General features: G+C 61.4%; 53 protein-coding genes, 1 pseudogene and 1 riboswitch (2 of these 55 only partly in view). Of the genes and pseudogenes, 36 read left to right on the top strand and 18 right to left on the bottom strand.

Annotated elements, in window-relative coordinates; translation table 11 throughout:
* Positions 1–79: the beginning of a carbohydrate ABC transporter permease gene (locus J2J99_RS33365; protein ID WP_168296244.1), read on the bottom strand. 782 nt of this gene lie to the left of the window's left edge; 79 of the gene's 861 nt are visible here — the first part of the coding sequence; its start codon is at positions 77–79; its stop codon lies off the left edge, out of view.
* 82 nt (positions 80–161) lie between these two features.
* Entirely contained in the window at positions 162–1,436 is a 1,275-nt protein-coding gene (locus tag J2J99_RS33360) for an extracellular solute-binding protein (RefSeq protein WP_168296243.1), read from the bottom strand.
* Between the two features lie 85 nt (positions 1,437–1,521).
* On the opposite strand from J2J99_RS33360, the gene J2J99_RS33355 reads away from it, so the two are divergent.
* From J2J99_RS33355 to atzF, 8 genes are all read left to right on the top strand, one after another.
* Positions 1,522–2,442, top strand: a complete 921-nt coding sequence (locus J2J99_RS33355; RefSeq protein ID WP_168296242.1) for a helix-turn-helix domain-containing protein — start codon at positions 1,522–1,524, stop codon at positions 2,440–2,442.
* Between the two features lie 195 nt (positions 2,443–2,637).
* Positions 2,638–2,746, top strand: a riboswitch (guanidine-I (ykkC/yxkD leader).
* Between the two features lie 73 nt (positions 2,747–2,819).
* A complete protein-coding gene (locus J2J99_RS33350; protein ID WP_168296241.1) occupies positions 2,820–3,893 on the top strand; it encodes a putative urea ABC transporter substrate-binding protein in 1,074 nt (357 codons plus the stop codon).
* A gap of 63 nt (positions 3,894–3,956) precedes the next feature.
* Positions 3,957–4,775, top strand: a complete 819-nt coding sequence (locus J2J99_RS33345; RefSeq protein ID WP_168296240.1) for an ABC transporter permease — start codon at positions 3,957–3,959, stop codon at positions 4,773–4,775.
* On the top strand, positions 4,772–5,602 hold the full coding sequence (locus J2J99_RS33340; RefSeq protein ID WP_168296239.1) for an ABC transporter ATP-binding protein: 831 nt from the start codon (positions 4,772–4,774) through the stop codon (positions 5,600–5,602). The genes J2J99_RS33345 and J2J99_RS33340 overlap by 4 nt, the downstream gene beginning before the upstream one ends.
* On the top strand, positions 5,599–6,420 hold the full coding sequence (locus J2J99_RS33335; RefSeq protein ID WP_168296238.1) for an urea amidolyase associated protein UAAP1: 822 nt from the start codon (positions 5,599–5,601) through the stop codon (positions 6,418–6,420). Before J2J99_RS33340 ends, J2J99_RS33335 begins: the two co-directional genes overlap by 4 nt.
* Before the next feature lie 11 nt (positions 6,421–6,431).
* A complete protein-coding gene (locus J2J99_RS33330) occupies positions 6,432–7,082 on the top strand; it encodes an urea amidolyase associated protein UAAP2 (RefSeq protein ID WP_168296237.1) in 651 nt (216 codons plus the stop codon).
* A gap of 3 nt (positions 7,083–7,085) precedes the next feature.
* Positions 7,086–10,625, top strand: a complete 3,540-nt coding sequence (gene uca / locus J2J99_RS33325) for an urea carboxylase (protein ID WP_168296236.1) — start codon at positions 7,086–7,088, stop codon at positions 10,623–10,625.
* Between the two features lie 3 nt (positions 10,626–10,628).
* Positions 10,629–12,434 (top strand): allophanate hydrolase, encoded by a 1,806-nt coding sequence (gene atzF, locus J2J99_RS33320; protein WP_168296235.1) that lies wholly within the window; start codon positions 10,629–10,631, stop codon positions 12,432–12,434.
* Positions 12,435–12,611: 177 nt separating this feature from the next.
* On the opposite strand, the gene J2J99_RS33315 is transcribed toward atzF, so the two are convergent.
* Positions 12,612–13,007, bottom strand: a complete 396-nt coding sequence (locus J2J99_RS33315) for a VOC family protein (protein ID WP_168296234.1) — start codon at positions 13,005–13,007, stop codon at positions 12,612–12,614.
* 154 nt (positions 13,008–13,161) lie between these two features.
* Here J2J99_RS33315 and J2J99_RS33310 point away from each other — a divergent pair, with 154 nt between their 5' ends.
* The gene (locus J2J99_RS33310) at positions 13,162–13,671 is read left to right on the top strand and encodes a GNAT family N-acetyltransferase (protein ID WP_168296233.1); all 510 of its coding nucleotides are present in this window, start codon (positions 13,162–13,164) and stop codon (positions 13,669–13,671) included.
* Between the two features lie 90 nt (positions 13,672–13,761).
* On the opposite strand, the gene J2J99_RS33305 is transcribed toward J2J99_RS33310, so the two are convergent.
* Together J2J99_RS33305 and J2J99_RS33300 are read right to left on the bottom strand one after the other, a co-directional pair.
* Complete coding sequence (locus J2J99_RS33305; RefSeq protein ID WP_168296232.1) at positions 13,762–14,835, bottom strand: Gfo/Idh/MocA family protein; 1,074 nt, start codon at positions 14,833–14,835, stop codon at positions 13,762–13,764.
* 10 nt (positions 14,836–14,845) lie between these two features.
* Positions 14,846–15,856: a Gfo/Idh/MocA family protein gene (locus J2J99_RS33300; RefSeq protein WP_168296231.1), complete on the bottom strand. Its 1,011-nt coding sequence runs from the start codon at positions 15,854–15,856 to the stop codon at positions 14,846–14,848.
* Positions 15,857–16,220: 364 nt separating this feature from the next.
* On the opposite strand from J2J99_RS33300, the gene J2J99_RS33295 reads away from it, so the two are divergent.
* Complete coding sequence (locus tag J2J99_RS33295; RefSeq protein WP_168296230.1) at positions 16,221–17,381, top strand: fumarylacetoacetate hydrolase family protein; 1,161 nt, start codon at positions 16,221–16,223, stop codon at positions 17,379–17,381.
* Here J2J99_RS33295 and scpA read toward each other — a convergent pair whose 3' ends face one another.
* On the bottom strand, positions 17,382–19,520 hold the full coding sequence (gene scpA / locus J2J99_RS33290) for a methylmalonyl-CoA mutase (protein ID WP_168296229.1): 2,139 nt from the start codon (positions 19,518–19,520) through the stop codon (positions 17,382–17,384). It abuts the gene before it with no gap.
* Between the two features lie 80 nt (positions 19,521–19,600).
* Positions 19,601–20,803 carry an MFS transporter gene (locus J2J99_RS33285; protein WP_168296228.1) on the bottom strand — a complete coding sequence of 401 codons (1,203 nt, stop codon included), beginning with the start codon at positions 20,801–20,803 and terminating at the stop codon, positions 19,601–19,603.
* A gap of 353 nt (positions 20,804–21,156) precedes the next feature.
* Between J2J99_RS33285 and J2J99_RS33280 the strand changes: the two genes are divergently transcribed.
* The 4 genes from J2J99_RS33280 (at position 21,157) to repC (ending at position 25,747) form a co-directional block, all read left to right on the top strand.
* Complete coding sequence (locus tag J2J99_RS33280) at positions 21,157–21,615, top strand: helix-turn-helix domain-containing protein (protein ID WP_168296227.1); 459 nt, start codon at positions 21,157–21,159, stop codon at positions 21,613–21,615.
* Between the two features lie 383 nt (positions 21,616–21,998).
* Positions 21,999–23,213 carry a plasmid partitioning protein RepA gene (gene repA, locus J2J99_RS33275; protein WP_168296226.1) on the top strand — a complete coding sequence of 405 codons (1,215 nt, stop codon included), beginning with the start codon at positions 21,999–22,001 and terminating at the stop codon, positions 23,211–23,213.
* Positions 23,214–23,255: 42 nt separating this feature from the next.
* Positions 23,256–24,305 (top strand): plasmid partitioning protein RepB, encoded by a 1,050-nt coding sequence (repB, locus tag J2J99_RS33270; protein WP_168296225.1) that lies wholly within the window; start codon positions 23,256–23,258, stop codon positions 24,303–24,305.
* Positions 24,306–24,454: 149 nt separating this feature from the next.
* Positions 24,455–25,747, top strand: a complete 1,293-nt coding sequence (repC, locus tag J2J99_RS33265) for a plasmid replication protein RepC (RefSeq protein WP_168296224.1) — start codon at positions 24,455–24,457, stop codon at positions 25,745–25,747.
* 311 nt (positions 25,748–26,058) lie between these two features.
* On the opposite strand, the gene J2J99_RS34430 is transcribed toward repC, so the two are convergent.
* Positions 26,059–26,292: a hypothetical protein gene (locus tag J2J99_RS34430; RefSeq protein WP_246638512.1), complete on the bottom strand. Its 234-nt coding sequence runs from the start codon at positions 26,290–26,292 to the stop codon at positions 26,059–26,061.
* A 292-nt stretch (positions 26,293–26,584) separates the two neighbouring features.
* Between J2J99_RS34430 and J2J99_RS33255 the strand changes: the two genes are divergently transcribed.
* Together J2J99_RS33255 and J2J99_RS33250 are read left to right on the top strand one after the other, a co-directional pair.
* The gene (locus J2J99_RS33255) at positions 26,585–27,151 is read left to right on the top strand and encodes a sugar transferase (RefSeq protein WP_168296223.1); all 567 of its coding nucleotides are present in this window, start codon (positions 26,585–26,587) and stop codon (positions 27,149–27,151) included.
* A 123-nt stretch (positions 27,152–27,274) separates the two neighbouring features.
* The gene (locus J2J99_RS33250; protein ID WP_168296222.1) at positions 27,275–29,269 is read left to right on the top strand and encodes a polysaccharide biosynthesis protein; all 1,995 of its coding nucleotides are present in this window, start codon (positions 27,275–27,277) and stop codon (positions 29,267–29,269) included.
* 32 nt (positions 29,270–29,301) lie between these two features.
* Here the strand turns inward: J2J99_RS33250 and J2J99_RS33245 are convergent, their stop codons facing one another.
* The 3 genes from J2J99_RS33245 to J2J99_RS33235 all read right to left on the bottom strand — a co-directional run bounded on the left by J2J99_RS33245 (position 29,302) and on the right by J2J99_RS33235 (position 31,644).
* Entirely contained in the window at positions 29,302–30,576 is a 1,275-nt protein-coding gene (locus J2J99_RS33245) for an O-antigen ligase family protein (RefSeq protein ID WP_207601018.1), read from the bottom strand.
* 314 nt (positions 30,577–30,890) lie between these two features.
* Positions 30,891–31,142, bottom strand: coding sequence for a hypothetical protein (locus tag J2J99_RS33240; RefSeq protein WP_168296388.1), 252 nt, complete (start codon positions 31,140–31,142; stop codon positions 30,891–30,893).
* 52 nt (positions 31,143–31,194) lie between these two features.
* Complete coding sequence (locus J2J99_RS33235; RefSeq protein WP_246763183.1) at positions 31,195–31,644, bottom strand: DUF2934 domain-containing protein; 450 nt, start codon at positions 31,642–31,644, stop codon at positions 31,195–31,197.
* 129 nt (positions 31,645–31,773) lie between these two features.
* Between J2J99_RS33235 and J2J99_RS33230 the strand changes: the two genes are divergently transcribed.
* Together J2J99_RS33230 and uxuA are read left to right on the top strand one after the other, a co-directional pair.
* Positions 31,774–32,496 carry a GntR family transcriptional regulator gene (locus J2J99_RS33230; protein WP_168296387.1) on the top strand — a complete coding sequence of 241 codons (723 nt, stop codon included), beginning with the start codon at positions 31,774–31,776 and terminating at the stop codon, positions 32,494–32,496.
* Between the two features lie 43 nt (positions 32,497–32,539).
* Complete coding sequence (uxuA, locus tag J2J99_RS33225) at positions 32,540–33,727, top strand: mannonate dehydratase (protein ID WP_168296386.1); 1,188 nt, start codon at positions 32,540–32,542, stop codon at positions 33,725–33,727.
* Between the two features lie 110 nt (positions 33,728–33,837).
* Here uxuA and J2J99_RS33220 read toward each other — a convergent pair whose 3' ends face one another.
* Positions 33,838–34,485, bottom strand: a complete 648-nt coding sequence (locus J2J99_RS33220) for a TetR/AcrR family transcriptional regulator (protein ID WP_168296385.1) — start codon at positions 34,483–34,485, stop codon at positions 33,838–33,840.
* Between the two features lie 127 nt (positions 34,486–34,612).
* Here J2J99_RS33220 and J2J99_RS33215 point away from each other — a divergent pair, with 127 nt between their 5' ends.
* Positions 34,613–35,794 carry an HlyD family secretion protein gene (locus J2J99_RS33215; RefSeq protein WP_168296384.1) on the top strand — a complete coding sequence of 394 codons (1,182 nt, stop codon included), beginning with the start codon at positions 34,613–34,615 and terminating at the stop codon, positions 35,792–35,794.
* A 22-nt stretch (positions 35,795–35,816) separates the two neighbouring features.
* A complete protein-coding gene (locus J2J99_RS33210) occupies positions 35,817–37,412 on the top strand; it encodes an MDR family MFS transporter (protein WP_168296383.1) in 1,596 nt (531 codons plus the stop codon).
* A gap of 80 nt (positions 37,413–37,492) precedes the next feature.
* On the opposite strand, the gene J2J99_RS33205 is transcribed toward J2J99_RS33210, so the two are convergent.
* Together J2J99_RS33205 and J2J99_RS33200 are read right to left on the bottom strand one after the other, a co-directional pair.
* Positions 37,493–38,362, bottom strand: a complete 870-nt coding sequence (locus J2J99_RS33205; RefSeq protein WP_168296382.1) for an aldose 1-epimerase family protein — start codon at positions 38,360–38,362, stop codon at positions 37,493–37,495.
* Between the two features lie 88 nt (positions 38,363–38,450).
* The gene (locus tag J2J99_RS33200) at positions 38,451–38,780 is read right to left on the bottom strand and encodes a DUF6665 family protein (RefSeq protein ID WP_168296381.1); all 330 of its coding nucleotides are present in this window, start codon (positions 38,778–38,780) and stop codon (positions 38,451–38,453) included.
* Between the two features lie 268 nt (positions 38,781–39,048).
* Here J2J99_RS33200 and J2J99_RS33195 point away from each other — a divergent pair, with 268 nt between their 5' ends.
* The 4 genes from J2J99_RS33195 to J2J99_RS33180 all read left to right on the top strand — a co-directional run bounded on the left by J2J99_RS33195 (position 39,049) and on the right by J2J99_RS33180 (position 42,088).
* Positions 39,049–40,671, top strand: coding sequence for an ABC-F family ATP-binding cassette domain-containing protein (locus J2J99_RS33195; protein ID WP_168296380.1), 1,623 nt, complete (start codon positions 39,049–39,051; stop codon positions 40,669–40,671).
* 104 nt (positions 40,672–40,775) lie between these two features.
* On the top strand, positions 40,776–41,162 hold the full coding sequence (locus J2J99_RS33190) for a VOC family protein (RefSeq protein ID WP_168296379.1): 387 nt from the start codon (positions 40,776–40,778) through the stop codon (positions 41,160–41,162).
* A 90-nt stretch (positions 41,163–41,252) separates the two neighbouring features.
* Positions 41,253–41,825, top strand: coding sequence for a hypothetical protein (locus tag J2J99_RS33185; protein ID WP_246763182.1), 573 nt, complete (start codon positions 41,253–41,255; stop codon positions 41,823–41,825).
* 98 nt (positions 41,826–41,923) lie between these two features.
* On the top strand, positions 41,924–42,088 hold the full coding sequence (locus J2J99_RS33180; protein ID WP_003571841.1) for a DUF1328 domain-containing protein: 165 nt from the start codon (positions 41,924–41,926) through the stop codon (positions 42,086–42,088).
* A 50-nt stretch (positions 42,089–42,138) separates the two neighbouring features.
* Here J2J99_RS33180 and J2J99_RS33175 read toward each other — a convergent pair whose 3' ends face one another.
* Together J2J99_RS33175 and J2J99_RS33170 are read right to left on the bottom strand one after the other, a co-directional pair.
* A complete protein-coding gene (locus J2J99_RS33175) occupies positions 42,139–42,504 on the bottom strand; it encodes an EF-hand domain-containing protein (RefSeq protein WP_168296378.1) in 366 nt (121 codons plus the stop codon).
* A 16-nt stretch (positions 42,505–42,520) separates the two neighbouring features.
* Entirely contained in the window at positions 42,521–42,766 is a 246-nt protein-coding gene (locus tag J2J99_RS33170; RefSeq protein ID WP_168296377.1) for a glycine zipper 2TM domain-containing protein, read from the bottom strand.
* Positions 42,767–43,329: 563 nt separating this feature from the next.
* Here J2J99_RS33170 and J2J99_RS33165 point away from each other — a divergent pair.
* Both J2J99_RS33165 and J2J99_RS33160 read left to right on the top strand, forming a co-directional pair.
* Positions 43,330–43,851, top strand: a complete 522-nt coding sequence (locus J2J99_RS33165) for a DUF992 domain-containing protein (protein WP_168296376.1) — start codon at positions 43,330–43,332, stop codon at positions 43,849–43,851.
* Between the two features lie 86 nt (positions 43,852–43,937).
* Positions 43,938–44,403 (top strand): annotated as a pseudogene (locus J2J99_RS33160) (GNAT family N-acetyltransferase).
* 126 nt (positions 44,404–44,529) lie between these two features.
* On the opposite strand, the gene J2J99_RS33155 reads toward J2J99_RS33160, so the two are convergent.
* Complete coding sequence (locus J2J99_RS33155) at positions 44,530–45,459, bottom strand: LysR substrate-binding domain-containing protein (protein WP_168296375.1); 930 nt, start codon at positions 45,457–45,459, stop codon at positions 44,530–44,532.
* Between the two features lie 73 nt (positions 45,460–45,532).
* On the opposite strand from J2J99_RS33155, the gene J2J99_RS33150 reads away from it, so the two are divergent.
* The 10 genes from J2J99_RS33150 (at position 45,533) to glpK (ending at position 56,639) form a co-directional block, all read left to right on the top strand.
* The gene (locus tag J2J99_RS33150; RefSeq protein ID WP_168296374.1) at positions 45,533–46,450 is read left to right on the top strand and encodes a DMT family transporter; all 918 of its coding nucleotides are present in this window, start codon (positions 45,533–45,535) and stop codon (positions 46,448–46,450) included.
* A 109-nt stretch (positions 46,451–46,559) separates the two neighbouring features.
* The gene (locus tag J2J99_RS33145) at positions 46,560–47,333 is read left to right on the top strand and encodes a DeoR/GlpR family DNA-binding transcription regulator (protein WP_168296373.1); all 774 of its coding nucleotides are present in this window, start codon (positions 46,560–46,562) and stop codon (positions 47,331–47,333) included.
* 111 nt (positions 47,334–47,444) lie between these two features.
* Positions 47,445–48,959 carry a glycerol-3-phosphate dehydrogenase gene (gene glpD, locus J2J99_RS33140; RefSeq protein ID WP_168296372.1) on the top strand — a complete coding sequence of 505 codons (1,515 nt, stop codon included), beginning with the start codon at positions 47,445–47,447 and terminating at the stop codon, positions 48,957–48,959.
* 41 nt (positions 48,960–49,000) lie between these two features.
* Positions 49,001–50,098 carry an ABC transporter ATP-binding protein gene (locus J2J99_RS33135; protein ID WP_168296371.1) on the top strand — a complete coding sequence of 366 codons (1,098 nt, stop codon included), beginning with the start codon at positions 49,001–49,003 and terminating at the stop codon, positions 50,096–50,098.
* Between the two features lie 9 nt (positions 50,099–50,107).
* Complete coding sequence (locus tag J2J99_RS33130) at positions 50,108–51,178, top strand: ABC transporter ATP-binding protein (RefSeq protein WP_168296370.1); 1,071 nt, start codon at positions 50,108–50,110, stop codon at positions 51,176–51,178.
* Between the two features lie 3 nt (positions 51,179–51,181).
* Complete coding sequence (locus J2J99_RS33125) at positions 51,182–52,048, top strand: carbohydrate ABC transporter permease (protein ID WP_168296369.1); 867 nt, start codon at positions 51,182–51,184, stop codon at positions 52,046–52,048.
* A gap of 14 nt (positions 52,049–52,062) precedes the next feature.
* Positions 52,063–52,893 (top strand): carbohydrate ABC transporter permease, encoded by an 831-nt coding sequence (locus J2J99_RS33120; protein ID WP_168296368.1) that lies wholly within the window; start codon positions 52,063–52,065, stop codon positions 52,891–52,893.
* A gap of 12 nt (positions 52,894–52,905) precedes the next feature.
* Positions 52,906–53,187, top strand: coding sequence for a DUF2160 domain-containing protein (locus tag J2J99_RS33115; protein ID WP_168296367.1), 282 nt, complete (start codon positions 52,906–52,908; stop codon positions 53,185–53,187).
* A gap of 78 nt (positions 53,188–53,265) precedes the next feature.
* Positions 53,266–54,987 (top strand): ABC transporter substrate-binding protein, encoded by a 1,722-nt coding sequence (locus J2J99_RS33110; protein ID WP_168296366.1) that lies wholly within the window; start codon positions 53,266–53,268, stop codon positions 54,985–54,987.
* 149 nt (positions 54,988–55,136) lie between these two features.
* Positions 55,137–56,639, top strand: coding sequence for a glycerol kinase GlpK (gene glpK, locus J2J99_RS33105; protein ID WP_168296365.1), 1,503 nt, complete (start codon positions 55,137–55,139; stop codon positions 56,637–56,639).
* Positions 56,640–56,738: 99 nt separating this feature from the next.
* Here the strand turns inward: glpK and pdxA are convergent, their stop codons facing one another.
* Positions 56,739–56,854, bottom strand: the final stretch of a protein-coding gene (gene pdxA, locus J2J99_RS33100) for a 4-hydroxythreonine-4-phosphate dehydrogenase PdxA (protein ID WP_168296395.1). It continues 871 nt past the right edge of the window; the window shows 116 of its 987 coding nt (coding positions 872–987); its start codon lies beyond the right edge, outside the window; its stop codon occupies positions 56,739–56,741.

Here is a 56,854-nt window from a genome sequence, read left to right as displayed (position 1 = left end):
TCGGCCAGACCCAGAAGGTGGCGAAAACAAGCAGATAGGGGGCGAGGAACGCATAGGCGCTCCGGGTTCTGAACGGCATCGAGCCTCCTCCTCACGAACGAATGACGGACCGCGCTGCAGGCGGGTGAAATGCCGAGCGCGGAAGCGCCCGGCATCGTCATTCATTGCGCGATCGGAAGTCCGGTGGCGGAAGCGATCTGTTTGGCGGCATCGTCGAGAGCCGCTTTCGCGTCGGGGTAGCCGCCGGCGAAGAATTTCGCCTGCGTTGCCTTGAAGATGCCTTCGGCATCGCTCTGGAAGGCGGTGCCGCGGCTCGGCACGATCTTCGGCAGTGTCGCGAGAATGTCGGCCCAGACTTTCTGGCCGCCCCAATAGGGCTGCGCCTCGTTGACGAAAGGATCCTTTTCGGCAGAAAGCAGCGACGGCACCAGACCGAATTCCTTCAGCATAGTGACCTGCCCTTCATTCGTACCGAGGGCGTAATTGACGAATTTCCAGGCGGCTTCCTTGTTTGCGGAAGTCGCCGAAATGGCGAGCGAGGAACCGCCGAGGTTGGCGGCATGGGGACCGTCGGCTGTCAGGCTCGGCATTCTGTAAACGCCCCACTTGCCCTTGAGGTCAGGCGAAGTCGAGCGCACGGTACCTTCATACCAGCCGCCATAGAGCTGGCTTGCGGCCTTGCCGGCGGTGTTGGCCTGGATCTTCTCGTCCCAGTTGGCCGCCGTCAGCGTGCCGGCATCCTTCATCTCCTTCACCTTTTGCAGCGCGGCGACGCAGGCCGGCTGATTGATGGTGATGTTTTGGCCGTCGGTCGAGAAATAGCCGCAACCCTGCTCGTTGGCGATCATGCGGAACCATTCGCTGTCGCCGTTGAAATCCGCCTGCGCCATGACGACGCCGGGATTTGCGGCAGAAATCTTCTTGCCGGCGGCGATGAAATCGTCCCAGGTGCTGATCGTGCTCGGATCGACGCCGGCCTTTTCGTACATGTCGCGGCGGTAGAAGACGGCGACGGGACCGGAGTCCCACGGCATGGCATAGGCGACATCGCCGACCTCAAGTTCGGTGCGCTTGAAGTCAGGGAACTTCGCCTGGATATCGGCTGTGTAGCCGAGCTCCTTCAGATTGGCGAAGCAGTCCGGGAAGCGGCTCCAGAAAATTTCAGCCTCGAAATTTTCGATACTGACAACGTCGGGCAAGCCGTCGCCGCCGGCGGCGCAGGCCGCGAGCGTCTTGTCGAAGACCTGGCTGTTGCCGAGGTCTTCGACGGTGACCTTGATATCGGGAAACTGTTTGTTGAAGCCGGGAAGCGTGGATTTCAACGCCGATGCCGCGACATTCCAGCTCCAGATTGTGAGATTGGCCGGTTCAGCGAAGGCGGAGCCGGAAGCAAGCAGTGCGAGAGCTGCGGTCGCAGCGAGAAGTTTGAAGCGCATTGAAAATCCTCCCTTTCAATTGCCGATTTTTCACGAACGCGGTTAGACTATCTGCAAGGGAGCGGCTGTCTCCTAAAAAGGGAACATGGATTTGGCGGAAAGTAAGATCGGTACGCATGCAATCTACCGGCCCGGCGCCAGCAGCATCGAGGGTTCGCCGACGGCGCTGCAGATGTTTCATGCCCATCCGCTCGTCATGGCCATGCCGCACTGGCACGCGCAGGTCGAGGTCAATTACGTGATGCGCGGCACTGTTCATTATCGGATGAGCGACCACGAATTCCGGCTGAACGCCGGCGAAATGTGCCTCTTCTGGGGTGGGCAGCCGCATCAGATGGACGAATCCTCGGATGATTCGCTCTATGCGGGCGCCCATCTGCCGCTCATATATTTCTTCCGGCTGCGTCTGCCGATCAGCATTTCCAGCCGGCTGATGAAGGGCGAGACGCTGCTGACCTCGGCTACCGACGCCGCCGATAACGAGAATTTCGCTCGCTGGTTCCACTATTCCAAGTCCGGCGATACCGCCAAGGCTCAGCACGCCGTTGATGAATTGCTGCTGCGCATCGAGCGCATCGCGCTCGAACCCTATTCGATGACGACATCGAAGACGACTGTCAGCATGGAGGGCGATCAGCCGCATCCAAATTCCTCGCGCAGCGTCGCGCGCATGTGCGATTTCATCGCCGCCAACTTCCTGCAGGACATCGATTCGGTCGACATCGCCCGCGCCGCCGATCTGCACCCGAAATATGCGATGAACCTATTCAAGCGATCGACCGGCATGACCATCAGCAAGTATGTGACGCTGCTCAGGCTGTCGCGCGCCCAGGCGATGCTGATGAGCGAGGGCGCCAATGTTCTGCAGGTGGCGATGGACAGCGGCTTCGGCTCGATCAGCGCCTTCAACAAATCCTTCCGCCACATCGCCGGAATGTCGCCATCGGATTTCCGCCGGGATGTCCGGCTGGTGACCATGGTGCCTGCGGGCGCCTTTCAGAACTGAAGCGTCGCAAGTTTTCAGATTGGCCACGCGCACCCCTCTCTTCCGATTACAAAAGATCAGCTTATCGCGACGGCAGGCAGCGCACATTTTTTGCGCAAGTGCATACGCTATGCGATGTCGCCACGGGCGGCGCCATGATGCCTCCAGTGAAATCAACAATTTGAAACCTGGCACGCCACTTGCTTCGATATTTGCAGAGTTGGTGGCTAGGGTTCCGGCGTCGCAAGGCGTGACTGGTCCGAGAGCTGCCACCGGCAGGGGAGACATCCTGCCGGGTGCACGGCGGGATAAAAACCCGGGAGACCTCGTAAGCCAAGGGATTGGCGGCACGATGGTCATTGCCGATCCCTTTTGAAGAAAAGCAAAGGGGAATTTCAATGCAGACTTTTTCGAAGCTTCTTTCCATTACCGCACTGACGGCGTCCTTGGCTCTGGGCCTCGGTTCGATCGCGAAAGCCGAACAGAAGACCGACTTCAAGGTAGCCTGGTCGATTTACGTCGGCTGGATGCCCTGGGGCTATGCCGCCGATCACGGCATCGTCAAGAAATGGGCCGACAAATACGGCATCAATATCGAGGTGACCCAGTTCAACGACTATGTCGAATCGATGAACCAGTATACGGCCGGCGCCTTCGATGCCGTGACGCTCACCAATATGGACGGCCTCTCAATCCCGGCAGCCGGCGGCGTCGATACGACGGCCGTGATCGTCGGCGACTTTTCGAACGGCAATGATGCGGTCATCCTGAAAGACAAGACGAGCCTTGCCGACATCAAGGGTCAGAGTGTCAATCTCGTCGAATTTTCCGTCTCCCACTATCTGCTTGCCCGCGCACTCGAAAGCATCAAGATGACCGAGCGCGATGTGAAGGTGGTCAACACCTCCGACGCCGACATGGTCGCTGCCTACAAGACGGCTGACGTGACCGCGGTCGTCACCTGGAACCCGCTGGTCTCGACCATTTTGGAGGATCCCACGGCGAAGAAAGTGTTCGACAGTTCGCAGGTGCCGGGCGAGATCATCGACCTGATGGTCGCCAATACCGGCGTGCTGAAGGACAATCCGAATTTCGGCAAGGCGCTCGCCGGCATCTGGTATGAGACAGCAGCGCTCCTGACATCAGACAGCGCCGACGGCAAGGCTGCACGCGAGGCGATGGGCTCGGCGTCGGGCACGGATCTCAAGGGCTTCGAATCCCAGCTTGCCGCCACCAAGCTGTTTGCCAAGTCGGCTGATGCCGTCGCCTTTACCGCGTCGGGCAGCCTGCCGAAGACGATGGATCTCGTCCGCAACTTCCTGTTCGAAAAGGGCCTGCTCGGCAGCGGTGCACCGTCGGCGGACGTGATCGGCATCGAAATGCCGGATGGCAAGATCCTCGGCGACAGCGGCAACGTCAAGCTGCGCTTTACCGAGACCTACATGAAAGCAGCCGCCGACGGCTCGCTCTGAGCGTCGCTCGAGCGGCGGCGTGGCTTGCCCACGCCGCCATCCTTCATCTGCGGAGCTTTTCTCATGCGTTGGATCAACACGAGACCGAGCCGGGGCGCGCAGCTTGCGTTGACGCTGTTGCCCTTCGTGCTGCTAATCGTCGCCTATGCTTTCGGCTCGGCGGCGCGACTGGCGGAAAACACCAATGACAAATTGCTGCCGGGTTTCGCAGATTTCGCCGATGCGATCAATCGCCTGGTCTTCGTCGCTGATCCGCGCACCGGCGAATACCTGCTCTGGTCTGATACGGCGGCGAGCCTGGTACGGCTGTTTGCCGGTCTCGGCATTTCCACTGTCACCGCACTCGTCATCGGCATGCTGATCGGCATGCTGCCTTACCTCCGGGCGCTCCTCTCCCCCTTCGTCGCCGTTATCTCGATGGTGCCGCCGCTGGCGCTGCTACCGATCCTGTTCATCGTCATGGGGCTTGGAGAAGCCTCCAAGATCGCACTCATCGCGATCGGCGTCGCGCCGACGATGATCCGAGACCTTGCGCTGAAGGCACTGGAACTGCCGCGCGAACAGATCGTCAAGGCAGAGACGCTCGGGGGCTCCTCGTGGCAGATCGGCCTTCGCGTCGTGTTGCCGCAGATCCTGCCGCGGCTCATCACCTGTCTCAGGCTTCAGCTCGGTCCTGCCTGGCTGTTCCTGATTGCGGCCGAAGCGATCTCGTCGGATTCCGGCCTTGGCTACCGTATCTTCCTCGTGCGCCGCTACCTCTCCATGGACATGATCTTTCCCTATGTCGTCTGGATCACGCTGCTCGCCGTGGTCATGAATTACATCCTCGATCGCATCCGCGTCGCTCTCTTCCCATGGTCGGAGCTGGAGAAGCAGGCATGAGCGAGCTGGTGATCGAAAGGGTCTGGAAGGAATATGGCGACCAGATCGTGCTTGAGAACGTGTCGCTGACCGTTGCCTCACGCGCTTTCGTCGCCCTTGTCGGCCCGTCCGGCTGTGGCAAGACGACATTCCTGCGCATGCTCCTCGGCCAGGAACGACCGACACGGGGCGCCATCCGGCTTGACGGTGAACCGTTGCCGCTCGAGCCGGGGCCGGATCGCGGCGTGGTTTTCCAACGCTACTCCGTCTTCCCGCATCTGACCGTCCTCGGCAATGTGCTGCTCGGCCGCGAATTTTCTGCGGCGCGCTGCAAGGCAAAGCTTTTCGGCGCCGCTCGCCGCAGCGCGGTCGACGAGGCGCGGCGGCTGATCGGCGAAGTCGGCCTTACCGGCGCCGAGGATAAATACCCGGCACAGCTTTCCGGTGGCATGCAGCAGCGCCTGGCGCTGGCGCAGGCGCTCATCATGAAGCCGAAAGTGCTGTTGCTCGACGAGCCATTCGGGGCGCTGGACCCCGGCATTCGCGCCGAAATCCATACCTTGATGAAGCGGCTCTGGCACGAAACGCAGATGACCGTCGTCATGGTGACGCACGACATGCGCGAGGCCTTCACGCTGGCGACGCGGGTCGTCGCCTTCGAGCGGCGGCGTAACCGCCCGGAGGAGAAGGAGCGCTACGGCGCGACCATCACCAAGGACATTTCCATCTGGCCGCCCAGGCTTGCCGGCGCGCCGTCCATCTTCAGCCCCGACCGGGACGGCCCGGTCATTTCTCTGGGCCATCGCCGGGACGACCCGGCTTCCAGTCCGTCAGGAGAAAAACCATGATGCATGTCAGACGCTCGCCCGAAGAAATCGCCGCCAACAGGCAGCGTTACGAGGAACATCAGAAGAAGGGGCTGGAGTTCGCGCCGAAGGCCCTGCCGGCCCCGAGCCCGCTGCCCGCCCCTGCAATCGATGCGGCCGCGATCATTCATCAGGAGACCATCCCCGGCGGCTGGTACTGGTCGACTATGCTGAAGCGCGGCGAAGCGCTCCGCATCGATCAGGGGGAAGGCGGAGCGACCGTGGCGCTGGTCGCCTGGAACGCCGTTGACACGAGCGAAAGGCTCAATCTCGCAGATACGGTCAAGGTTCAGTGGACGACTGCGCTCGGCAAGGGCCGTGTCATCTTTTCAGATATGGGCCGGGTGATGTTTTCGCTGATCGAGGACAGTTCCGGTGCTCATGACTGCCTGATGGGCGGCTCGACGGCGGCCTCGAACGCCATAAAATATCCTGGCGTCAAAACCCGCAACACCCGCGACAATCTCGTGCTCGTTGCCGGCAAGCTCGGGCTCGCCAGGCGTGATATTCCGTCGATCCTCAATCTCTTCGCTCCTGTCCGCGTCGGCGACGACGGCGGCTTCAACTGGCGCGGCAAGCTTTCCAACAGCGGCGATTATGCCGAACTGCGCGCCGAAATGGACATGATCGTCGGATTTTCCAATTGCCCGCATCCGCTTGATCCTGACCCAGTCTACGCGCCGAAGCCGGTGATCGTGACGCGCTTTCGCGCAGCCGCGCCCGCTCTCGATGATCTCGCGCGCACGGCAACCGCCGAAGCCATTCGCGGCTTCGAGAACAACGCCGCGATGTTGGCCTGAGGGAGATGACGATGACCGATTTCATCAACACTGCCGCATCGCGCAGCCTCGAAACCGCCGTGCAGGATCATTTCATCCCGGCCGAAGCGCCGTGGTCCGGCATCGTGCGCAAGGGGCAGACGATCCGCATCGAAGACAGCTACGGCCAGCAGGCGATCGACACGCTGTTTTATCGCGCCGATGACTTTGCCGAACGCTATTCCAACCAGGACACGATGCGGGCGCAGGGCGGAGCCTATATCGGCGTCGGCACGCAGATCATCTCGAACGAGGGCAATGTCATGCTTGTCATGACGGCCGACAGCTGCGGCCGGCACGATACCTCCGCCGGAGCCTGCTCGTGCGAAAGCAACACGGTGCGCTTCGGCCACGGCACCAAATACCTGCATGCCTGCCGCGACAATTTCGTGCTCGAGGTCAGCAAACACGGCATGAGCAAGCGCGATATCGTGCCGAACATCAACTTCTTCATGAATGTCCCGATCAAGCCGAATGGCGAGATGACCATCGTCGACGGTATTTCCGCGCCCGGCGACTATGTCGAGCTGGTAGCTGAAATGGACGTGCTCTGCGTCATCTCCAACTGCCCGCAGATCAACAATCCCTGCAACGGCTTCGATCCGACACCGGTCCGCGTGCTGGTCTGGGACGGCGAGGACTGATCGATGTTCGCCAAGGTTCTCATCGCCAATCGCGGCGAAATCGCCATCCGTATTATCCGGACATTGAAGAAGATGGGTATTGCCTCGGTTGCCGTCTATTCCGATGCCGATCGCTTCTCGAAGCCGGCGCTGCTCGCCGACGAAGCCGTGCGCCTTGGACCGGCGTCCGCGGCCGGAAGCTATCTGAACGTCGATGCCGTCATCGCCGCATGCAAAGCGACGGGTGCAGAGGCCGTGCACCCCGGCTATGGCTTCCTCTCGGAAAATATCGGCTTTGCAGAGCGGCTCGCCGCAGAAGGCATCGCCTTCATCGGTCCGCGACCGGAGCATCTGTCGGCTTTCGGCCTGAAGCACACGGCGCGTGAATTGGCAAAAGCGAGCGGCGTGCCGCTGCTGCCCGGCACCGATCTGCTGCGCAGTGTCGAAGATGCGCTCCTGGCCGCCGAGACCGTCGGTTATCCCGTCATGCTGAAAAGCACGGCCGGCGGCGGCGGTATCGGCATGCAGCTCTGTGCCGACGCGACCGGTCTCAAGACCTCTTTCGAAAGCGTGCAGCGGACGGCGCGGGCCAGCTTCGGCGACGCGCGTGTCTATATCGAGCGTTTCGTTGCCGAAGCACGCCATGTCGAGGTGCAGATCTTCGGCGACGGCCAGGGCAGAGTGATCGCGCTCGGAGAGCGCGACTGCTCGCTGCAAAGGAGAAACCAGAAAGTTGTCGAGGAAACGCCTGCCCCCGGCCTGTCCGCGGAAACACGCGCGCGGCTGCACAAGGCGGCGGTGGATCTGGGAAGCTCGGTCTCTTATGAATCGGCCGGCACGGTCGAATTCATCTACGATCCGCTCCGGGAGGAATTCTATTTCCTTGAAGTCAATACCCGCCTCCAGGTCGAGCACCCCGTCACCGAAGCCGTCTTCGGTATCGATCTCGTCGAATGGATGATCCGGCAGGCGGCGGGCGAGGACGTGCTCTCGGGCGCTGGAGCGCTGACCCCGAAGGGTGCGGCGATCGAAATGCGCATCTATGCAGAGATGCCGCATGCCGATTTCCGCCCGAGCGCCGGACTGCTTACCGAGGTCGTCTTTTCCGAGGATGCCCGCATCGACGGTTGGATCGAGACCGGAACCGAGGTGACCCCCTTCTATGACCCAATGCTTGCCAAGCTGATCGTGGCGGCCGACGATCGGCCTGGCGTGATCGAGAAGCTGAAGGCAGCACTTGCTGCGACGGCGATATCAGGCATCGAGACCAATCTTGATTATCTCCGGGCGATTGCCAATTCCGAAATGCTTGCCGGCGGCAAGGTGGCCACGACGGCGCTGCGCGACTTCGCCTTCGTTCCCGATATCATCGAGGTTATCGCACCCGGGGCGCAGTCGAGCATTCAGGAACTGCCGGGCCGGCTCGGCCTTTGGCACGTCGGCGTGCCGCCGAGCGGGCCGATGGACGAGCGCTCCTTCTGCCATGCCAACCGCCTAGTCGGCAATGCCGACGAGACGGCCGCACTGGAACTGACGGTTTCCGGTCCGACCCTGCGATTTTATGCCGATCAGACGATCGCCCTCGCCGGCGCGCGGATGGCGATGACATGCGATGGGATCAGGCTTCCCCACGACGAGCCGGTCTTGATCCGGGCGGGCCAGGTGTTGTCGGTCGGTACGATCGAAGGGCCTGGACAGCGCGCCTATCTCGCCGTTGCAGGCGGTTTTGCCGCGCCTGTCGTGCTTGGCTCGCGGGCGACTTTCGGCCTTGGCCAGTTTGGCGGCAACGCCACCGGCACACTCAAGACCGGGCATGTGCTGCATTTCGCCCGGCATGCCCCGGTGGAACCGGCCAAGCCCGCCGCCGAGCCGGCGACCTTGTCCCGAGAATGGGATGTCGGCGTCGTCTACGGTCCGCATGGCGCCCCGGATTTCTTTCAGAATGGAGATATCGAGACACTGTTCTCCGCAACGTACGAAGTGCATTTCAACAGCGCCCGCACCGGGGTGCGCCTTATCGGCCCCGCCCCGCTTTGGGCACGCCGTGACGGTGGCGAGGCAGGGCTTCACCCGTCCAACCTGCACGACAACGCCTATGCGATCGGAGCGATCGATTTCACCGGCGATATGCCGATCATTCTCGGGCCTGACGGTCCGAGCCTCGGCGGTTTCGTCTGCCCGGCGGTGATCGCGCGTGACGAGCAATGGAAGATGGGGCAGTTCAAGCCGGGCGACCGTATCCGTTTTCACGCCGTGGCCCGGCCGACAGATCCGATCGCCGGCCCGGCGGTGCGACGGCCCACGGAAGCGACGGGTTCGCCAATCGTCGGCGTCAGCGAGGAAGGTCCGGTTCCGGTCGTCTATCGCCGCCAGGGCGACGACAATCTGCTCGTCGAATATGGGCCGATGACACTCGACATCGCGCTCCGGCTGCGGGCTCATCTGCTGATGCAGGCTGTCGTCGAGGCCCGCCTGCCCGGTATCGTCGATCTGACGCCAGGCATCCGCTCGCTGCAGATCCATTATGATGGCACGCAGCTGACGCGTCGGCGCCTGCTCGGGCTGCTCTGCGAGATCGAGACCACGCTGCCGGCAGCACAGGAGGTCAAGGTGCCGAGCCGTATCGTGCACCTGCCGCTGTCGTGGAACGATCCGGATGCGGAGCTTGCCATGCGCAAGTATCAGGAACTCGTCCGCCCAAATGCGCCATGGTGCCCTGATAACATCGAGTTCATTCGGCGCATCAACGGTCTTCCCGACCAGCAAGCCGTCCGAAATATCGTCTTCGACGCGAGCTACTTCGTCCTGGGCCTCGGCGATGTCTATCTCGGCGCTCCGGTTGCGACCCCGATTGACCCGCGCCATCGTCTCGTCACGACAAAATACAATCCCGCCCGCACCTGGACGCCGGAAAACGCGGTCGGTATCGGCGGGGCCTATATGTGCATCTACGGCATGGAAGGACCGGGCGGCTATCAGCTCTTCGGCCGTACCATCCAGGTCTGGAACACGTGGCGGGAAACGCCGGCCTTTGCGAGGGGCAAGCCCTGGCTGCTGAACTTCTTCGACCAGATCCGTTTCTTCCCGGTGAGCAATCAGGAGCTGACGGAGGCGCGCGCCGCCTTCCCGCACGGAGGCTATCCCGTTCGGATCGAGGAGACGGAATTCTCCTATGCCGCCTACGAGAGGGAATTGCAGGCGAACGCGGCGTCGATTGGCCGCTTCAAGGCAACACAGCAAGCCGCCTTCGATGCTGAACGCCAGCGCTGGAAGGACGCCGGGCTCGACAGCTTTGTCACCGACGAAGGCACGGGCGAAAGCCCGGACGGGGATATTCCCGACGGCTGCTTCGGGGTCGCCAGCGCCGTACCCGGCAACATATGGAAATTGCTGGTCGAGCCGGGCGCGCCGGTTGCGGCTGGCGATACACTCGCCATCATCGAATCGATGAAGATGGAAATCAATGTCACCGCCCATGCGGCAGGCCGCGTCCGCGACCTGCGCGCCGGGCCGGGACGAAACGTCAAAGCGGGCGACATCATTGTTGTTCTGGAGGAGTGCTGACCCATGCTGCCGACCATTCTCGATCTCTCAAGCCTCCGCGCGGCCTATCAATCCGGCCTGACGCCGCTCGACATCATCGAAGAGGTGATTGCCCGCCGTGCCGCTTCGAAAGATCCGGCAATATTCATTACCGTGGTGCCGGATGAAGAGTTACGCTCTGCCGCCAAAGCTCTGATGGTGCGCGCGCCTGAAGCAAACAGCCTGCCCCTTTGGGGCGTGCCTTTCGCGGTAAAGGACAATATCGATGCCGCCGGTCTGCCGACGACCGCCGCCTGCCCAGCCTATGAGTATCGGCCAGACGTCGATTCCACGGTCGTTGCAAGGTTGAAAGCAGCCGGCGCCATCATCATAGGCAAGACCAATCTCGACCAGTTCGCCACCGGCCTCAATGGCACGCGCTCGCCCTATGGGGCGCCACGTTCGGTCTTCGATGCGGCCTATATATCCGGCGGCTCGAGCTCGGGCTCAGCGGTTACGGTTGCCTCCGGCCTCGCCGCCTTCGCGCTCGGCACAGATACGGCGGGCTCCGGCCGTGTGCCGGCCGCTTTCAACAATCTGGTGGGCATCAAGCCGACGCCGGGGCTTCTCCCGAATACCGGCACTATTCCGGCCTGCAGGAGCCTCGACTGCATCACGATCTTCGCCCCGACCGTCGGCGACGGCGTCGCGATCCGCAAGGTCGCGGAGGGATTTGACGCTGCCGATCCTTTCTCGCGTCGAGCCGAGCCGGCGAAGCTGCCGGTGTCGGGGTTGCGGATCGGCGTCCTGACCGGCGGGGAGCGGGAATTCTTCGGCGACAAGGGGGTAGAGGCACTCTACGACCAGTCGATCGAGCGGGCGAGAACACTGGGCGCGACCATTGTCCCCTTCGATTACACACCCTTCCGCGAGGCCGCCGCCCTCCTCTATGATGGGCCATGGGTCGCCGAACGCCTGGCGGCGGTCGAGCCCTTCCTTGCCACGAACGCAGCCGATTTCGACCCGACGGTACGGGGGATCATCGAAGGCGCCAGGAGCCGCACCGCGGTCGACGCCTTCAATGGCCGATATCGGCTGGAAGAACTGCGCCGGAAGACTGAAGCCGAATGGGGAAAGGTCGACGTGCTTCTGCTGCCGACTGCACCGACCACCTACACGGTCGTCGATATGCTCGCCGATCCCGTCGTGCTGAACGGCCGTCTCGGGCGCTATACCAATTTTGTCAACTTGCTTGATTGCGCGGCGATCGCCGTTCCGGCAGGCTTCGCGGAGGGCGGTCTGCCCGGCGGCATTACCGTGATCGCGCCCGCTTTCACGGACGATGCTCTGGCGCCACTTGCCGATGCGCTGCACCGGGCTGCGACATCAGGCATGGGCATCGACCGGCAAGCGGCGATCCCTGACGCGAGCCGCGTTGCGGCTGCTGATGACGGCTTCGTCGAGATTGTCGTGGTTGGTGCGCACCTGACCGGCATGCCGCTCAATCACGAGCTGACCGACACCGGCGCGCGGCTGGTCAAGACCTGCCGCACGACCGGCGACTATCGTCTCTTCGTGCTGCCGGGCACGGTGCCGCCGAAGCCGGGTCTCATCCGCGAAACTGACTATCGGGGCTCCGGTCTGGAGGTTGAGGTCTGGGCCATGCCTGCCGATGCTTTCGGGCGTTTCGTCCAAAAGATCCCGGCTCCGCTCGGTATTGGAAAAGTGGCGCTCGACGACGGTACGAGCGTTTCCGGTTTTCTCTGCGAGGCTCATGCGGTGAGCGGCGCCGAGGACATCACGTCACTCGGCGGCTGGCGAACGTATATTCGCGGCAAATTGGCCGGTTGAGCATGCTCAGAAGAATGATGGCGTTGTTTGCGCGGCTTCTGCATCGTTCCTTAAAACGGAATCGATGCAGCGTCCTTTGCGCACGTTTTCAGACGCGCAGCGCATTCGTCGCCCTTCTTCTGAACGGGCTGGTCGCACGAACCGAGGCGATCGGCAGGCCGGGCGGCCACTGACGGCTTACGGTTTCTCTGCGAGTTCGATCTGAATGCCATCGGGGTCGCGGAGAAAGGCAACCTTATGCAGAACTTCGGCATTGACAGCCAGCCGCGGTCGCTCCTTGACCTGGACGCCGGCCTGTTCCAGCCGGGCGAATGTCTCATCGACACTTTCGAACAGGAAGGTGAGATGCCGTAGCCCTGCCGTGCCCTCGGGAACGTCAACTGCCCTTGCTGCACCACCGGCCGGCGCGACGATTTCCAGCATGCCGCCGCCGGCATCGAGAAAGGCGATCCGAGAGCCGTCGGCCATCGTCTTTCGCAGATGCAGGCGCAGGCCGAGCAGCCCGCAGTAAAAATCGATCGTGCGGTCCATGTCGCTGACCGTCATGCCGACATGTTCGAAGGATTTCAGCATGGGTGCTTCTTTCGTTTGCGGATGAGAACGGATTTCGGCGGCGGCTTCAAATTTTAAGGATGAGCGGGATTGTCGGAGGTCGCAAACCGGTGGTCGCTTGCGCTCTCTTGGTTTCGCCACTAGGTCGTCGTCGAAAGACGGGGCCACCAAAGTCATGCATATTCGAAGAGCGGTAGCTGCCGACGCGGAGCAACTGTGCAGTCTCCTGAATGAAATCATTGTGGCCGGTGGAACGACCGCGCTCGAGACACCGCTGACGGCCGCTGAATTCGCAGATTGGTTCATCGATGGCGAGTTTGCCCTTGTCTGCCACGTGGCCGCGCATGATCGGTCGCTTGCTGGCTTTCAGTCGCTGAGCTTGTATGGCGATCCGCCGAAAGGTCATGCCGACATCGCAACATTTGCCCGCATGAGCCCGAAGATTTCCGGCGTCGGCAGCGCCGTTTTTGCAGCGACGCAGGCGGCCGCCGAAGAGCTCGAGCTCGAATTCATCGATGCGACCATTCGTGCCGACAATGTCGGCGGTCTTGCCTATTACGCGAAGATGGGTTTCGAGCTCTATGACAGGCTTGTCCAGGTTCCGCTTCTGGACGGAACACCTGTCGATCGGATCAAGAAACGGTTCAAGGTGGATGCCGGGCGCCGCCCGACATCCTCTCGTTGATTGTGCCGAAGACCTCGTCGGAATGATCCGACGTTCGAAGCTTCGCCCTATCAGGCCTACCGTCGTCTCGCAGAGCCCGGCAGCCACGCGCTATTCTTGAGGAAGCCAGGAGCGGTAGAGCGGATGATCGGCGGCAATCGGCATCGGTGTCGGCTTGCCGGTGCGCTGCGAGAAATAGGCAGCTGTCACCAGTTCCAGTGAGTTGCGGGCATCCTGCAGCGTCACCGGCGGGTCCTTGCCCTCGATGATCGCCTTGTGGAAGAGCTCGAACTGGCGGGTATAGCCGTCCTCGCCCGGCACGTAGGCGGCCAGCGCCTCGTCGATCCGCGCCTGGTGTTCCTCCGTTCCCGCCGTGAAGACCCAGGGGTCGCGGCCCATCGTGTAGGGTTCGAGTATGCTTTCAGCGACGAGATCGCTGAAGCAGAAACGCAGCCGCGAAATCTCCTTGCGGGAGCCAAGTGTCATCGACAGCGTCGCCAGCGAGCCGTTCTGCATCTTCACTGAAAGCGCCGCCGTATCCTCGACCTCGATCGGGTTGACCAGCGTCGCCCCATAGGAAAATACCTCGGCACAGGGGCCATGCACGTAATTCAGCATGTCGTGGGCGTGGATCGCGTGGCCGAGAAGACCGCCGCCGAGCTCGGTCGCCCATTTGCCGCGCCACGGGACGGCATAATAGTCCGGGCCGCGCCACCAATGGGTCTCGATCGTCGTCAGGAATGGTTTGCCGGCGAGGCCGCGCTCGATCAACAGCTTCAGTTTCTGCAGGCCGGAGCCGTAGCGATACTGGAAGATCGGCATCAGCTTCCTGCCGGGGAAACGGGCGAGGATGCGCTCCATCTCGTCGACCTCGGCGATTGAGCCGAAGAGCGGCTTCTCGCAGATCACGTGCTTGCCCGATTCGATGCCCTTGCGGCAAAGCTCGAAATGCGAGCTCGGCGGCGTTGAAATATCGATGATGTCGAGATCGTCGCGGGCAAACAGCGAATCCGCATCCTGCGTATATTCACCGATGCCGAACTCTTCGCATAGCGCTTTGCCACGATCCTCATCGAGCGAGCATAGAACGGGAACGTCGAAAAGATCCTTGTTCCAGCCGAAGCCGGTCAGATGCCGCGCGGCAATGCCTGCGCCGATGACGCCGACGCGCAATTTCCTGGTCATGTTTTCCTCCTCAGCGAGCGCCGATGCGCGCGGCTTTCGTCTGGGCTTCGAGCGAAAGGCGGCAGACTTCGAACACGTGGTCCTGCGTCATTGCCGTCTGCGTGCGGTTGCTGACATCAGCGGTGAAAGCATCGAAATAATCGAGTTTCTCGCTGCTGCAATCGATATGGGTCATTTCCTTGCCGTTGACGAGGAAGAGGTGATCCTTGCCTGGCCGGCCGGCGATGTCGATATATTTGCGCAGCTCAATATAGCCCTCGGTGCCGAGGATGGTTAGGCGTCCGTCGCCCCAGGTCGGCAGCGCCTCCGGCGTGAACCAGTCGACCCGGACGTAACCCGCCGCCTTGTCGGAGCGCAGAAGCACTTCGCCGAAATCCTGGAAAGCGGGTTTGTCGGGCATGCCGAAATTGCCGATCGAGCTGGCGATGACCTCGCCCGATGTCGAGCCGGTATAGAACAGGAATTGGTCCACCTGATGCGAGGCGATGTCGACGATGATGCCGCCGAAGGCTTCCGGATCGAAGAACCAGTCGGGCCTTGTCGGCAGCTGCAGGCGGTGTGGGCCGACGCCGAGCGTCTGGATCACCTTGCCGATCGCGCCTTCGGCGACGAGCTTGCCGGCCTTGACGGCGGAGCGCACGCAATGGCGCTCGGAAAAGCAGATCGAAAAGATCTTGCCGGTTTCGGCGACGGTGCGCTTGACCTCCTCGAGCTGGGCGAAGGTCGTCACACCGGGCTTGTCGGTCATCACGTCCTTGCCGGCTTTCATCGCGCGGATGGCAAGCCCGGCGCGGTCGCGCGGGATCGCGGCAATGCAGATGACATCGATCGACGGATCGTCGAACAGCTTTTCCCGATCGATCTGCGGCGCATCGGGATAGTTCTTCTCGAACGCCTCACGCAATGCCGGCACCGAAGTCTGCGGGCAGTAGCCGACGAACTCGCCACCCGCGGCCAGCAATCCCTTCACGTGATCGAATGTATGCCCATGGTCGATTCCGACGACGGCAAATCTCAACATCGCTGCAATATCCTCCCGGGATTTCCTGAGCACCGGCTGGCGCCGGCATCCTCCATGTCGGGCAAAACAGATAACGAAACTTGTCTCCTGTCAAGGCGGGATCGAGGCTGAAAGTGCGTGGCAATATATGTAAATATATGAAATTACAAAGATATTTTGTATCTAAATAGTTATTTACTGGTTTCTGGCGGCGTTTGCCGGCAAGCCGCTCATTCGATCCGATTGGACGAAAGTCTTTTTCTTCAGCATCTCTTGCCCTGTCTGCGCGAATGTGGTCGATTTCAGCCGCTGCCGGCTTGGAGGGTGGCGCCATCTCGGAAATTTTCAAAGCACACGCCCTGCTTGCCTGTGACGGAGGATCACCATGTCTCATTCCCTTCTCGATGCCGCTGCCTCGGCTGGTCTTTTCGTCGGCCGCGTCTGGAGCCCCGAGGCTGCCGGCCCGAGCATCGTAACGCTTCGCGAGGGGATGCTGGTCGACATTACCTCGCGCGACGCGCCGACGCTGAGCGCCCTGCTCGAAAAACAGGATGCCGCCGGCTTCGTCCGCGCCGCAAAGGGCAAGGCGGTCGGCTCCTTGGAGGAGATCGCCGGCAATAGTACGGGAGCGCCGGACACGGCGCGTCCCTATCTACTGGCGCCCGCCGATCTGCAGGCGGTCAAGGCCTGCGGGGTTACCTTCGCCCAATCAATGATCGAGCGCGTCATTGAGGAGAAGGCGGCCGGCAATCCCGATCGCGCCGCCTCGATCCGCGAACGCGTCAGCACGCTGATCGGCGGCAGCCTCACCAATCTCAGGGCCGGTTCGCCCGAGGCCGCCAAGGTCAAGCAGGCCCTCATCGACGAGGGCATGTGGTCGCAATATCTGGAAGTCGGAATTGGCCCCGATGCCGAGGTTTTCACCAAGGCGCCCGTGCTGTCTTCCGTCGGCTGGGGTGCGGATGTCGGTCTGCATCCGATCTCGACCTGGAACAATCCCGAGCCGGAAATCGTGCTTGCGGTCAACGGCCGCGGCGAGATCAAGGGCGTGACGCTCGGCAACGACGTCAACCTGCGTGACGTCGAGGGCCGCTCGGCGCTGCTACTCGGGAAGGCCAAGGACAATAACGCCTCCTGCTCGATTGGTCCTTTCGTCCGCCTGTTCGATGCCGGTTACGATCTGGATAACGTGCGCAAGGCCGAACTTGACCTGAAGGTCACCGGTCGAGATGGCTTCGTGCTCCATGGCAAGAGCTCGATGTCGCAGATCAGCCGCGATCCGACCGATCTCGTCAAACAGACGCTCGGGTCCCATCATCAATATCCCGACGGGTTCATGCTCTTTCTCGGCACGCTGTTTGCACCGACGCAGGATCGCGACGCGCCGAAGCAGGGCTTCACGCACAAGATCGGCGATGTCGTCGAGATTTCCTCGGCGGGGCTCGGCGCTCTCGTCAATACCGTGCGCCTCTCCACCGAATGCCCGCCCTGGACCTTCGGCATTTCGGCGCTGATGGGCAATCTGGCGAAGCGCGGATTGCTGTAACTACTGGTTCCGCCGCCTGCCCTGCAGCAGGTCGAGGACGGAATTGGCCGCCTCGAGGACGTTTGTGCCCGGACCGAACACTGCCGCAACGCCGTGTTCGTGCAGGAACTCATAGTCCTGCCGCGGGATGACGCCGCCGCAGACGACGATGATATCGCCACCGCCCTTTTCCCTCAGCCTGTCGACCAGCTGCGGCAGCAGCGTCCGGTGACCGGCCGCTAAGGACGAGACGCCGACGACGTTGACCTTTTCGCCGACCGCCATCTCGACTGCCTCGTCCGGCGTCTGAAACAGCAGACCGGCGAGCACATCGAAGCCGATATCGCCGAAAGCCGAGGCGATAACCTTGGCGCCCCGGTCATGCCCGTCCTGGCCGAGCTTGGCGACCATGATTTTCGGCCGGCGCCCCATCGCTTCCGTGACCTCCGTCATGCGCTCCTTGAGGACGGCGAGTTCTGGCTCGTTATCATAGGCCTCGCCATAGATGCCCGTGATGACCTCGGGTGTTGCGGCATGGTCGCCGAAGGCAGCGCGCATGGCGTCCGATATCTCGCCGACGGTGGCCCGGGCCCGGGCCGCTTCGATCGCGGCTTCGAGCAGGTTGCCGCGGCCGCTGCGCGCGGTCTCGGCCAGGACGGCCAGCGTTTCGCGCACGGCGTTGCCGTCGCGGCGGCGCTTGGTTTCCTCGATGCGTTTGATCTGCGCAATGCGCACCGCGCTATTGTCGATCTCCAGAATGTCGATCGGCTGCTCGTTGTCGAGCCTGTAGCGATTGACGCCGACGATGACTTCTTCGCCCTTGTCGACAGCAGCCTGGCGGCGCGCGGCCGCTTCCTCGATCAGCCGCTTCGGCAAGCCCTCATTGACGGCTTTCGTCATGCCGCCGAGTGCTTTCACCTCCTCGATCAGCGCCCAGGCCTTGTCGGCAAGTTCCTTTGTCAGGCTCTCGACATAATAGGAACCTGCCAGCGGATCGACCACCTTGGTCACACCGGTCTCATGCTGGAGGATCAGCTGGGTGTTGCGGGCGATGCGGGCGGAAAATTCCGTCGGCAGCGCGATCGCCTCGTCGAAGGAATTGGTGTGCAGCGACTGCGTGCCGCCGAGCACGGCCGACATCGCCTCGAAGGCGGTGCGGACGATGTTGTTATAGGGATCCTGCTCCTGCAGCGAGACGCCGGAGGTCTGGCAATGGGTGCGCAGCATCAGCGAGGATGCCATCCTCGGCTGAAACTCCTCCATGATCCGGGTCCAGAGCAGCCGGGCGGCGCGGAGTTTTGCCGCCTCCATAAAGAAATTCATGCCGATCGCGAAGAAGAAGGAGAGCCTTCCGGCAAAATCATCGACGTTGAGACCCTTGGCGATCGCGGCCCTGACATATTCGCGGCCGTCGGCCAGCGTAAAGGCCAGTTCCTGGACGAGCGTCGCGCCGGCCTCCTGCATGTGGTAGCCGGAGATCGAGATCGAGTTGAATTTCGGCATTTCCCTTGCGGTATATTCGATGATGTCGGCAACGATCCGCATCGAGGGCTCGGGCGGATAGATATAGGTGTTGCGGACCATGAACTCCTTGAGAATGTCGTTCTGAATGGTTCCCGACAGCTCGGCCCTCGGCACGCCCTGCTCTTCGCCGGCGACGATGAAGGAGGCGAGGATCGGAATGACGGCGCCGTTCATGGTCATCGAAACCGACATGTCGCCGAGCGGAATGCCGTCGAACAGGATCTTCATGTCTTCGACGCTATCGATTGCAACGCCCGCCTTGCCGACATCGCCTTCGACGCGAGGATGATCGCTGTCATAACCGCGATGGGTGGCCAGATCGAAGGCGACCGACAGGCCCTTCTGGCCGGCGGCCAGATTGCGACGGTAGAAGGCATTCGATTCCTCTGCCGTGGAGAAGCCGGCATATTGGCGGATCGTCCATGGCCGGCCGGCATACATCGTGGCGCGCGGGCCGCGGGTAAAAGGCGAAAAACCGGGAAGCGAGCCGAGGTGGGCAGCGCCTTCGAGATCTTCGGCCGTGTAGAGCGGCTTGACGGCAATGCCTTCCGGCGTCTGCCAGGTCAGCGTTTCGGGCGAGGCACGCAGCTCCTTCTGCGCAAGCTCCGCCCAATCCGACAGCGTCTTCTTCGTCATGCTTTCCTCCGGCTCATTCATCGCACCTTATCATTTCACAGGCGCCTGATGCGATACAGCCTTAGAAGAATTAGATGGCCTCAGGCCCGCTTTTGCTTCGGGATGCGCGGCAGCAAGATCGTCAGCAGGCCGAGCAATGGCAGGTAGGAGCAGACGCGGTAGACGAAGTCGATGCCGTGCGTATCGGCAAAATCACCGAGCAAAGCCGCACCAAGCCCCCCTGCCCCGAACGCGAAGCCGAAGTAAACGCCGGCAATCAGACCGACGCGGCCGGGCACCAGCTCCTGGGCAAAGACGACGATCGCCGAAAATGCCGAAGCGAAGATCAGGCCGATGACGACGCTGAGCACGCCCGTCCAGAAAAGATTCGCATACGGAAGCAGCAATGCGAAGGGAATGACGCCGAGGATCGAAAACCAGATGACGAAACGGGCGCCGAAGCGATCGCCGATCGGTCCACCGAGGAAAGTGCCGACGGCGACCGAGCCGAGGAACAGGAAGAGCATCAGCTGCGCCTGCTGCACGCTGAGTTCGAACTTGTCGATGACATAGAAGGTGAAGTAGCTGGATACGCTCGCCATGTAGACATTCTTCGTTGCCGTCAGCAGCACGAGGATCAGCAGCGCCCAGACGACTCTGTTCTGCGGCAGCGGCAGGGTTCGACTGACGGCAGGCCTGCTGGCGTTCTGGCGCCTATGGCTCATGTACCAGTTGCCCACCCAGCTCAGTACGATCATGCCGACCATGGCGATGGCGGCAAACCAGGAGACGCTGTGCTGCCCGAGCGGCAGCACGATGAAGGCGGCGAGCAGCGGACCGATCGCCTGGCCGGCATTGCCGCCGACCTGGAAAAAGGACTGCGCAAAACCGTGGCGACCGCCGGAGGCAAGACGGGCAACACGCGAGGACTCCGGATGGAAGACCGCCGAACCGAAGCCGATCAGGCTTGCTGCCAGCAGCAGCAATGCGAAACTGCTGGCGTTGCCGAGCAGAATGAGACCGCAAAAGGTGCTCGCCATGCCGACCGGCAGAGAATAGGGCATCGGCCAGCGATCGGTGACGATCCCGACCATCGGCTGTAGCAGTGAAGCGGTGACCTGAAATGTCATGGTAAGGAGGCCGATCTGCACGAAGTCCAGGTCGTAATTTGCCTTGAACAGCGGGTAGAGCGAGGCGAGCAGCGACTGCATGATGTCGTTCAGCATATGACAGAAGCTGACCGCCATCAGAATGGACATCGTCGTTTTTTCGAAACGCGGCGCGCCTTCGGCAACGGTTGCCATCAATATCTCTCCTGAACGGGCACGATCGGTGCCGTACTGCGTCGTTTTCTATGGATTTGCGGCGATCGGGGCTGGCAAGACTGTCGAGCGACGGTCGCTGAAAAGCATTTAACCCACGCCTGGCCGCAATCACCAGCCCGGTTTCTCCAGGATTGGTACGGCTTTTGTTCGATTTTGCTTCGGTCGAGCGGGTTCTTGCACGCTCGCCCGTCTTTGCGATGGGGGTTTTCATACCACAGTCAGCCGGGATCATCGCATATGTCGTTTGCTATGTGAAAACACCCGTGGCAAACCACTCACAGGGGCACTACAGCTAGCCCAGGTTGAAATGCAATCGAGGCTGAAAATACGCGATGAATGTCAAGACACCAAATGCCATAGACAGCTATGTCGGAGCGCGCATCAGAACGCGGCGGCAATTGCTCGGAATGAGCCAGGAGCGGCTTGCCGAGCAGATCGGCGTGACCTTTCAGCAGGTTCAGAAATACGAGAAGGGCATCAATCGCATCGGCGCGAGTCGATTGCAGCGGATCGCCGAGGTGCTTCACACGTCACCGAGCTTTTTTTTCGAGCAGGGCGACTCCGAGCGGTTGGCGGTGCGAGGGCTGGGTGGACCGAACCATACCGATCCGGTTGCCGAATTCCTGCAAACCAAAGAGGGACTGGTGCTCAATCGTGCCTTTCTGAAGATCGCCGATCCCGACATCCGTGAAACGATCATCGCACTGGTGACGGCGATGGGCCAGGCGGAAAGCCGCGGTCCGACAGCCGCGGCCTCCACCGCGGATATCTCCCATCCGCTCGGGGAGTAAACGGACAGACCGGCAACTCTCGTGTGAGTTCAGATCTAGGTCATTTGCCAAGCCGCGGCTGGCCGGCCAGCCGCGGCACGCCTTTCTGGCATGCGACGCTCCATCGTCCCGACGGGCCGGGCTTACGTCAAAGGTTTGCATGCTCGACGTTGCGATTTCGGTACAATGCCATTGTTGCAGCCTGGCCTCGTCCGATTCGGCCTGTGAATGCGCGATTGCCGTACGGACCAAGGGTCCGCTCGCTTGGGCAAGTGCTTGAAAAAGATTGGACAACTTCTTCATAGGGTCTTGTTAACCCTATTTGCCTTGCCACTCCTCCAGAATCGGCGCTAAATGCGGTTTCAAAGCGCGTAGAGCTTTTAAATCGCATTTTCGAGATTTCCATGAATATGGCACCGCAAATAGAGAAAGCAATTTCCGAGGTCGATCAGTTGATCATCGGTCAGGCGCAGGAACTATCCGACAAGCTGAAGCAGCATCGACTCGAGATGTTTCCGCCGCGCGCGCTGAAGGGGCTCAGGGAATTTCAGCTTGCCGAAGTGGCGCGGTTTCTCGGCGTGACCAGCGGCTATCTTCGCAATCTGTCGCTGGAGGGCAAGGGTGCCCTCCCCCAGGTTACGCCGTCGGGCCGTCGGTCCTACACCGCGGAACAGATGGAGGAGATGCGCGCCTTCCTCGAGCACAATGCTCGCGCCGGAACACATTATGTGCGCCATCGCCGCGGCCACGAACATCTGCAGGTCGTCGCCGTCGTCAACTTCAAGGGCGGTAGCGGCAAGACGACAAGTGCGGCGCATCTTGCCCAGCACCTCGCCCTGACAGGTCACCGCGTCCTTGCCGTCGATCTCGACCCGCAGGCGTCTCTCTCGGCCATCCACGGCTTTCAGCCGGAGTTCGACGTCAACGAGAACGAGACGCTCTACGCCGCCATTCGCTACGACGATCGGCGGAGGCCGCTGCGGGAGGTGATCCGGCCGACCAATTTCCCGAACCTTCATTTGGTGCCGGGCAACCTCGAGCTGATGGAATTCGAGCATGACACGCCCCGGGTCCTCGCTCAGGGCAAGGCAGGCGACTATGGACGCGTCTTCTTCGCGCGGCTGGACGAGGCGCTTTCTTCGGTCGCCGACGACTACGACGTCGTCATCATCGACTGCCCTCCCCAACTCGGCTTTTTGACGATGAGCGCCATTTGCGGCGCGACGGCGGTCCTGATCACCGTTCATCCGCAGATGCTCGATGTCATGTCGATGTGCCAGTTCCTGCAGATGCTTGGTGAAGTGCTGAACACGCTGAAGGGCGCCGGCGGCAACATGCACCTCGACTGGCTGCGGTATCTCGTGACCCGCTACGATCCACAGGATGGGCCGCAGACACAGATGGTCGCCTTCATGCGGTCGATGTTCAAGAACCACGTGCTCACCAATCCGATGTTGCGCAGCGTGGCGATTTCAGATGCGGCGATGACCAACCAGACGCTTTATGAGGTCGAGCGAAGTCAGTTTACCCGGGCGACCTACGACCGCGCCATGGAGGCAATGGATGCGGTCAACACCGAAATTGTCGATCTGATCCACAAGGCGTGGGGGCGGAAATGATCAGGAAGTTTACTGCGGTAAACAGGGGCGGGGAGATGGCTGATGGCGCGTAAGAATCTCCTTTCTGGCCTGATGGACGACTCCAAGAAGTTTACTGCGGTAAACAACGAGGATGAGCCGACCCATCGCGATGAGAGGCAGCACATCACCTATAAAGGGATCGGCGCTCTCGGGGCCGTCACGCGCAGCATTGATGCACTGGCTGCGAAGGCGGATGCCGCCAAGGTGATCGAAGAGCAGTTGGCGAGCGGCGAGACGGTGGTCGATCTCGATCCCGGGCTGATCGAAGATTCCTTCGTGACGGATCGGCTGGTCCATACCGACGAGCAGTTCCGCGAGCTGGTCGAGGCGATTCGTCTGCGCGGCCAGGATTCGCCGATCCTCGTGCGTCCGCATCCCGAGAAAGACGGCCGATATCAGATCGCCTTCGGGCATCGCCGCGCCCGCGCTGCAAAAGAGCTCGGCCGGCCCGTCCGCGCGGTGGTCAAGAAGCTAGACGATCGCGACCACGTCATTGCTCAGGGACAGGAGAATTCGGCGCGCGCCGATTTGTCCTTCATCGAGAGGACGATGTTCGCCGACCGGCTCGACACGTTGGGCTTCGACAGGGATACGATCATGTCGGCCCTCGGCGCCGACAAGACCACGGTTTCCAAGATGCTGTCCGTCACCAAGCGGATTCCAGCCGAAGTCTTGGCTGCGATCGGCGCGGCCAAGACCACCGGCCGTGACCGCTGGCATGATCTTTCTGTGAAATTCGAGACAGAAAACATCGCCGCTCGGGCGATCGAGTTCACCAGGTCGGTGGAGTTCGAGACGGCGGAGCCGGATGCCCGCTTCGACATGCTCGTTGCCTTCATCAGCAGGAAGCATCAACCCTCGTCCACCGCTGCGCTTCAGCCCGTAGCTCGCGCTTGGCAGCGCCAGGACGGAGCCGTCAAGGCGAAGATCAAGGATGATGGAAAGCAGTTCACCATCGCGCTGAAGGCAGAAAAGGCATCCGCCTTTGGAGCCTACATCGCCAGCAATCTGGATCGCCTCTACGAGGCGTTCGAGAAGACACAGGATTCGACGAAGAACGGAGATCAATAAGCAAAAGAAAAGGCCCCCGAACGTTGCCGTCGCGGAAGCCCTCTCTGATCTAGACACCCAGAGAATCACATTTCCGCGAATCATAGTCAAGAGTCTTTGGCACCGAATTTGGTGAGCCGTGATCTTTTGCCTTGAAGAAGGCGAAGAAAATGGAAAGTGGAAATGTGACGACGCCCTTCGGGCGGCGGCTGATGACGTTTGGCATGTTGGCAAGCCAGGCGGCGGCCCGAAGAATCGAGCCCGGCCAATCGATCGACAAGTGGAAACTCTACCGCGCCCTGTGTGAGGCCAAGCCGCTGCTCGGCATCACCGACCGGGCGCTCGCCATCCTCAACGCGCTGCTAAGCTTTTATCCCAAGGGAGAGCTCTCCGAGGACAATGGGCTTGTCGTATTCCCGTCCAACGCCCAGCTCTCCCTGCGCGCGCATGGAATGGCGGAGCAGACGATCCGCCGTCACCTGGCGAGCCTGGTCGAGGCTGGGCTGCTCATCCGCAAGGACAGCCCGAACGGCAAGCGTTATGCCCGCAAGGAGCAGGGTGGGGACATCCGCGAGGCATTCGGCTTCTCATTGGCGCCGCTGCTCGCGCGCGCGGACGAGATCGAGCGACTGGCGGCAGAGGTGGCGGCCGAACGATTGTATCTTCAACGGCTCAGAGAGCGCCTGACGCTATGCCGTCGCGACGTTGCCAAGCTCATCGAGATGGCGCTGGAAGAGGGGGTCGCCGGCGACTGGGGTCGGATCCATCTGCATTTCCGCGATATTGTCGAACGACTGCCACGCTCGCCATCGGCTGCCCAGATCGCCGCCGGGCTCGACGAATTGGAACTGCTGCGCGACGAAATTACCAATCAGTTGGAACTGCACGAAGAAACACGAAATCAAAGCGGCAATGCCCCACATTATGAGCGGCACATACAGAATTCAAACCCACATTCCATCACTGAATTTGAACCAAGCTTCGAAACGAAGCAGGGCGCAACGGCGGACGATCGATCGGCAGGTCGGGCCGAACCGGCAGCCCGAATGCAGAAAGTGGAAGAGACGAACGGCCAGGTCCGGGATGCCAGATCTGCCTCCGTCGGCAGCGGCGGGCTCAAATCCTTTCCGCTGGGCCTGGTGCTGCAGGCCTGCCCCGAGATCGCGGCCTACGGACCGCAGGGCTCGGTTGGCTCCTGGCGCGATCTGATGGCAGCGGCGGTGGTCGTTCGTTCGATGCTCGGGGTCAGTCCGTCGGCCTACGAACAGGCTTGTGAGATCATGGGGCCTGAAAATGCGGCCACCGTCATCGCTTGTGTCCTCGAAAGGTCAGGGCACATCAACTCCGCCGGCGGCTATCTCCGCGACTTGACGCGCCGTGCCGAAAGGGGAGAATTTGCCATCGGACCGATGTTGATGGCGCTTGCCCGCACCAATTTGCCGATCAGAGGCAAAACGGGATGAAGTTCCAAGCGGTATTCGCCGCGGGAACTTATAGTTAACGAAGGGTGACGGAACTAAAGGGGGAGATAGCTTCTCATTGGTGCCTTCTCCCTTCAAGATCACCAGGTTAGCCACTTCCGCTTGGCAGGCGAGGGGAGAGGAAAATCTCATGGCCTAGGAGCGCCGCATGTAACCCTTGAAACTGAGGAACCCGCCCAGCGCCCCGGTCGCCAGTGCGGCGGCGACTACGGAGGTGCGACCGCTGGAAATAGTCGAACCTACCGCAATCGCTATTTGCGGCAGGACGATCCGGACGGCGCCACCGATTGTCATCAACCAACCCAGTGCTGTAATGACGACCCGCCAGTCCATCTGCCACCTGTTGTGCAGGTTGACAATGCCAGACCGCCCAGCATCGACAGGAATCCGGACAGGTAGAGTAAGATGCCGGCGTGCAGCCCTTCGGCGATTATAGTCTGGTACAGGCCGAGATTGAGCATCATCCCCAGCGAGACGGCGACGAATGTCGGCCCCAGAAGCTTGGCGAGAAATAGCGATCGTTCCAAGAGAGGTCCTCCGTTCTCCGCAGATCACTGGATGTATAGATGTAGCGCAGCACCTAAATGCGAGGCCCGTCTGTCGGTTCCAAGAAGGATTTGCCGGGAGGCGTCAAGGCGTCAGCGGTCCTCCTAAGCACAGGCACATATTGGTCTCTCGGGTTTGAAACGATAAACTAAGCCAGAGTTCCCTTGAGGAAACGATGCCGACTGGAGTTGACGCGAAACTCGTTTTTGACGATACGGCGCGGTGGGGTGGATGGCGAAATCCCCTGACGAGACAATGGAACAAGTGCGGAGCATGGGTTTGAAACGGGCAGTCGATATTGTTCTGGCTGTGGTCACGTCGGTCATCCTGTTTGTTCCGATCCTTGTCGTCGCTCTCTGTGTGCGACTGACCTCACCGGGGCCAATCCTCTATTGGTCAAAACGTGTCGGCCGCTTCAACCAGATCTTCCTGATGCCGAAATTTCGCAGCATGCGCGTCGACACGCCGACGGTTGCTACACATCTGCTCGAAAATCCCGATCGGTTTTTGACGCCCATCGGTTCGTTTCTGCGCAAATCCAGCCTCGACGAATTGCCGCAACTCTGGTGCATTCTGGGGGGCAGGATGAGTTTCGTCGGGCCTCGGCCGGCGCTCTACAATCAGTACGATCTGATCGAATTGCGGACGGCCCACGGCGTCGACCAGCTCCTGCCCGGATTGACCGGGTGGGCTCAGATCAACGGCCGTGACGAATTGCCGATTCCGGACAAGGTGAAATTCGACGTCGAATATCTTCAGCGGCGCTCGATCGGCTTCGACATGCGCATCCTGTTTTTGACCGCCGGGAAGGTTATCCGCCGCAAGGGAATAAAGCATTAAATTACCTACTTCTGATAGATAAGTGCTGCGGAAGACCTTGAGTTCCGATTATTTCAGTTGCGCTCGTTGTAGAAAATGACAAGAAGGTGATTGTCTGATTGATCTGCGAGACGCTGGGAAGCAATGCCTGAAAATACCCCCACTGAGACGCCACGCTCAGCATGGTTCTTAGTGCCGATGCAGGCGCTCGTCGCCCCGCTGCTGGCGATGCCGCGTGCTGCCAAACGCGCTCTCGCCTTGCTGGTGGATTCAAGCTTTTGCGTCCTGACGATCTGGCTGGCCTATTGCTTCCGCCTGAACGAATGGACGGTGCTGACCGGCGTGCAGTGGTTGCCGGTCTTCGTCTCCCTGTGCATGGCCCTTCCCATCTTCATCGTCATGGGCATGTATCGGGCAATTTTCCGTTACGCCGGTCTTGCCGCTTTCATCGCGGTTCTGAAGGCTATTGCGATCTACGGCGTCGCCTTCATGACGATATTTACGGCGCTGAGCGTCCCGGGCGTTCCGAGAACCGTCGGTATTCTGCAGCCTTTCCTGCTGCTGATTGCGATCGGATTGTCGCGGTTGAGCATCCGTTATTGGCTCGGCGATACCTATCAGCGTATCCTTCACCAGAATACGCTCGCCAAGGTGCTGATCTACGGAGCAGGGAATGCCGGCCGACAACTCGCCGGTGCTCTGACGAACAGCGCCGAACTCAATGTCGTCGGCTACCTTGATGATGATCCGCGTCTTAAGGGCGGCATCATGGGCGGGCTGCCGATCTACGACCCGTCCGACCTTCCGGTGCTCGCCGAAGCTCTTGGCGTGCACAACGTGCTTCTTGCTCTGCCATCGGCATCGCGGCAGCGGCGCAATGAAATCCTCGAGCGCATCCGCAAGGCCAGGGTGAATGTTCGGACATTGCCGGACCTCACGGCGCTTGCTCAGGGCCGTGTCGCCGTCTCGGACATTCGTGAGTTGGAGATCGAAGACCTGCTGGGCAGGGAAGCAGTGGCGCCGCGGCAGGAATTGCTCGACAAGGCGATGCGCAACAAGGTGGTGATGGTCACGGGGGCCGGCGGTTCGATCGGCGGTGAACTCTGTCGCCAGATTCTGCGCAATGCGCCTTCGAGTCTAATCCTCATCGATCAGAATGAGTTCGCGCTTTATAATATTCACGCCGAGTTGCTGAAGCTGGCCGAACTTTACAAGCACGAAAGCCTGCAGATCGTTCCGATCCTTTGTTCCGTCCGCGACCAGGATCGGATGGAACATATTATGCAGAGCTGGCGGCCTCAGACGCTCTATCATGCTGCTGCTTACAAGCATGTGCCTCTCGTCGAACACAATGCCGTGGAAGGCATCAAGAACAACGTCATGGGGACGCTCGCCACCGCACGGGCGGCGAATAAATGCGGCGTCTTGAATTTCGTGCTGATCAGCACGGACAAAGCCGTGCGTCCGACGAATGTGATGGGCGCCAGCAAGAGGCTGGCGGAGATGGTTCTGCAGGCGCTTGCCGCAGAACCGGCCGTTGACAGAGTACGCACGAATTTCTCGATGGTCCGGTTCGGAAACGTCCTCGGTTCCTCCGGATCCGTCGTGCCGCTGTTCCGGCAGCAGATCAAGGAAGGCGGGCCAGTTACCTTGACGCACCCGAAAATAACCCGCTACTTCATGACCATTTCAGAGGCCTCGCAACTTGTCATTCAGGCGGGCGCCATGGCCGAAGGCGGGGATGTTTTCCTGCTCGACATGGGCGAGCCCGTCCGCATCGCAGATCTCGCCCGCAAAATGGTCGAGCTCTCGGGATTGACCGTCCGCGACCAGGATAATCCCGAGGGGGACATCGAGCTTTCCGTTACCGGCCTGAGGCCAGGCGAGAAGCTTTATGAAGAACTGTTGATCGGGGATAATCCTGAGACAACCGAACATCCCAGGATTATGAAGGCTCGTGAGGATTTCCTGTACTGGCCCGAGCTTTCAAAGAGACTCAGCTCGCTCAATGCGGCGTTGGATCGAAACGATATGGTCGCGGCACGCGCGACCCTCGCAGAACTTGTCTCCGGCTATTCCTCAACCGGTGAGGTGTCGGATCTTGCCTTCACCGGCGCCGAAACCACTACGGCAGCCTGAAGCCGACGATTCACAGCGTTGAGCGCGGGAATTCAGCTTCGCACGACGGGCGCGAAGCGTGTGCTGCCCCTATCCACGCAAATGAGGGCGACCATATAGGCGAAGATCGGATCCAGTGCCTTTTGGTTGAACATGATGCCGACGCTGCCGGTAATAATGAAGCTGCTGGTGAGAAGAAGCGCCAGCGCCATGGACAGGTCCCTGCCGGGGCCGGGTTCCTTTTTCCACGCGGCGATCAAGGGCGCCAGCAGCAGCAGCGAAAGCGCCGCGATGCCGGCAACGCCGGCGTCAATCCCCGCAGTCAGAAAGCCGTTATGGACATGCGAATAGGTCAACTGCGGCCTTAAGCTGTCAGGTAGTTCCGCCAAGACCGAGGGCATCCTGTTTTGCGGGCCATAACCGGTCCACGGGTCCTTGCTGATTGCCGACAGTGCGCCTTTGTACAAGGCGACCCGTGCGCTGAGTGAGGTAACTTCATCTTCGCTGCGTTCAAGTGCTGCCATATTTTCCTGCAGCGCCTGGATGCGATGGAGGATTTGGCCACTGCCTAGCGCGATAAGTCCCGCAAACAGCAGAGAACCGGTAATGGCGAGACTGCGCAAACTCAGATGGAAGCTGTGTTTGCGAAAATACCAGAGAAGGATGACGAGATGGACGGGAATGGCCAGCCAGGCCGAACGCGTGCCGGAAAGCAGCACGCAACCGAGGCCGGCGGCATATCCCAAGATCGCAATTCGTTGTTCCACGCTTTTAGGAGATTGAACGTTAAGGAGCGCAATCCCCCCGAAAAGAAGGCCTATGATTCCGAGGAGTGCAGCATTCGACGTCCCGGCCTCTGCTCTCTCCATCAGAAACATGATCTGCAGCAGGCTGATGAGAAAGGTAACGATCATGCCGATCCCGGCGCCGAGGATAAACAGCGGTACGAGGCGGCCATCGGGAGATTGGCGCATTCGCGGCAATATCAGCCAGATCGAAAAGAAGGGCAGGAGCCGGAATATCCAGTCTGGCACTTCGGAGTAAGGCGGATTGATGACGATGCTGGCGATCATCACCAGCGGGTAGATCGTCATGCAAATGGCGACCGCTCGGTCTGACTTTGACAAATTCATAGGAAAGCGGGCAGTCGCCAACCAGTAGATGCCTGACAGCATCGACCCGAGGAGGATGAACCCGTTGAAATTGGGAGAAAGACCGGGCAGGATTGCAAAGAGAAAAACCGCAATGCCGTTGTTGCGATCAAATGCGCTTCCAGACCCGCTCCCGGGATGAAGTACCGCAATCACGAGTTGCCTGAAGTAATTCACTTTGCTGATCCTGAGGTGTCTTTGATCCAGCCTCGCTAAGGACCGTTTTCATCGCTGTCAAGCAGTGGATGCGAGCGTAGCCCGCGCTTTTCTCACTGTCGTATTCCGCCAACAACAAACTTGGACGCTTCTTGCTCCACCTTCGGTGCGCCTGCAAAGCCTGCAACGGCAAGGCCGATGCGATGACGAAATATGTTTGAGGCGCGACTATGCCGTGAGGAGTTGTCGTTACCGCGTATGGTGACGCCGTTCGAACACACGATCCGCCGCTATCATTCTTCCCGCTTGCGCGGTTCATTCGTTGATGCCTACAGCTAACGCGAATAGGAGCGGGTCGAGCTTTCCGCCGGTGACCGACCAAGGAGATAGCCGAACCCGAACGCCACAAGACCAATGCCAAGCAGCAATGCGCTTGTAGTGTGCGGGTGGTCTCTGGCGCCGGCGGTGACTGCATAGACCTCGCGTTTCACGCCGCTCGCCGCCGATCGGGCAGCCCTGGCCAATCCTTCCGGCTGTTCGACGGGTGTGCCGGTAAAGCCGGCGGTCAAATCCTGTTTGTCAGCCATGTCGGGACCTTTCCTGAATATGCTCGTCCTAAATTTTGCTCGGGCTGCAACTTCAATTCTGCTCGCGTGTGCCGGGTGAGGCTTCGCGTTGATCCGCGTCTTCCAGATCCGTCTTGACGAGGAAGGCGTCGAAATGTTCGCGCGACGCCTCTCGCAGCGCCTCGAGCCTGGGAGGATTGTCCGTCTCACCGCGTGCATCTAGCTCGTGCTCGGCACGGATCCAGTGATCCCGATGCTTGCCTTCCGGTCTCCCTTCCTTCTCCCACAGCGAATGTGCCCTTTTCCGGATCTCGTCCTCACGGGCAGCTGCCTGAGAACCGATGTCCTGCTCTGTGGCTTCCCGCATGGCTTTCCGCGCCGTCTTGCCTTTGCCCGTGCGGGTTGGGGACGAATCCTTCATCTGCGTGCCCTCGGTCGCGATTTCGTTTGTGCTCGTAACGGATTTTTCATCGGGGCCTCCTTGATGGGGTTTCAACCAATTCCGCTGATCGAAGTTCCACACGGAGCTCGATCAGCGTAGAAAGGCTGTTTCAGAACTCTGGTCAGTCAACATGCCGGGCGACGCGATACCTTGGCAGGACGTCAAAACTGATATACTAGTATGCCAAAGACCAAAGTCCCGGTACCGTTTATGAGGCAAGCCCCAGAAACCGATGCGCTTGTCGGCCCGCTTTCGCAGGAAGCCGGTCGCAGGCCGCGCCGCGTCACCACGGCCGGTGCCATCTATGAGCGTCTCTACGCCGATATCATCTCGCTGCGGATGCCGCCCGGCCTGTTTTTGCAGGAAAAGCGGATCGCGGACGAATTCGGCGTCAGCCGCACTCCGGTGCGTGAGGCGTTGTTGAGGCTCTCCGAAGGCGGACTGGTCGATATCTTTCCGCAGTCGGGCACCGTCATATCGCGGGTGCCGGTCTCGGCGATTCCCGAGGCGGTCGTCGTGCGCAAGGCGCTTGAAGGCACCACCGTCGAAATGGCGGCTCAGACCGCCACCACCGCCGATATCGCCCGTCTTGATGCGAGTATAGAGCGTCAGCGGTCGCATGCAGCGGTCAGCGACACCGCAAGCTTCCACGAGGAGGATGAAGCCTTCCACGAGGCGATCGCGCAGATATCAGGTTATCCCGGCATCTGGGCGATTCTGAAGGCTGTCAAGGTGCAGCTCGACCGGGCCCGGCGGCTGACATTGCCGGCGCTCGGGCGCATGGGCAACGTGGTTTCCGAACATATGATCATCCGCGACGCCCTCGCTGCCCATGATGCAGCGGCCGCGCGTAGCGCCATGATCCACCACTTGAGCGCCGTCATTCCCGATGTCGACGAGCTGCGCTCACGCTACCCCGATTATTTCTGCTGACGGCGGGACCACCACGAAACGAAAAGGCGAGGAAGGAAGAATAATGCGGCAGGGTTGGAGATGGTTCGGGCCGGAAGGGCCGGTGACGCTGGATGATGTCCGCCAGACGGGAGCGACCAACATCGTCTCGTCGCTGCATCAGGTGCCGATCGGCAGGGCCTGGACGGAGAAGGAAGTACGCGAGCGGCAATCGCTGATCGAGACCACGCCTGGCGACCGTTCGGCCCTCGTCTGGTCGGTAGTCGAAAGCATTCCGATCCCCGACGCGGTCAAGCGCAAGGGCGGTGAGGCGAAGGCCGAGATTGAGGCGTGGATCGCAAGCCTCGAAGCGGTGGCCGCCTGCGGTATTCCAATCATCTGTTATAATTTCATGCCTGTCGTGGACTGGACGCGCACCGAACTCGATTTCGTGACGCCGACCGGTGCCACCGCCATGCGCTTCGATCACGAACGTTTCGCGGCTTTCGATCTTTTCATTCTGGAGCGGCCGGATGCGGCACAGCATTATTCTGATGAGGATCGCGAACGGGCGCGCGTCGTCTTCGAGGCGATGTCGGAAGAGGAGATCGCCGAGATCACCCGCATCATCACATCGGCTCTGCCGGGCTCGACCACCGAGCCTCTGACCATTCCGGCTTTCCGCGAAAAGCTGGTCGCCTATAGCGGCATCGATGCCGCAAGGCTGCGCCGGCATCTGATTGAATTCCTGGAGGCGGTGACGCCGGCGGCCGAAGCGCGTAGCGTCAAGCTGACCCTGCATCCGGATGATCCGCCGCGCTCGCTGTTCGGCCTGCCACGCATCGCCTCGACCTCCGATGATTACGCCGCTCTCTTCGATGCGGTGCCGTCGGCAGCCAACGGCATGTGCTATTGCACCGGCAGTCTCGGCGTGCGCGCCGACAACGACCTGCCGGCGATCGCCCGGCGTTTCGCCTCGCGCATCCACTTCGCCCATCTGCGCGCCACGACGCGCGAAGGCGACGGCCGTACATTCCATGAAAGCGCGCATCTGGAGGGCGATGTCGACATGGTCGCGGTTCTCCGCGAACTGGTTGCCGAAGACCGCCGCCGCGGCGCGCAAGACACGATCGTCTTCCGCTCGGACCACGGCCACCGCATGCTCGACGATCTCAGCAAGACGGTCACGCCGGGCTACCCGGCGATCGGCCGCATGCGCGGTCTTGCCGAACTGCGTGGCATTCTGCATGCACTGGACGCCCCGCCGACCTGAGGGCGCAAGCGGTTGCGGCACCACCCACGACCGGACCGCGATATTGTTTCCCGTCCGCATGTGGCCGCCCTGAAGGAAAAATCATCGCGCTCTGGAGCCCGGGCGATGCTTCAGAGCGCGCAACCCTTCAAAAACAGATCGGCGCACATCTTCGCCCGCGCCGCGATCGCGTCGATCTTCGGCGGTTGCTCCTGGCGCAGCATCGCGGCGCGCTGAGGCTCCATGATCATCATCCCGCGGAGCATGCCGCAGGCCGCATGCGGATCATCGAGCGCGATCAGTCCACGGTCGATCTGCCTGCGCAGCCAGTCCTCCATCAGCCTGTTCGTTCTAACGATCGCCTTCTCATAGAAGGTATTGGCGATCTCGGGAAAACGGTCTGATTCACTGATGACAAGCCGGGTCATGGTGATCGTATCCAGCGAGAGCGTCAGCATGCCATAGGCCATCAGCATGCGCTCCAGCCCTTGCCTGAGATCCGCCACGGCGAGCGTGCCGGGGTCCACCGACATGAGGAAGCGGTCCGTCCGCTCGATGATCATCTCGGAAAAGAGGTCGGCCTTCGTCGGAAACAGGCGGTAGAGCGTCTTGGTCGAGACGCCGGCCTCCTGGGCGATCGCGGCGATGCTCGCCGCTGCATAGCCATTCTCGTGGAACTGCCGGTTAGCCGCCTCGATGATCACGCTTCTCGTATCGTCGTCACAACGGATTTGCGGTCGACCTCGCGGCCTTTTCTCGATTTCGTGATTTTGGACCATGCGTATTTTCCAAATTTCTGTTGACATCCATTATCTAATACATATTTTGGAAAACAGCAAGTTTCCAATTTGCCTTTCAAGGGCCGCGGCCGGTAGCGACAGCGACCTCACCACAAGGAGAGAGACAATGTCGATCAAAACGCTGCAGGCTCTGAACAACAACGCACCTGCGACGGAAACCACCGCGGAAGTGGCGCCCGCAACCTTTGATGCCGGCAGCGCGCCGCGTCCCGTCGAGCCTGCCGTCTTTTCGGAACCTCCGGCCCGCAAGCGCCGCGCTCGCGGATTGCTGCTCGGCGCAACGGCCATTGTGCTGATCGCCGCCGGCGCCTACTACGGCCATGATTACTGGACGGTCGGCCGCTTCGAAATCTCGACCGACGACGCATACGTCAAGGCCGACAGCACGACGGTCGCGCCGAAGGTTTCGGGTTATCTTTCCGAGGTCCTTGTCATGGACAACCAGACGGTCAAGGCCGGTCAGCCGCTGGCCCGCATCGACGACCGCGATTTCCGCGCCGCGCTCGATCAGGCTAAGGCCGATGTCGCGGCCGCCGAAGCCACCATCAACGCCAAGCAGGCTTCGCTCGATATCCAGCAATCGGCCATCGCTTCTGCCCGGGCAACGCTCGATGTCGACAAGGCCAACGAGACCTTCGCCGAGCAGAACAACAAGCGGTACACAAACCTTGCCACCAGCGGTTATGCACCAGTGCAGACGGCACAGCAGGCTGCTTCCGCCATTGCCGCCGCCCAGGCGACGATCGTGCGCGACACGGCCGCCCTCGACGCCGCCGTCAAGCAAGTCGCGCTCCTGAATGCTGAGCTCGCTCAGGCGAGGGCGACACTTGCCCATGATCAGGCCGTTGCCCGTCAGGCCGAGCTCAATCTTTCCTATGCGACGATCGTCGCGCCCGTCGACGGCACCGTCGGCAACCGCACACTGCGTGTCGGCCAATATGTCCAGGCCGGCACTCAGCTGATGGCTGTCGTGCCGACGACATCCGCCTATATCGTCGCCAACTACAAGGAAACGCAGCTGACCGACGTCCATGCCGGCCAGCCTGTCGATATCGAAGTCGATATGTTCCCGGGCCGCACCTATCACGGCCATGTCGACAGCCTTGCCCCGGCCAGCGGCCAGGAATTCGCTCTTCTGCCGCCCGACAACGCCACCGGCAATTTCACCAAGGTGGTCCAGCGCATTCCTGTGAAGATCGTCCTTGACGGCGACGCGGCCGAAAACGGCGATCTGCGCCCCGGCATGTCCGTCCAGCCGAGTATCGATACCAAGAACGATCGCAGCTAGGCCGGGACGAGGAGATAGTGTCATGTCCACGATCGCAGCAACAGCCGCCCCCATATCGCGGCCGGATGCCGGCACCAAGGCCAGCACAAGGGAATGGATCGCCGTTCTCGCCGGCATGATCGGCGCCTTCATGGCGATCCTCAACATCCAGATCACCAATGCCTCCCTCCTCGATATTGAGGGCGGCATCGGAACGGGCGTCGACAACGGCGCCTGGATATCCACCTCCTACCTGATCGGCGAGATCGTCGTCATTCCGCTGACGGCCTATTTCAGCAATGTTTTCTCGTTCCGCCGCTATATCCTCTTCAATTCCATCCTCTTCCCGCTTTTCTCGATGGCCTGTGCCTTCGCCCATGATCTCGGCACGATGATCCTGTTGCGCGGTTTGCAGGGCTTTGCCGGCGGCGGCCTGATCCCCATGGCCTTCACCATGGTGCTGACCAAGCTGCCGAAGAACCAGCAGCCGCTTGGCCTTGCCATCTTTGCGCTATCGGTCACCTTCGCCCCGGCCATCGGCCCGACGATCGGCGGCTACCTGACGGAAAATTACGGCTGGCAGACGATCTTCTTCATCAACACGATCCCAAGCTTCATCATGGCCGCCGCGCTTGCCCTGACGCTGGAAAAGCAGCCGATGCAGCTTCACCTTCTGAAGGAAGGCGACTGGGCCGGCATCATCACCATGGCGATCGGTCTTTCGGCGCTGCAGACCGTGCTTGAGGAAGGCAACAAGGACGACTGGTTCTCCTCGCCTGTCATCGTCAAGCTCAGCATCGTCGCCTTCGTGTTCCTTGCCGCATTCATCTGGATCGAGCTGACGGTCAAGAAGCCGCTGGTCAAGCTGCGGCTGCTCACCCAGCGTAATTTCGGCATCGGCGTGCTGGTCAATGTGCTGGTCGGCGTCGCCCTCTTCGGCACCGTCTACATCCTGCCGCAATATCTCGGCCAGGTGCAGCGCTACAATGCCGAGCAGATCGGCAACGTGCTCGCCTGGACCGGCCTACCGCAGCTCCTGCTTATCCCGCTGGTGCCGGTCCTGATGAAGCGTTTCGATGCCCGCTATGTCGGCTTCCTCGGCATCTCGATCTTCGCGATCAGCTGCTTCATGAACATCATGCTCTCGGCCGACAATGCCGGTGACCAGTTCTGGTTCCCGAATATCGTGCGTGCCATCGGTCAAGCCCTGGTGCTGACGCCGATCACAGCGATCACTACGGCCGGCATCGCGCCTGTCGACGCTGCTGCCGCCTCGGGCCTGACCAATATGCTGCGCAATCTCGGCGGCGCGATTGGTACGGCCTCGCTCGGCACCATCTTGACGAAGCGCGAGCAGTTTCATTCCAATATCATCGGCCAGTCGGTCACGCTGACCCGTGATGAAGTTCGCGATCGCCTGAGCAAGCTTACCGGCTACTTCATCCAGCACGGGGTGACCGACCCGGCTGTCGCATCGCACAAGGCAATCGTCGCGATCGGTCAGATCGTCAAGCGTCAGGCATTGATCCTGGGCTTCAGCGACACCTTTGCTGTCATCGGCGTGGTTCTGGCACTGGCGGCGATTTGCCTGCTTTTCACCAAGAAGCCGCAGATTGGCGGCGGCGCCGGCGCCCACTGAACGCCGGCGTTCGTCATAGGAAAACCTTCCAGAGAAGCCCTGCTTTGCACGTCATGCAGAGGAGGGCTTCCCTGTGAAAGCTATTGCCCAATCTCGACCGTGAACGCGAAGCGCGCCATGGCACCCGGCGCGAGCAGGGTGGTCGAGGGCCGTTCCGACAGCTTTCCCGAAGCCCCGGCTTCAGCAGCCGTCCCATGCCAGGGCTCGATGCAGAGGAACGGAGCCCCCGGCTTGGTCCAGAGCGCAAGATTGGGCAGGTTTTCGAAATGGAAATGCAACGTCGGACCACCGTCGGCGCTGTAACGCAGCCCGTCGCCGGCGCCCTGGGGGAAGATCATCGCGTCCTGCGCAAACATGGCGTGATCCAGCACCAGCCGGCCGGCCTGAAACGGCGAGGGCAGCGGCGCAGGATTGATAAGACCACCCGCCAGCCGTACGAGCTCTGGCTCGCCCTGATTGTCGAGCGTGATGGTGTGAGCGCGGCCAGCAGCGCCAGGCAGCGGCCAGGTGAAGGCCGAGTGGAATCCGAGCCCGAAGGGCATCGTCTTCTGATCGCGGTTGCTTACCTCGGCGCTGACGGTCAGCGCCCGGCCTTCCACCGCATGCTCGACGGCCATCAGGAAATTGAAGGGATAGACCGCCAGGGTGGCGTCGGAGGCGGCAAGCTCGAATCGGCACATCGTCGCCGTGGAGGCTGCGAGCGTGAATTCACTCCGGCGGGCAAATCCATGCTGGGCCATCGGGTAGGCCGTACCGTCGATCGCGATCTTGTCGTCCGGTGCCTTGCCGACGATCGGAAACAGGATCGGCGAGCGCCCGGTCCAGAAGGCCGCATCGCCCGTCCACAGCCAGGAGCCTCCGTCGCTGGTGCGGAGCGCCTGCATTTCGGCGCCGAGGGAAGAGACATCGACGGTGAGATCCTGATTTCCGATCCGCATGGAGACTGGCATCACTATTCCCTTTCGCGTTGGTTCGGCGCGAGCATAGCTGCCCGTACCGCGATTTTCATGAATAGGTGGAAAGGACGCAGGCCAGAAGCTATTTTCGCACCGCCCCCAGCCTTGCGATCACCTCGTTCGGTATACCGTAGCGCTGGATGGCGTCGCGGTTGTTGCGCAGGCCACAGATCTCCCGCTGGATGAAGAATGCCCAGACGGCGTCGGAGGCATCATTCAAAAGCTTCTCCCGTTCCTCGGCGCTCTGGCGGTCGGCAGACCAGGCTTTCAGTGCGGCGAGGGCGGCTTCGACCTTCAGCCCATGGCGGCCGAGTGAGTCGGCGCGTTCCGACATCAGCTCGTATTCGAGGACATTGAAGCCGTTCTTATCCTGCGGGGACTGTCTGAAGGATTGCGGCAGGCGAACGCTCATTGGTATGGATTCCCTTTACAGTGCCGCGTGTCTTCTACGCGCAAAGGACGCTGTAACATTTTCAATCGGCACATCGTGCTTTCCGAAAATCGAGCGCGATGCGCTGGCGTAAGCGACGATATTATTCAACCCGGATCAAAATCAAGGAAACCGAAGACGATCGCGTGGGAAAGCCGATCATGGTTTTTCGCACCGGGAACGGGCTATCCTGCCGTTGCCCCGCGTGGCATAAGGGCGCCAAAATTCCTTTGCAGGCCCCGCGCGCACCATGATTCGTATCGAGAATATCAGCAAGCAGCTTAGCCACCGCATCCTATTCATCGAGGCCTCGGCTGCCCTCAACAGAGGCGAGAAGATCGGCCTCGTCGGCCCGAACGGCGCCGGCAAGACGACGATCTTCCGGATGATCAACGGCGAAGAGCAGCCCGACGAGGGTCAGGTCTCCTGCGAGAAGGGCGTCACGATCGGCTACTTCAACCAGGATGTCGGCGAAATGGCCGGCCACAGCGCCGTCGCCGAGGTGATGAACGGGGCGGGGCCAGTCAGCGTCGTTGCCGCCGAATTGCGGGAGCTCGAGGCCGCCATGGCAGATCCGGAAAGGGCCGGCGACATGGAGGAGATCATCGAGCGTTATGGCGAGGTGCAGGCGCGATACGAGGAACTGGACGGCTATGCGCTCGAGGGCCGGGCCCGCGAAGTGCTGGCGGGCTTGAGCTTCAGCCAGGAAATGATGGACGGCGATGTCGGCGCGTTGTCGGGCGGCTGGAAGATGCGCGTGGCGCTTGCCCGCATCCTGCTCATGCGCCCCGATGTCATGCTGCTCGACGAACCGAGCAACCATCTGGATCTCGAAAGCCTGATCTGGCTCGAGGAATTCCTGAAGGGTTATGAAGGGGCGTTGCTGATGACCTCGCACGACCGCGAGTTCATGAACCGCATCGTCAACAAGATCATCGAAATCGATGCCGGCACGCTGACGGCCTATTCCGGCGATTACGAATTCTACGAGCAGCAGCGGGCGCAGAATGAAAAGCAGCAGCAGGCCCAATTCGAGCGCCAGCAGGCAATGCTCGCCAAGGAAATCAAGTTCATCGAGCGGTTCAAGGCGCGCGCCTCGCATGCCTCGCAGGTGCAGAGCCGCGTGAAGAAGCTGGAGAAGATTGACCGGGTGGAGCCGCCCAAGCGCCGCCAGTCGGTCGCTTTCGAATTCCAGCCGGCGCCACGCTCCGGCGAGGATGTGGTCAACCTGAAGAATGTCCATAAGAAATATGGAAGCCGCAGGATCTATGAGGGGCTGGACTTCATGGTGCGGCGCAAGGAGCGCTGGTGCATTATGGGTATCAACGGCGCCGGGAAGTCGACACTGCTGAAGCTGGTGACCGGCACCACCACGCCTGACGAAGGTAGTGTCGCTCTCGGGGCGAGCGTCAAGATGGGCTATTTCGCCCAGCACGCGATGGATATTCTTGATGGCGAGCGCACGGTCTTCCAATCGCTGGAAGATCGTTTTCCCCAGGCAGGGCAGGGGCCGCTGCGCGCGCTCGCCGGATGTTTCGGATTTTCCGGCGACGATGTTGAAAAAAGGTGCCGGGTGCTGTCGGGCGGCGAGAAGGCCCGATTGGTCATGGCGATGATGCTGTTCGACCCGCCGAACCTGCTCGTGCTCGACGAGCCGACCAACCATCTCGACCTTGACACCAAGGAAATGCTGATCAAGGCGCTCTCGCAATATGAGGGCACCATGCTCTTCGTATCCCACGACCGGCATTTCCTGGCTGCGCTTTCCAACCGCGTCCTGGAGCTGACCCCGGAGGGCGTCCATCAATATGGCGGCGGCTATACCGAATATGTGGCGCGCACGGGCCATGAGGCGCCTGGCTTGCGCAGCTGACGGTTATTTCTCCGGCGGCAGGTCGAAACCATCGAAATCGAAACGACCAGCAGAGCGCCGCTCGGCATATTGCCGTACGGCCGGAGCACCGAAGGATGATTGCCATGCTGCCAGCCGAGATCGAGGTGATCACGCTGTTCGTCGATAAGATCGATGATGCCAGGAGTTTCTATCGAAAGGTTTTTGCCGCCGACGTCGTCTATCAGGACCCGGTTTGCTCGGTTCTGAATTTCTCGGGAGCAATGATCAATCTGCTCGAGGCGACACAGGCGCCGCAGCTGGTCGAACCATCGGCCGTGGCCGCATCCGGTTCCGGTGCGCGCATCCTGCTGACGATCAAGGTCGATGACGTCGATAAGGTCTGCGCGAAGCTGCTCGGACTTGGGGTGGCGTTGCTCAATGGTCCGATCGATCGTCCCTGGGGGCGCCGAACTGCAGCCTTCTGCGATCCGTCGGGCCATGTCTGGGAAGTCGCACAGGAGCTGCGATAGCGTGATCGCCGTTGCGAAAGCCTTTTATGGGGGCAAAGAAGAGCGCCGGCCGACATTGCCGCCGCTCTGCCACGATGATGACCCATTTCCATGGTGTTCGAGCCTTCTTCAAACAATCGGGGCGGGCACATCAGCATGGACTGGATCAATCGTCATATCGATCAGCCGTTATTGAATGGCGCGGCAGGCTTGCTTCGGCACTGGCACATCCGTACGCGGCAGTCGCCGGAGCTGCTGGAGCCGACATGGAATCTTGTCGTGCTATCCTGTCTTCTTCTCGCGAGCGGACAGGTAATGGCGGGCAAGCCTTTCGTGCTCAGCATCGCCGCCCTGATCATGCTCGCCCTGCCGTCAGCCAAAAAACTGCTTTCGGCGGTCAAGGCAGGCGGAAGCGCCTATGGCGCCCGGGAATACAAGTCATCGAGGGCGCGCGCCGTCGCCAAACGGGAGGCGGAATGGTCGGTGCGGATCCTCATGCTGCTGTCATCCGCCTGCCTTCCATTCATCGCCCGCATCGATGATCCGGTAGGCGCCTGTTTCATGCTGGGGGCAAGTGTTTGGTTCGTGCTGACCGGACCGCTCAAGACTTACCTCGATGCGGCCGAACCTCCCGAACCGAGGGAAGGCGACCGGATGTACAGCGGCGTCTTTCATTTCGGCTGAGCGGCGCCGATCCGGCGTTCCATCTCCCGGTCGTCAGAGTGAGGGAACCAAACGGGGCGGTGTCCGTTATCTCCGCAGCAACGTAAAAGGAGATTGCGATGCTTTACTACGCTCTGGTGTTTCTCGTTGTGGCCTTGATTGCCGGTGTCCTCGGATTTGGCGGCATCGCAGGGGCTTCAGCTTCTATTGCCCAGGTTCTGTTCTTCATTTTCCTGGTTTTGTTCGTCGTATCGCTCGTCATGCGCTTCATGCGCAGAGTATAGTGTCGACGAATCGAGTATAAAACCCGGCGAAACCATCGCCGGGTTTTTCTTTACTGGAGATTGCCGTCCCGATCGCGATCGGCCGTCGCGAAATCCGCCATCACCCGCTGCATGAATTCGCTCCTGTTGATGCGGCCGTCCTTGTTAGCATCCGTCAGGGTGAATTGCTCGGCAGTGAGGATCTGCACCGTCTCGCCGGTTTGCAGGCTGCCATCCTTGTTCTTGTCGAGATTTCCGAAGGCCGTGCCCATGAAGGCTTCGTATTCGGAACGATCGACCGTCTTGCTGGCGTTGACGTCAAGCTTATCCATCTGCCCCTGATACATCGAGGTAGATTGCTGGGAGCCCGACTGCTGGGCGAACGCGCCGACAGATTGGCTCACGATGATTGCCGTCACCAAGATCACGATTTTCATTGCGCTATTCTCCCAGTTAACGGCAAGCCAGCCGGTTGCCCACGAAACCCCCGCCGGCAATGCCGCCGCCGATGGCGAGGACCTGGCCGGTGCCGGCGCCGATCGTGCTGCCGATCAAACCGCCGACGATAGCGCCGCCGACCGTACCGGCAATGCAGCCGAACTCGGAATTCTTGTCCGCGACGGCCTGTGACGTCGTACCGGACTGGCAGGCGGATACGCCCAGGATTCCCGTCAGCATGATGGTTGTGCTGATACGCATTTTTCCCTCCCGATGAACTATACGTCGCCATCCCAAATAGAGATTGGCGGGCGTTTTGTTGTCCGGCCCCGGCAAAAATAATCTTCTGGATCTGGTCTCGAAATTCAGGCGGCATTGCTGTCAAACTGCAAACAGAATGCCGGAGGAACATGCAGAAATTCTGCGGCAATGCCGGAAAATGCCTGTTGCTTCTCCCGCGTCTTTGCAGGAAGAAAGCTTCCGAATACTACCGCTATACATGCGACGTGGCAACCTTAGGCGATTGCCGAGGTGGCGTCGGATTGGTGTGGCCCATATGCGGAGGATCAAGCGGGCTGGCGGACGGATCGGATCGTGCCATTTCTGCAACCATTCCTGACAAGATCGTGAAATGGCGCATGCGGGTAGCATGGTGCCTTCGAAATGTCCCAATGCGGCTGAAGCCTAAGCCTGTCGCTTGCGGGTCCCGCGCGCTTTGACACGCGACGTGAAAACGGCGCCGATCTGGGATCGTTTTGCGGTCCCGTCCGTTATTCGGTGCCGGCAGCCGGGTATTCCCGTCACGATTTGAGAAGGAGAGACTTATGAACAAAACTCTTGCGACGGCCTTTGCCGCGGTATCGTTGACGTTCGTCGGCGTGGGGGTGGCTGGTGCCGCCGATCCCGTCACCAGGACATATGAAGAGCCGGATTTACGCAATGGTGTGAAGATCGGCTATCTCACCTGCGATATCAGCGGCGGCGCGGGCTACGTGCTCGGTTCGTCCAAGGAAGCCGATTGCGTCTTCCAGTCGATTGTCGGCAACGAACTCGTCGATCACTATACCGGCGAAGTCAGAAAGCTCGGCATCGATCTCGGCTTCACCACGCGCAGCCGCCTGATCTGGGCCGTCTTCGCGCCGACCGCCGGCTATCACCGCGGGTCGCTTGCCGGCCTCTATGTCGGCGCCAGCGCGGAGGCGACAGTCGGCGCTGGTGTCGGCGCCAATCTCCTGGTCGGCGGCACCTCCGGCTCGATTCATCTGCAGACGGTCAGCCTGACAGGCCAGCTTGGTCTCAACGTTGCCGCAGGCAGCGCATCGATGACGCTGACCCCGGCAAATTGACAGGCTTTTGACGCGTCCCTGCTGCGACGCGGCGGGGGCGTCCGCTTTTTGCATAGATTTTCTCCCACGCCCAAACCGAATCGCCAATGGATATTCGAATGGCAACACCCGATGAGGACGAGATCCTGGCCGGGCATTATCTGAAGATCTGGGACAGCTACGGCACGCCGCCCGACACTATAAGTCGGATGCGGCGGCACGGATCTTGTCTTTCCTCAGAAGCGGCCGCGCGGAGCGGCGCCTCGCCTCGTTCATCGCGGTCGTCGAGGGTGAAATCGCCGGCTCCGTATCCTGCCAGCTGCACCAGTCGCCCATTCCTGAAGTCATCCGGGATGAGCAGCGGCTGCTTGGTTATATCTGGTCCGTCTATGTCGCGGACGCCTTCCGCCGCCGCGGCATCGCGCTGGCACTGACCAAAGAGGCCGTCGGCTATCTGAAATCGATTGGCTGCACGACGGCTGTCATCCATGCCTCGGATGCCGGCGAACCGTTTACCGGGCTGCCGGTTTCGAAATAGCCAAGGAAATGCGCATGAAGCTTCTGGAGGAGTAGCAGGCACGGTCGTGCTGGAGCGTGATGCCGAAAAGTGCAGGCGGTTTTCGGCGCCATCATGCTCTGGCTCGTTCCTTTAGAACAGGATTCAGATTTGAGGCCGAACGGGCCTAAAATCATCCTGTTCTAGGCTTTTGCCCGGCCGGGTGCGGTGAAGGCGGCGATCGTCTGCTCATCATGCCCGGCCTCGCGCAGGAAGCGGCCGGCAAATTCGATGGCCGGGCTTCGTAGCGCGTCGTCCGGCCGGATCAGGTGGAAAGCCACGTGCGAATCCAGCGTCCGTTCCGACACCGCGGCGACACGACCGGCGGCAAGCGCCGCATCCGAGAGGGGAGGGCGGGCGAGCGCGATGCCGAGCCCGTGGGCACAGGCATCCATCACCAGATTGTAGTCCTCGAAGCGGCGGTCCTGGCCGCGCGGCGTATAATCGATACCCTCGCGGGAGAGCCAGCGGCGCCAGCCTTCGATATTCGAATCATGAATGATCGGCAGGTCGAGCAGCGACATTGCATCCGAGCGCTGCCCGAGCTGTTTCGCCAGTGCGGGGGCGGCAATGGGAAAGGATTTTTCCCGCCAGAGCGGCAGGGCGCGCACGCCGGCCCAGGGTCCCTTGCCGCAACGGATGGCGAGATCCGTGCCCTCGCCGAAATCGGCCAGCCGATGTTCGAGCGTCAGTTCGACATGCAGGTCGTTTCCTTCGAGCTTCGCCAGACGCGGAAACAGCCACAGTGACGCCACGGAAGGTGTCACCGAAAGGCGCACCACCGCCTTGTTCGGCCGGGGCAGCCAGCGCTCGCCGGTGTTGCCGAGCAGGGAAAGCGCTTCCTCGGCGCGGGCGAAAAACCGCATGCCCTCCGGCGTCAGCCGCACGCCGCGTGCTTCGCGCGCAAACAGCCGCACGCCCATCCAGCGCTCGAGCCGCGACACCTGCCGCGACACCGCGCCGTGGGTGAGACCGCTTTCCTCGGCCGCCGCAGAAAAAGATCCGAGCCGGGCGGCGCGGGCAAAGGTCTCGAGCGTATCAAGTGGCGGAAGCACGGGTGAGCTGTGAACCATGCGCACATTTGATCATCGATTGCGGTGCTTTTCAAGCATGCATGGAAAGCCTAGTTCTTTCTCACACGCACAGATGGAGGCGAAAATGAGCATGGCGGCAAGCACACCGGTCTCGGCGAAACAGCAAAGCACATTCGACCTGGTGGCCTTTGCGGCGATCGTCGTCACCATTCTCTTCTGGGCTTCCTCCTTCGTCGTGATCCGCATCTGCCTCGGGCCGCTCACGCCGATCGAACTGGCGACGGCGCGCTATGTAGCGGCCGGCGTCCTCGCCCTCATTTACCTTGTAATCTACCGGCCGATACCTGAGAAGCGTGATTTCCTCCGCCTCTCGGTCGCTGCCGTGCTCTTCATCGCCGCCTATGCGGTTCTGCTGAACACCGGTGAGCAGACCGTGGCGGCCGGACCGGCAAGCTTCATCATCAACACCATGCCTGTTTTCACCGCCCTCATCGCCACATTTGCGCTCGGCGAGCGCTTCGGCCGGTGGGGCTGGGCGGGCACTGCGGTTTCCTTCGGGGGCGTGGCGCTGATTGCCGTCTCCTCGGATGGCGGCTTCAAGCTCGATCCGAACGCCGTGCTGATCCTTGGCGCAGCGCTCTGCTCGGCGATTGCCAGTGTGCTGCAGAAACCGCTGCTCGGCCGGCTGCCGGCGCTTGCCGTCACCGCCTGGATCCTGCTGATCGGCTCCGTGCCGCTGTTTCCGGCCGTCCCGGCGACGATCCGCGCGCTGGCCGCCGCACCGGCGGAGGTCAACTGGGGTGTTGCCTATCTCGTCATCTTTCCGACGGCGATCGGCTATCTCACCTGGGCCATCGCATTGAAGCAGCTGACGGCCGCGCGCGCCTCGAATTTCCTCTATGGCGTCCCGCCGGTCGCAACGCTGATCGGCTTCGTCTGGCTCGGCGAAACGCCGACGGCACTCGGCGCGATAGGCGGCCTCATGGCGATCCTCGGCGTGCTCGTGGTCAACGTCATGCGGAAGCGGTAAGCCGCGCTGCTACCAACAAATTCGGCGGCGAAAGCTCGCCACCGATAAATAGGCATTGCGCCGCCCTTCGCTTTCTTTAAAAAACGAAAGCAGATCGAAAGGGGCGCCGATGTTCTTGACCGACCGACAGACTGAAATCGTGGCGATCGCGAAATCGAGCGGCAGGGTTCTGGTCGAGGAGCTCGCCTCCCGCTTCTCGGTTACGCCGCAAACCATCCGCAAGGATCTGAACGATCTCTGCGATGCGCAGGTGCTGATCCGCATTCATGGTGGCGCGACATTTCCGAGCGGCACGGAAAACGTCAAATACGAGGCGCGCCGCCAGATTGCCGCTTCCGAGAAACAGGCGATCGGCATGGCGGCCGTCGAGTTGATCCCGAGCGGGGCCTCGCTCTTCATCAATATCGGCACGACGACCGAGGCGGTGGGCGAGGCGCTCGCCAATCATCACGAACTGATGGTGATCACCAATAATATCAACGTTGCCAACAGGTTACGTCTCTTCCCGGCGATCGAGGTGGTGATCGCCGGTGGGGTCGTGCGCGGTTCCGATGGCGGCATCGTCGGCGAAGCGGCGGTCGATTTCATCCGCCAGTTCAAGGTTGACTACGCCGTGATCGGCGCCTCGGCGATCGATGCCGACGGCGCGCTTCTCGACTATGATTTTCGCGAGGTGAAGGTCGCGCAGGCGATCATCGCCAATGCCCGCCACGTCATTCTCGTTGCCGATTCGACGAAGTTCGAACGCACCGCGCCGGTTCGGATCGGTCAGCTTTCCCAGGTTCATACCTTCATCACCGACCACTGTCCGGTGGCGTCGATCCGCAATCTCTGCCTCGAAAACAATGTGAAACTCATCGAAACCAGCAGCAGATCGCGATAGATCGACCAACATTCGTTTGACATTCGTATTTCTTTCGTTTTAACTGATGTCACTTTCGCAATCGCGCAAGTTTTGTGCAATGCGAAATCAGCAGCAGGCTCGGAGGGGCAATTGGGCCGGGAGATATACGATATTTTCGTCATTGGCGGCGGCATCAACGGCTGCGGCATCGCGCGTGATGCCGTCGGGCGCGGCTATTCCGTCGCGCTGGCGGAGATGAACGATTTCGCCTCCGGCACCTCGTCCGGCGCCACCAAGCTGATCCATGGCGGCCTGCGTTATCTCGAGCATTACGAATTCCGCCTGGTGCGTGAATCGTTGATGGAGCGCGAGATCCTCTGGGCGATGGCGCCGCATATCATCTGGCCGCTGCGTTTCGTATTGCCTTATCACAAGGGCGGTATCCGCCCTGCCTGGCTGATTCGGCTCGGCCTCTTCCTCTACGACCATCTCGGCGGCCGCAAGCTGCTGCCGGCGACGTCGGTGCTCGATATGCGCAAGGACCCGGCGGGCAAGCCGCTGAAGGCGCTGTTTACGAGGGCGTTCGAATATTCCGACGGCTGGGTCGACGACGCCCGCATGGTCGTGCTGAACGCTCGCGACGCAGCCGACAAGGGTGCCGTGATCATGCCCCGCACCAAAGTCGTGTCGGCAAGGCGCGAGAATGGCCTTTGGCGCATCGAGACGACCGATACCGTCACCGGCCGCAACGACAGCCATCAGGCCCGCATGCTGGTCAATGCCGCCGGCCCCTGGGTCGATCACGTCATCCGTTCGGCCTTCGGCCAGAACGAGGCCCACCATGTTCGGCTCGTCCAGGGCAGCCATATCGTCGTCAAAAAGAAGTTCGACGATCCGCGCGCCTATTTCTTCCAGAATCCCGACAACCGTATCATCTTCGCCATTCCCTATGAGGGCGATTTCACCCTGATCGGCACGACCGACCGTGACTATACGGCCGATCCCAAGGATGTCCGGATCTCCGAGGAAGAGACCGTCTACCTCTGCAATGCGGCCTCGGAATATTTCAAGGAGCCGGTCAAGCCGGAAGATATCGTCTGGACCTATTCGGCGGTGCGACCGCTCTATGATGACGGCGCCTCGAAGGCGCAGGAGGCGACGCGCGACTACGTGCTGAAGCTCGAGGGTGAAGGCGGCGCGCCGCCGCTGCTCAATGTCTTCGGCGGCAAGCTTACCACCTATCGTCGGCTTTCCGAACACGCGCTGGAAAAGATCGGTGCGGCGATCGGCGTCAAGGGCGCTCCCTGGACGGCAAAGAGCCATCTGCCCGGCGGCAATTTTGCCGTCAGGGGCTATGAGGCCGAGGTCGCCAAGCTGAAAGGCCGCTATCCCTTCCTTGCCGATCAGCATGCGCGCCGGCTGGTGCGCCGCTACGGCACAAGGGCCGAGACGCTGCTCGGCGATGCCCGCGGCATCGAGGATCTCGGACGGCTATTCGGCGGCGATCTTTACGAAGCCGAGGTCAGATATCTCGTCGAACATGAATGGGCCCGGCACGCCGAAGACGTGCTGTGGAGGAGAACAAAGGATGGTCTGCGCCTTTCGAAGGAGCAGACTCAGTCACTGGAGGAGTACATGGCTGCCATACCGGCGATGGCCGGATAGGCGGCGTGTGGTCCCCGCTGCGTGGAGGCACGGGAATCGGAATGCTGGAACTGCGAAACGCCGCCAAGATGGTGGGCGCGGACTATCACATCTATCCGACCGATCTGGTCCTCGAGCGCGGCACGCTGAACGTCCTGCTCGGGCCGACGCTGTCGGGCAAGACGTCGCTGATGCGGCTGATGGCCGGGCTCGACCGCCCGACCGCTGGCTCCGTCCATTTCGACGGCGCCGATGTCACCGGCATGCCGGTGCAGAAGCGCAATGTCGCCATGGTCTACCAGCAGTTCATCAACTATCCGGCATTGACGGTTTATGAAAACATCGCTTCGCCGATGCGCATTTCGGGCAAGGGCGCTGCCACCATCGACCGCGAGGTGCGCAAGGCGGCCGAGCTTCTGAAGCTGACTCCCTATCTCGACCGCACGCCGCTCAACCTGTCCGGCGGCCAGCAGCAGCGCACGGCGCTTGCACGCGCGCTCGTCAAGAATGCCAGCCTCGTGCTGATGGACGAGCCGCTTGCCAACCTCGATTACAAGCTGCGCGAGGAACTGCGTGAGGAACTGCCGAAGATCTTCGCTCAGTCCGGCGCGATCTTCGTCTATGCGACCACCGAACCGTCGGAGGCGCTCCTGCTTGGCGGCAACACGGCGACGCTGAACGAGGGCCGGGTCACCCAGTTCGGGCCGACGATCGATGTCTACCGCCGTCCTGCCGACCTCGCCACCGCCGGCATCTTCGCCGATCCGCCGCTGAACACCCTCGACGTCACCAAATCGGGCAATGTCTTCACGCGCCAGGGCGGGGCAGCGCTTCCGGTTCCCCCGCATCTGGCCGCCGTGCCGGACGGACCGGTGACGATCGCGTTTCACCCGCATCATCTCGGCTTCAAGCCGCAGACCGGTGATGCCGCCCGTCTGCAGGCGCGCACGCTGGTTTCCGAGATCACCGGTTCGGAGAGCTTCGTTCACCTGGAATATGACGGCGTGCGCTGGGTCATGCTGGCGCACGGCATTCACGACATCGATCCTGACATGGAGATCGAGGCCTTCCTCGACACACGCCACGTCTTGGCTTTCGGCGCCGACGGCCGCGCCATCGCCACGGTCGGCCGGGCTGCCGCTGCAGCCGCAAAGGCATAGGAGAGCACAATGGCACGCATTACGCTCGACCATATCCGCCACGCCTACGGCGCCAATCCGCAGACGGAGAAGGATTATTCGCTGAAGGAAGTCGACCACGAATGGAACGACGGCGGCGCCTATGCGCTGCTCGGTCCTTCCGGCTGCGGCAAGACCACGCTGCTCAACATCATCTCGGGTCTGCTGCAGCCTTCGCATGGCCGCATCCTGTTCGACGGCAAGGATGTGACGAACCTTTCGACGCAGAGCCGCAACATCGCCCAGGTCTTCCAGTTTCCCGTCATCTACGACACGATGACCGTTTACGACAATCTGGCCTTCCCGCTTCGCAACCGCGGCGTGGCCGAGGCCGATGTCGACCGGCGCGTGCGCGACATTCTCGAAATGATCGACCTTGCCGGCTGGGCCAAGCGCAAGGCGCAGGGGCTGACCGCCGACCAGAAGCAGAAGATCTCGCTCGGCCGCGGGCTGGTGCGCAACGACGTCAACGCCATCCTGTTCGACGAGCCGCTGACCGTCATCGATCCGCACATGAAATGGGTGCTGCGTTCGCAGCTGAAACGGCTGCACAAGCAGTTCGGCTTCACCATGGTCTACGTCACCCACGACCAGACCGAGGCCCTGACTTTCGCCGAGAAGGTCGTCGTCATGTATGACGGCCAGATCGTTCAGATCGGCACGCCGGCCGAGCTCTTCGAGCGGCCGAGCCACACCTTTGTCGGCTATTTCATCGGTTCGCCCGGTATGAACGTTATGCCGGCGCAGGTCGATGGCAGCGCCGTCAAGGTCGGAGACGAGGTTCTGACGCTCGATTACGCGCCGAAGACCGCAGGCAGTTCCAAGACCGAACTCGGCATCCGCCCCGAATTCATCCGCCTCGGACGGGAGGGCATGCCCGTTACCGTCACCAAGGTCGAGGATATCGGCCGGCAGAAGATCGTGCGCGCCCGTTTCGCCGGCCAGCCGATCGCGATCGTCGTGCACGAGGATGCCGACATCCCCGCGGATGCCCGTGTCACCTTCGACCCGTCCGCCATCAGCATTTACGCCGATAGCTGGCGTGTCGGCAGGGAGGCCTAAGCCATGCAGAAGACGTGGAACAACAAAGCGTGGTTTCTGGTCCTGCCGGTGCTGCTGCTCGTGGCCTTCTCGGCCGTCATCCCGCTGATGACCGTCGTCAACTATTCGGTTCAGGATACGTTCGGCAACAACGAGTTTTTCTGGGCGGGCACCGACTGGTTCGTCCAGACCCTGCATTCCGACCGCTTCTGGGAAGCGCTCGAGCGCAACCTGCTCTTCTCCTTCATCATCCTGGCGCTTGAGATTCCGCTCGGCATCTTCATCGCGCTCAACATGCCGAAGAAGGGCATCGGCGTTCCCGTCTGCCTCGTTCTGATGGCGCTGCCGCTGCTCATTCCGTGGAACGTGGTCGGCACCATCTGGCAGGTCTTCGGGCGCGTCGATATCGGCCTGCTCGGCCATACCCTCGAAGCGATCGGCCTCGACTACAACTATGTCCGCGATCCCGTCGACGCCTGGGTCACCGTCATCGTCATGGATGTCTGGCACTGGACGAGCCTCGTCGTGCTGCTCTGCTATGCCGGTCTCGTCTCGATCCCCGACGCCTATTATCAGGCCGCCAAGATCGACGGCGCCTCGCGCTGGTCCGTCTTCCGCTACATCCAGCTTCCGAAGATGAAGCGGGTGCTGCTGATCGCCGTCCTCCTGCGCTTCATGGACAGCTTCATGATCTACACCGAGCCCTTCGTCGTCACCGGCGGCGGCCCCGGCAACTCGACGACCTTCCTGTCGATCGACCTCGTGAAGATGGCCGTCGGCCAGTTCGATCTCGGCCCCGCCGCGGCGATGTCGATCATCTACTTCCTGATCATCCTGCTGCTGTCGTGGATTTTCTACACCGTCATGACCAGCAGCGACGCCAACGCCTGAGAAAGGAGAGATCCATGGCTTCGACAATGAAATATAAGCCCGCCGGGGGGAACCTCTCTTGGGTGGTCACCACGCTCTACATCCTCTTTCTGCTCCTCCCGATCTACTGGCTGATCAACATGAGCTTCAAGGAGAATGCCGAGATCACCGGCGCCTTCTCGCTCTGGCCGCAAAACCCGACGCTCCGGAACTATGCCGTCATCTTCACCGATCCGTCCTGGTATAGCGGTTACATCAACTCCATCATCTACGTGGCGATGAACACGGTCATCTCGGTGCTCGCGGCGCTGCCGGCGGCCTATGCCTTTTCGCGCTACCGCTTCCTCGGCGACAAGCACCTGTTCTTCTGGCTGCTCACCAACCGCATGGCGCCGCCGGCCGTCTTCGCGCTGCCCTTCTTCCAGCTCTATTCCGCCTTCGGCCTGATCGACACGCATATCGCGGTGGCGCTGGCCCACTGCCTGTTCAACGTGCCACTGGCGGTCTGGATCCTCGAAGGCTTCATGTCCGGTGTGCCGAAGGAGATCGACGAGACCGCCTATATCGACGGCTATTCCTTCCCTCGTTTCTTCGTGAAGATCTTCATGCCGCTGATAGCGAGCGGGATCGGTGTCGCCGCCTTCTTCTGCTTCATGTTCTCGTGGGTCGAGCTGCTGCTTGCCCGCACACTGACGACGACGGCCGCAAAGCCGATCTCGGCGATCATGACGCGAACGGTTTCGGCGGCGGGGATGGACTGGGGCGTACTGGCTGCTGCCGGCGTGCTCACCATCATTCCCGGCGCGCTCGTCATCTATTTCGTCCGCAACTACATCGCCAAGGGCTTCGCCCTGGGTCGCGTCTGAGGAGGACCGGACATGACATTTTCCTGGATGGCCTGGACGCTGCCGACGGCGGTGTTCTTCCTGACGATCCTGGCGCTTCTGATCACCGTGAGCGTCTGGGAATATTTCTCGCCGGGCGGCTCGCCGCGCACGGGCGTGCTGCGTTTCGAGACGACGCGCGGCGACCGGCTTTTCATTTCGCTGCTGGGCAGCGCGTTCATTCATCTTGCATGGCTTGGGCTCGCTGGGCCCAACCTGTGGTGGGCTCTTGCTATTTCCGTAGTCTACGCCATCGGCGTGTTCCGCTACGTGTAACGGCAAGGAGAAAACGGATGGCCGGGGGTACTTGGCCGCCTGAGACGTAACTGCAATCGCAAACCCTGGGAGGATATTATGCGACGGCACTTATTGACGACGACAGCAGGCTTGCTGCTGGCGATGACAGCAGCGGCCTATGCCGGCATGGACGAGGCCAAGACGTTCCTGGACAAGGAAGTCGGCGACCTCTCGACGCTTTCCCGCGCCGACCAGGAAAAGGAAATGCAGTGGTTCGTCGATGCCGCGAAGCCCTTCGCCGGCATGGACATCAAAGTCGTTTCCGAAACGATCACCACGCATGAATACGAGTCGAAGGTTCTGGCTCCGGCCTTCACCGCGATCACCGGCATCAAGATCACCCACGACCTGATCGGCGAAGGCGACGTGGTCGAAAAACTGCAGACGCAGATGCAGTCGGGCGAAAACATCTATGACGCCTATATCAACGACTCTGACCTGATCGGCACCCATTGGCGCTACCAGCAGGCCCGCTCGCTGACCGACTGGATGGCCAATGAAGGCAAGGATGTCACCAATCCCGGCCTCGACATCGACGACTTCATCGGCAAGTCCTTCACCACGGCGCCTGATGGCAAGCTCTACCAGCTGCCGGACCAGCAGTTCGCGAACCTCTACTGGTTCCGCTACGACTGGTTCAACGACGAAAAGAACAAGGCGGACTTCAAGGCGAAGTACGGCTACGACCTCGGCGTGCCGGTCAACTGGTCGGCCTATGAGGATATTGCCGAGTTCTTCACCGGCCGCGAGATCGACGGCAAGAAGGTCTATGGCCACATGGACTACGGCAAGAAGGACCCGTCGCTCGGCTGGCGCTTCACCGATGCGTGGCTGTCGATGGCCGGCAACGGCGACAAGGGCATTCCGAACGGCAAGCCGGTTGACGAATGGGGCATCAAGGTCGACGAAAACTCCCGGCCGGTCGGCTCCTGCGTTGCACGCGGCGGCGACACCAACGGCCCGGCGGCAGTCTATTCCATCCAGAAATATCTGGACTGGATGAAGGCCTATGCACCGGCAGCCGCTCAAGGCATGACCTTCTCCGAATCCGGCCCGGTCCCGTCTCAGGGTGAAGTCGCCCAGCAGATGTTCACCTACACGGCCTTCACCGCCGACTTCGTCAAAGAAGGCCTGCCGGTCGTCAATGCCGACGGCACGCCGAAATGGCGTTTTGCACCGAGCCCGCATGGCGTCTACTGGAAGGACGGCATGAAGCTCGGCTATCAGGACGCCGGTTCCTGGACGCTGATGAAGTCCACGCCTGACGACCGCGCCAAGGCGGCCTGGCTCTATGCCCAGTTCGTCACCTCCAAGACTGTCGACGTGAAGAAGAGCCACATGGGTCTGACCTTCATCCGCCAGTCGACGCTCGACCACAAGTCCTTCACCGACCGCGCACCGAAGCTCGGCGGCCTGATCGAATTCTACCGTTCGCCGGCCCGCCTGCAGTGGTCGCCGACCGGTACGAACGTTCCTGACTATCCGAAGCTGGCACAGCTCTGGTGGCAGGCGATCGGTGACGCCTCGTCCGGCGCCAAGACGGCTCAGGAAGCGATGGACTCGCTTTGCGCCGAACAGGAAAAGGTGCTGCAGCGCCTGGAACGCGCCAAGGTTCAGGGCGATATCGGTCCGAAGCTCGCCGAGGAGCATGATCTCGCCTATTGGAACGCGGATGCGGTGAAGAAGGGCAACCTTGCACCGCAGCTGAAGATCGAGAACGAGAAGGACAAGCCGGTCACTGTCAACTACGACGAACTCGTCAAGAGCTGGCAGAAGTAAGGCGGACCCGGCCGGAAGCGACGAGGTTTCCGGCCATCACTTCCCGCCACCGGCAGCAAGCCGGTGGCACCCCACAATCTTTCTCATGAGACGTCCGCGTCCTGCCGCTTCCGGCAGGCGGAGTGGTTTCGCGTGAGCCGGAGACGGATATGAGCGGCTATATTCTTTCGATAGACCAGGGCACGACATCTTCGCGCGCCATCATCTTCGATGGCGACATGAAAATGACCGGCTCGGCCCAGGCGGAGATCACCCAATATTATCCGCAGCCCGGCTGGGTGGAGCACGATGCCGCCGAAATCTGGCAGTCCGTCATCGACACCGTGCGCTGGGCAATCGCCGATGCCGGCTTGAACGCCGCCGCGATCGCCGCGATCGGCATCACCAATCAGCGCGAGACGGCGGTCGTCTGGGACCGTCGCTCCGGAACAGCGCTTCACCGCGCGATCGTCTGGCAGGACAGGCGCACGGCCGAAATGTGCGACAGCCTGAAGGCCGACGGATATGAGAAGCTTTTCAGCGCCAAGACCGGCCTGCTGCTAGACCCCTATTTCTCCGGAACGAAGCTGCGCTGGCTGCTCGATAATGTCGATGGCCTGCGCGAGAAGGCGGAGGCGGGTGAAGTCTGCTTCGGCACCATCGACAGTTGGCTGACCTACAAGCTGACGGATGGTCGCGTGCATGCGACCGATGCGACCAATGCGTCGCGGACGCTGCTCTACAATATCGACGACGGCGCATGGGACGAGGAGCTTCTCGGCATTCTCGGCATCCCCGCCGTCATGCTTCCCGAGGTGAAGGAATGCGCCGATGATTTCGGCCGGGTCGATGAGGCCCTGTTTGGCGCTGCCCTGCCGATCCTCGGGGTGGCCGGCGACCAGCAGGCAGCGGCGATGGGCAATGCCTGTTTCGCGCCGGGCATGATGAAATCCACTTATGGCACCGGCTGTTTCGCCCTGCTCAACACCGGCAGGGACCGCGTCTCCTCTTCCAACCGTATGCTGACGACGATTGCCTGCCGGCTCGACGGCGAGACGACCTATGCGCTCGAAGGCTCGATCTTCATCGCCGGTGCCGCCGTGCAATGGCTGCGCGACGGGCTCGGCATCATCGAGCAGGCGTCCGAGGCAGGCGTGCTAGCGGCCAAGGCCGATCCCGGGCAGCAGGTCTATATCGTTCCGGCCTTCACCGGGCTGGGCGCGCCCTATTGGGACCCGGCGGCGCGCGGCGCGATCTTTGGCCTGACGCGAAACAGCGGGCCGGCGGAATTTGCCCGCGCCGTGCTTGAATCCGTCGCCTATCAGACGCTCGACCTGCTTGTGGCGATGAAAAAGGACTGGGGTGTCAACCAGCTGGAAACCGTGCTGCGAGTCGACGGCGGCATGGCGGCTTCAGACTGGACGATGCAATGCCTGGCCGACATGACCGGAAATCCGGTCGACCGGTCGGCGATACGCGAGACGACGGCACTTGGTGCGGCCTGGCTTGCCGGCTCGAAGGCCGGCATCTGGCCCGGCAGGCGGGAGTTTGCGCAAGCCTGGGTCTGCGACCGCCGCTTCAGCCCGTCGATGGAGGAGGGCGAGCGTCAGGCCAAGATCATCGGTTGGAAGAATGCCGTGTCGCGGCTGATCTCCGACGCTTCGGCGGGATAGCCGAGGCGGGTGCAATGCGGCGGCCGCCTGGTCGGCATGTGACGAGGCGCAACAAGGGGCTCCCGTTTCCGCCTCTGCCTGCCGCAACGGATACCGCGACTACGCCTCCCGCCGCGGCGAGCGCGCCATCAGGCGGGCATAGGCGATGGCAGAGAGCATGTTGACGTGGTTGGCCTTGCCGGTGCCCGCGATGTCGAAGGCGGTGCCGTGATCGA

Source organism: Rhizobium binae (assembly GCF_017357225.1).
GTDB lineage: Bacteria > Pseudomonadota > Alphaproteobacteria > Rhizobiales > Rhizobiaceae > Rhizobium > Rhizobium binae.
Note: the sequence above shows the minus strand (reverse complement) of the source record. Positions and strands in the feature narration are given on the sequence as shown.

Coding starts and splice junctions, on each gene's coding strand:
- J2J99_RS33360 (WP_168296243.1), bottom strand. CDS start 1,436: ATGCGCTTCAAACTTCTCGCTGCGACCGCAGCTCTCGCACTGCTTGCT.
- J2J99_RS33355 (WP_168296242.1), top strand. CDS start 1,522: ATGGATTTGGCGGAAAGTAAGATCGGTACGCATGCAATCTACCGGCCC.
- J2J99_RS33350 (WP_168296241.1), top strand. CDS start 2,820: ATGCAGACTTTTTCGAAGCTTCTTTCCATTACCGCACTGACGGCGTCC.
- J2J99_RS33345 (WP_168296240.1), top strand. CDS start 3,957: ATGCGTTGGATCAACACGAGACCGAGCCGGGGCGCGCAGCTTGCGTTG.
- J2J99_RS33340 (WP_168296239.1), top strand. CDS start 4,772: ATGAGCGAGCTGGTGATCGAAAGGGTCTGGAAGGAATATGGCGACCAG.
- J2J99_RS33335 (WP_168296238.1), top strand. CDS start 5,599: ATGATGCATGTCAGACGCTCGCCCGAAGAAATCGCCGCCAACAGGCAG.
- J2J99_RS33330 (WP_168296237.1), top strand. CDS start 6,432: ATGACCGATTTCATCAACACTGCCGCATCGCGCAGCCTCGAAACCGCC.
- uca (WP_168296236.1), top strand. CDS start 7,086: ATGTTCGCCAAGGTTCTCATCGCCAATCGCGGCGAAATCGCCATCCGT.
- atzF (WP_168296235.1), top strand. CDS start 10,629: ATGCTGCCGACCATTCTCGATCTCTCAAGCCTCCGCGCGGCCTATCAA.
- J2J99_RS33315 (WP_168296234.1), bottom strand. CDS start 13,007: ATGCTGAAATCCTTCGAACATGTCGGCATGACGGTCAGCGACATGGAC.
- J2J99_RS33310 (WP_168296233.1), top strand. CDS start 13,162: ATGCATATTCGAAGAGCGGTAGCTGCCGACGCGGAGCAACTGTGCAGT.
- J2J99_RS33305 (WP_168296232.1), bottom strand. CDS start 14,835: ATGACCAGGAAATTGCGCGTCGGCGTCATCGGCGCAGGCATTGCCGCG.
- J2J99_RS33300 (WP_168296231.1), bottom strand. CDS start 15,856: ATGTTGAGATTTGCCGTCGTCGGAATCGACCATGGGCATACATTCGAT.
- J2J99_RS33295 (WP_168296230.1), top strand. CDS start 16,221: ATGTCTCATTCCCTTCTCGATGCCGCTGCCTCGGCTGGTCTTTTCGTC.
- scpA (WP_168296229.1), bottom strand. CDS start 19,520: ATGACGAAGAAGACGCTGTCGGATTGGGCGGAGCTTGCGCAGAAGGAG.
- J2J99_RS33285 (WP_168296228.1), bottom strand. CDS start 20,803: ATGGCAACCGTTGCCGAAGGCGCGCCGCGTTTCGAAAAAACGACGATG.
- J2J99_RS33280 (WP_168296227.1), top strand. CDS start 21,157: ATGAATGTCAAGACACCAAATGCCATAGACAGCTATGTCGGAGCGCGC.
- repA (WP_168296226.1), top strand. CDS start 21,999: ATGAATATGGCACCGCAAATAGAGAAAGCAATTTCCGAGGTCGATCAG.
- repB (WP_168296225.1), top strand. CDS start 23,256: ATGGCGCGTAAGAATCTCCTTTCTGGCCTGATGGACGACTCCAAGAAG.
- repC (WP_168296224.1), top strand. CDS start 24,455: ATGGAAAGTGGAAATGTGACGACGCCCTTCGGGCGGCGGCTGATGACG.
- J2J99_RS33255 (WP_168296223.1), top strand. CDS start 26,585: ATGGGTTTGAAACGGGCAGTCGATATTGTTCTGGCTGTGGTCACGTCG.
- J2J99_RS33250 (WP_168296222.1), top strand. CDS start 27,275: ATGCCTGAAAATACCCCCACTGAGACGCCACGCTCAGCATGGTTCTTA.
- J2J99_RS33240 (WP_168296388.1), bottom strand. CDS start 31,142: ATGGCTGACAAACAGGATTTGACCGCCGGCTTTACCGGCACACCCGTC.
- J2J99_RS33230 (WP_168296387.1), top strand. CDS start 31,774: ATGAGGCAAGCCCCAGAAACCGATGCGCTTGTCGGCCCGCTTTCGCAG.
- uxuA (WP_168296386.1), top strand. CDS start 32,540: ATGCGGCAGGGTTGGAGATGGTTCGGGCCGGAAGGGCCGGTGACGCTG.
- J2J99_RS33220 (WP_168296385.1), bottom strand. CDS start 34,485: ATGGTCCAAAATCACGAAATCGAGAAAAGGCCGCGAGGTCGACCGCAA.
- J2J99_RS33215 (WP_168296384.1), top strand. CDS start 34,613: ATGTCGATCAAAACGCTGCAGGCTCTGAACAACAACGCACCTGCGACG.
- J2J99_RS33210 (WP_168296383.1), top strand. CDS start 35,817: ATGTCCACGATCGCAGCAACAGCCGCCCCCATATCGCGGCCGGATGCC.
- J2J99_RS33205 (WP_168296382.1), bottom strand. CDS start 38,362: ATGCCAGTCTCCATGCGGATCGGAAATCAGGATCTCACCGTCGATGTC.
- J2J99_RS33200 (WP_168296381.1), bottom strand. CDS start 38,780: ATGAGCGTTCGCCTGCCGCAATCCTTCAGACAGTCCCCGCAGGATAAG.
- J2J99_RS33195 (WP_168296380.1), top strand. CDS start 39,049: ATGATTCGTATCGAGAATATCAGCAAGCAGCTTAGCCACCGCATCCTA.
- J2J99_RS33190 (WP_168296379.1), top strand. CDS start 40,776: ATGCTGCCAGCCGAGATCGAGGTGATCACGCTGTTCGTCGATAAGATC.
- J2J99_RS33185 (WP_246763182.1), top strand. CDS start 41,253: ATGGTGTTCGAGCCTTCTTCAAACAATCGGGGCGGGCACATCAGCATG.
- J2J99_RS33180 (WP_003571841.1), top strand. CDS start 41,924: ATGCTTTACTACGCTCTGGTGTTTCTCGTTGTGGCCTTGATTGCCGGT.
- J2J99_RS33175 (WP_168296378.1), bottom strand. CDS start 42,504: ATGAAAATCGTGATCTTGGTGACGGCAATCATCGTGAGCCAATCTGTC.
- J2J99_RS33170 (WP_168296377.1), bottom strand. CDS start 42,766: ATGCGTATCAGCACAACCATCATGCTGACGGGAATCCTGGGCGTATCC.
- J2J99_RS33165 (WP_168296376.1), top strand. CDS start 43,330: ATGAACAAAACTCTTGCGACGGCCTTTGCCGCGGTATCGTTGACGTTC.
- J2J99_RS33155 (WP_168296375.1), bottom strand. CDS start 45,459: ATGGTTCACAGCTCACCCGTGCTTCCGCCACTTGATACGCTCGAGACC.
- J2J99_RS33150 (WP_168296374.1), top strand. CDS start 45,533: ATGGAGGCGAAAATGAGCATGGCGGCAAGCACACCGGTCTCGGCGAAA.
- J2J99_RS33145 (WP_168296373.1), top strand. CDS start 46,560: ATGTTCTTGACCGACCGACAGACTGAAATCGTGGCGATCGCGAAATCG.
- J2J99_RS33135 (WP_168296371.1), top strand. CDS start 49,001: ATGCTGGAACTGCGAAACGCCGCCAAGATGGTGGGCGCGGACTATCAC.
- J2J99_RS33130 (WP_168296370.1), top strand. CDS start 50,108: ATGGCACGCATTACGCTCGACCATATCCGCCACGCCTACGGCGCCAAT.
- J2J99_RS33125 (WP_168296369.1), top strand. CDS start 51,182: ATGCAGAAGACGTGGAACAACAAAGCGTGGTTTCTGGTCCTGCCGGTG.
- J2J99_RS33120 (WP_168296368.1), top strand. CDS start 52,063: ATGGCTTCGACAATGAAATATAAGCCCGCCGGGGGGAACCTCTCTTGG.
- J2J99_RS33115 (WP_168296367.1), top strand. CDS start 52,906: ATGACATTTTCCTGGATGGCCTGGACGCTGCCGACGGCGGTGTTCTTC.
- J2J99_RS33110 (WP_168296366.1), top strand. CDS start 53,266: ATGCGACGGCACTTATTGACGACGACAGCAGGCTTGCTGCTGGCGATG.
- glpK (WP_168296365.1), top strand. CDS start 55,137: ATGAGCGGCTATATTCTTTCGATAGACCAGGGCACGACATCTTCGCGC.